Raw genomic sequence first — 55,845 nt, 5'->3', positions numbered from 1 at the left:
TTGATCGTGTATTGGGCCTACCGGGCCTTCTACAACTGGCTTCATGAGCCCAAGGGACTGAAGCGGCTCGTGCTCGGCCGCGGAGAGATATTGGCCCCGGACGACCCGCATGTGCTTTTTCTCGAATCGCACGGATACGAGGTCGTCTCGGGCAAGCATCGCGTTCCGCTCGTCGTCGACCTGGACGGGCAGGAGCTGGCGAGCCGCCTGTATGTGGATTACGTGGCGATCCGCGACGGCGACATGTATGCCGTCAAGCTCATGCGCGAGCGTCAGCCGCTGGACTGGACAGGCAGCGGCTTGCGGGACCGGCTCCTCGTCTTCCACCTCCTGCTTCCGGAGCTGGAGGGCATACTGGTGATCGACACCGAGGAGAATAGGATCAGGACGGTTAAATTCGAGGTAAACGAAGTACCGAAAAAGAAGGAGGCCTGAAGCATGAAAGGACTACGCCATGTCAAGATCCGCGAGATCATCGGACGGCATGTCATCGAGACGCAGGACGAGCTTGTGGAAGCTCTGCGCACCGCCGGGCTGCAGGTGACCCAGGCGACCGTGTCGCGCGACATCAAGGAGCTGCAGCTGATCAAGATTCCGTCCGAGGATGGCCGCTACAAATATTCCTTGCCGCAGGAGCAGCGCTTCATCCCGGTGAACAAGCTCAAGCGCGCGATGCTCGACAACTTCCTGCATGTCGACCAGGCGGAAAACCTCGTCGTCATGAAGTGCCTGCCGGGCACGGCCAACGCGATCGCCTCGCTCGTCGACGGCATGGAATGGCCGGAGATCATGGGCACGATCAGCGGGGACGACACCTTGCTGCTGATTTGCCGCAAGAAGGAGCACGGCAGCAAGATCGTCGAGCAGCTGCTCGCCATGATGAACTGATTTCATATCCATTCGGATCAAAGGAGTGTTTTTATGCTTCGCGAACTGTCCATTCGAAATCTTGCCGTCATCGAAGAAGTGACCGTCGGCTTCCACGACGGCTTCCATGTGCTGACTGGGGAGACCGGCGCCGGAAAATCCATTCTGATCGATGCGCTCATCCTGCTCATCGGCGGGAGGGGATCGTCCGACATGGTCCGTTACGGATGCGACAAAGCGGAGATGGAGGCCTCCTTTGAGCTGGGATCCGCCCATCCGGTCTGGCATGTGCTGCAGCGGCTCGGGCTTAAAGGCAGCTCCGAGGATCTGCTGACGGTCCGGAGGGAGCTGTCCGCTCAGGGCAAGAGCTCATGCCGGATCAACGGCTCCATCGCCAACCTGACGATGCTGCGCGAAATCGGCGAATGCCTCGTGAACGTCCATGGACAGCACGAGCATCAGTCGCTACTGCGGACCGAGCAGCATCTGGAATGGCTGGACCTGTTCGCCGGGGAGCAGGTGGCGGAGCTGAAGCGGGCTTACCAAGCGGCGTTCTTCCGGTACGGGGAGCTTCGCTCCTCGTTGAAGAGCTTGATGGAGGGCAGCCGCCAAAATATGCAGATGCTCGACCTGTACAAGTTCCAGCTGGAGGAGATCCGTTCGGCCGCGCTCCGCAAGGACGAATGGGAGCAGCTCCAGCAAGAGAAGGAGACGCTGGCGCATGCGGACAAGATCATGTCGCATGCGGCCGGCGCTTACGGACTGCTGCATGACAGCGGGGCGCTGGAGTCGATGGCTGCCGCCATCGCCAAGCTGGAGGAGATCGCCCCTTATCAGCCGACGCTGCTTGAGCCGCTCGTGGAGCAGATCAAGGGCGCGTATTTCCAAGCGGAGGATGCGGTCCATCAGCTCCGCGGCTATCAGGAAGGCATCCAATCCGATCCGGAGCGTCTGGCCAGCATCGAGGACCGGATCACGCTGCTGAAAGGGCTTCGCCGCAAATATGGGGACACCTTGCCGGATATTATGGCCTATTACAAAAAAATCAAGCATGAAGCGAGCCTGATCGAAAATCGCGACGATCATATTCGCGAGCTCAAAGCCGCGCTGAAGGAAGCGTATGCGGAAGCGGCAGAGCTGGCCGAGCGGCTGTCGGCAAGACGAAAGCAAGCCGGAGAGCTGCTGTCCGTCTCCGTCGAGTCCCAGCTCAAGGATCTCGGCATGGGACGTACGCAGTTCAGAGCCCATGTGGACGCCCAGCCTGCGGAGGAATCCTACAAGCTGACGCTGCATGGCATCGACGAAGCCGGATTCCTGCTCGCTCCGAACCCGGGCGAGCCGCTCAAGCCGCTCAGCAAGATCGCCTCCGGCGGCGAGATGTCGCGCATCATGCTTGCGCTCAAGAGCATCTTCGCCGAGATCGATCAGGTGCCCGTGCTTATCTTCGACGAGGTCGATACCGGCGTCAGCGGACGCGCCGCTCAAGCGATAGCGGAAAAGTTGTCGCAATTATCCGGCAAATGCCAGGTATTCTCCATTACGCATCTGCCGCAGGTGGCCTGCATGGCCGATTACCATTATGAGATCAGCAAGCATGTCGTCCACGACCGGACCTCCACCTCGGTCAAGGAGCTCACCGACCGGGAGCGGATCGAGGAGCTGGCGCGGATGCTCGGCGGCGTCGAAGTGACGGACAAGACGAGGCATCATGCACAGGAAATGCTTGTGCTGGCAGATCGCCAAAAAGGAGCCTGAGTCAGGCTTTCAGGGAAGGTTTTGATGGACATAAATCGGGGGGGCGGGGGTACCTTATAGGTACGCAAATGGCGAGACCAATCGTCAAGCGATGGAACTACAGGGAGCGTGAGATCATGAACGCCAACCAGCGCAAGCGGTGGTTCGGATTAGTTCTCGTATTCTTCGTTTGCATGATCGGCATCTCCAGTCCGTTCCAAAATTATGCCTCCTTCCCGAATGAACTGCGTTTATTCTCCGGGCAAATGAAACGGCTGGACTATCATATGCCTGTCCATGCGGACATGACGGTGGATTCCTCCATCCTTCATGTCAACGGCAAAGCGGAGCATCGCCAGTTGCTGGATCTAAAAAAGCCGATATCCCTTGAACCGCGACAAACCGGGCAAGCCGTCCTGTCTTTGAAGCTGTTCGGCAAGATTCCATTCAAGACCGTTCATGTCGATGTCGTCCCTGATCTCAAAGTCATCCCCGGCGGACAAACGATCGGAGTCAAGGTCAAGTCTGCAGGCGTTCTTGTCGTCGGCCATCATCTTGTAGGAGAAAAAGGCGATGCCAAAGTCTCGCCCGGCGAGCAAGCCGGCCTCCGTCTCGGCGATCTGATCGTCGAAATCGACGGCCGCAAGGTGCGGGAAGTCAAGGAAATCGCTCGCTACACCGAGATTGCAGGCTCCCGCGACCGTCCCCTGAAGCTGACGGTAAAGCGTTCCGGGAAGCTTTTGAACGTCAAGCTCAAGCCTTCCTATGACAAGGAAGACAGCGCGTGGAGGATCGGATTGTATATCCGCGATTCCGCCGCAGGCGTAGGGACACTGACGTTCTACGCGCCGGATCAAGGCGTATACGGAGCTCTCGGGCATGTCATCACCGACCTGGATACGGGCACGGCGATCGAAGTCGGCGACGGGCAAATCCTGGAGTCGAATGTAACGTCGATCAACAAAAGCCAAAACGGCGAGCCTGGCGAAAAGCGAGCCACCTTCGTCAACGAAAGCCATGTGCTCGGCAATATCGAACGGAATACTCCGTTCGGCATCTTTGGAAAAATGGAGCAGAAGCCCGGTCACGGCTATCAGGCCGAGGCGGTGCCGGTCGCTTTTTCGGAGGAAGTCCATGAAGGGCCGGCCGAGATCCTCACGGTGCTGAACGGTCAAAAGGTCGAACGGTTCAACGTCGAAATCAGCCACGTCAGCAAGCAGAAGCAGCCCGCGACAAAAGGCATGGTCATCAAAGTGACCGATCCGAAGCTTCTGGAGAAAACCGGAGGCATCGTGCAAGGCATGTCGGGCAGTCCGATTTTGCAGGATGGCAAGCTGATCGGAGCTGTGACGCATGTTTTCGTCAACGATCCTTCATCCGGTTATGGCTGTTTCATCGAGTGGATGCTGCATGATGCCGGCATTATTCTTCGTACGGCGAACAAAGATCTCAAGGCTGCTTAAAGCCTTGAGATCTTTGTTGGTTTTTATCGAATTTTATCGGATAAGATCGGGAAATGGAGTAAAATAATTATTATACCGAATTGAGAATCAAAAAGAAAGAAAAATAATATTCGACAGAAGGAAATCCCTTGGGGGTGTCGAAACGATAGTACAAGCAAAAAACAGACCATCCCAACGTGATGAAGGAGGACCAACCTTGCCAAAGATTGAGGTACTGCTGGCCGATGATAACCGTGAATTTACGAACCTGCTGTCCGAATACATAACGGAGCAGGAGGATATGGAAGTAACGGGCATCGCTTATAACGGCGAAGAAGTGCTGCGTCTGCTGAAGGAAACGGACCGCATCCCCGACGTGCTTATACTGGACATCATCATGCCTCATCTCGATGGGCTGGGCGTGCTGGAGAAGCTGCGTGAAAGCGGGCTCAATCCGATGCCGAAAATCATCATGCTGACCGCTTTCGGTCAAGAGAACATCACGCAAAAAGCCGTTCAGCTCGGCGCTTCGTACTATATCCTGAAGCCGTTCGACATGGAGATGCTGGCCAATCGCGTCCGCCAGCTCGTCGGCAACCAGGCGGTTGTGGCGACATCGAGCTCCGGCGCCTTCTCCTCCGCTTCGTCGATGATCAAGTCGAATGTCGTTCCGATCGCCAAAGGCAAAAACCTTGACGCGAACATTACGAGCATCATTCATGAAATCGGCGTTCCCGCCCATATCAAAGGCTACCAGTATTTGCGCGAAGCAATTACGATGGTGTACAACAACATCGAAATTCTTGGCGCCATCACCAAAACGCTTTATCCGGCAATCGCCGAAAAGTTCAAAACGACGCCATCGCGCGTCGAACGCGCGATCCGCCACGCGATCGAGGTCGCCTGGACGCGCGGCAACATCGACTCGATCAGCCATCTGTTCGGCTATACGATCAACATCAGCAAATCCAAGTCGACCAACTCGGAATTCATCGCGATGGTCGCCGACAAGCTGCGCATCGAGCATAAGGTGAGCTGAGCGGGGATGCCGCGGCGAGGGGAATAAAAAAAAGACCGTTGGGCCGATGGCCGCAACGGTCTTCTTTATCAGGCTACTTGCGGGAGCGGGCGCGGGATTTGACGGATTTCTTGGCCGATTTCTTGCGGGAAATCGTAGAACGGTCATAACCTTCGTGATTATGCCCTTCTTCAGATACCGACTCGACTCCGCCTACGTTTTCGTCGCGACAAATATATTTGTACACGTCGCAGCGGACCGGAACGCAGTGATGCCGCGTGACGATCTCGATCGGGTGGACCACCGTGACTTGTTGAGGATGATACACATCGCGGTATACGGTTTGAACGGGATCGACGACCGTTTCGGGAGAGCAATGAGAATGACGGCAGGACATTGGGAAAAGCTCCTTTCCTTCGTGAGATGCTACATTGTACGAGTCCGAAGGAAAGATTGCTTGTGCCAATGCCATGGCGGGCTAAACGTTGGGTCTCGGGCGCTTCTTCTTGAAGCGGGGAGCGACGTAATTGTGCTTGCGGTCGCGGAAGAAAATCCAGCCGCCGATGAAGCCGATGCCGACCGCGAACAGAATGAAGCCGACAATGAACGTCAGCCAGCTGAATTTCGGTATGACGGCGTCGTTGCCGAACGCGGCAAAATAGTCGAACGTAGCCGTTTTCATCTGGAGAAAGCCAAAACAGGCGACGATGCCGGGAATGACCAGAATGAGAATGGCGACAAACCTGGAAATGACTGCTTTCATGTCGTTCTCTCCTTCAACCGACCTGATTGCGGAAAAATGAGGCCAAGTGCAGGAACAGCCTTATTTCATCATACTTCAACAAATGCCGGCTTGTCCATGCGGTGTTCTTCTCCGGCGAAAAGGAGTAGAATAGGTTCTCGGAGGAGAAGGGCATGTCCCCCTTCACCTCGACATGACGAATGCGGAAGCGTTCCGCATGCAACGGAAGGGATCGATCGCATGCCAATTCAAGTGGACGTCGCCGTGCTCGGCGGCGGGCCCGGAGGCTATACAGCCGCTATCCGAGCCGCGCAAGAGGGAAAAAAAGTCGCGATTGTGGAGCAGGCCAAGCTGGGCGGCACTTGCCTGCATCAAGGATGCATACCGAGCAAGGCGCTGCTGCGCAGCGCGGAGGTCTATGCTACCTTGCTCCATGCGGATACATATGGAATCAAAGTGGACCGGGAAGCGGTGAAGCTCGACTTCGCCGGCGTGCAAGAGCGCAAGGAAAAAACGGTCGATCAGCTGCATCGCGGGCTGCAGCAGCTCATGAAAAAGCATGGGATTGAAATCATCCGAGGCCGGGGACGGATCATCGGACCGTCGATCTTCTCGCCGAAAAGCGGCTCGCTGGCCGTGGAGCTGGAGGACGGCGAGATGGAGTCTGTCGTCTCCCGCCATCTGATCGTCGCGACCGGCTCCCGGCCGCGGCTGCTGCCGGGATTGGAAGCGGATGGCGAGCAGGTGCTGACGAGCGATGACGCCTTGCGCATGGAGACGCTGCCTTCCTCGATGCTGATCGCCGGAGGCGGCGTCATCGGCATCGAATGGGCGTCGATGCTGAGCGACTTCGGCGTAAGCGTGACGCTCGTGGAAGCCGCATCGCGCGTGCTGCCGGGAGAGGATTCGGACGTATCCGCGGCCGTCTCCAAAGCGCTGGCGGCACGCGGCGTGCGTATTCTGACCGGCGCTGCGCTGCTGCCGGAATCGTTGCGCAAGGACAGCGACGGAGTGAGCGTGGCTGTCCGCAAGGGAGAGACGGAGGAGCGGCTGCAGGCGCAGAGGCTTCTCGTCTCGATCGGACGCCAGGCCAACGTCGAGGGCATCGGCCTGGAAAATACCGACATCGCCGTGCAGGACGGCTGGATCAAGGTGAAGCCGACGCTGCAGACCGCTGAGCCGCATATCTATGCGATCGGCGATGTCACCGGCGGGGTGCAGCTGGCTCATGCCGCCGCTCATGAAGGCATCGCCGCCGTCGAGCATCTGCTCGGACTCGCTCCGCATCCGGCGGCGCCGCATCGCATTCCGCGCTGCGTCTACAGCCGCCCGGAGACGGCCAGCGTCGGCTATACGGAGGAGCAGGCGCGCGCCGCGGGCCATAATCCGATCACGGCCAGGATTCCGTTCGCGGCGATCGCCAAGGCGATCGTGCAAGGCGATCCGGACGGCTTCGTCAAGGTGATCGCCGACCGCGGCACGCAGGATCTGCTCGGCGTGCATATGGTCGGCGCTCATGTGACGGAGCTGATCGCCGAGGCTTCGCTGGCGCAGTTCCTCGATGCGGCTCCATGGGAGGTCGGAGCGAGCTTCCATCCGCATCCAAGCTTGTCGGAGGGGCTCGGCGATGCGATGCTGGCGACGCTCGGCAAATCGCTGAGCTTCTAAGAAGGGACGACCGGCGAAGCGGCCGGTCATCCCGCTGCGAAGGCGAAGGGAATCGGCCGGAGGACGGCAAAGGTTCCCTTTTTCCTTCTTGAGCGTTATAATACTGCTATCAAGTATTAGTACCAGGTATCAAAACTGGAGATGAAGGAGGTTCCTCCATGAGCCGACAACAGGTGGATTCCCGCCATCGCGAGCTGGGCTTGTCCGACGAGGAAGCCGTCGGAATGTACAAGATGATGAGGAGCGCGAGGATGTTCGACGAGCGGGTGCTGCTGCTGCAGCGCGCCGGCAAGATCAACTTCCACGTCTCCGGCATCGGACAGGAGGCGGCTCAGGTCGCGGCCGCGTGGGCGCTCGATCGGGACGAGGACTATTTCCTCCCGTACTATCGCGACTACGGCTTCGTGCTGTCGGTGGGCATGACGCTGCGCGAGCTGATGCTCTCGGTGTTCGCCAAGGCGGAGGATCCGACGAGCGGCGGCCGGCAGATGCCGGGCCATTTCGGCCACAAGAAGCTGCGCATCGTTACGGGCTCGTCTCCCGTGACGACACAGGTGCCGCATGCGGTCGGCATCGCGCTCGCCGCCAAGATGAAGGGGCAGAAGCTGGTCAGCTTCGTGACGTTCGGCGAGGGCTCGAGCAATCAGGGCGATTTTCATGAAGGCTGCAACTTCGCGGGCGTCCACAAGCTGCCGGTCATCCTCATGTGCGAGAACAACCAGTATGCGATCTCCGTGCCGGTGCACAAGCAGCTCGGCGGCCGTGTCGCGGATCGCGCTCTGGGCTACGGCTTCGAGGGGCTGCGCGTAGACGGCAACGACGCGCTGGCCATATACGCCGCGGTCAAGGAAGCCCGCGAGCGGGCGCTTGCCGGCGGCGGACCGACGCTGATCGAAGCGATGATGTACCGGCTGTCGCCGCATTCCACCTCGGACAACGACCTGGCCTACCGGACCAAGGAAGAGGTCGAGGAAAATCGCGGCCGCGACGGCGTAGCGGCGTTCAGGCGCTACCTGGAGGAAGCCGGCATCTGGAGCGCGGAGCAGGAAGACGAGCTCGCCGCGGCGATCCGCAAGGAAATGGACGAGGCGACGCGCTACGCGGACGAGGCTCCGTTCCCGACGCCGGAGAGCACGCTCTGGCATGTGTATGAAGGCGATGCGCCGCAAGGAGGACGTTAACATGCCGGTCATGGATTATATCGAGGCGATCCGCCTCGCGATGAAGGAAGAGATGGAGCGCGATCCGGACGTATTCGTGCTGGGCGAGGATGTCGGCGTCAAGGGCGGCGTCTTCACGACGACCAAAGGACTGCAGGAGCAGTTCGGCGAGGCGCGGGTGATGGATACCCCGCTGTCCGAGTCGGCGATCGCCGGCGTGGCGATCGGGGCGGCGATGTACGGCATGAAGCCGATCGCCGAGATGCAGTATTCCGACTTCATGTTCCCCGCGACGAACCAGATCATCAGCGAGGCGGCCAAGATCCGCTACCGCTCCAACAACGACTGGAGCTGTCCGGTCGTCATCCGCGCGCCGATCGGCGGCGGCATCTTCGGCGGGCTGTACCACTCGCAGTGTCCGGAGTCGGTATTCTTCGGCACGCCGGGACTGAAGATCGTCGCGCCGTATTCGCCGGCCGACGCCAAGGGGCTGCTGACGGCGGCGATCCGCGATCCCGATCCGGTCCTGTTCTTCGAGAACAAGAAATGCTACCGCCTCGTCACCGGCCCGGTGCCGGAGGGCGAGCATGTCGTGGAGATCGGCAAGTCGAACGTGCTGCGCGAAGGCGACGACATTACGGTCATCAGCTACAGCCTGCCGCTGCACTTCGCGCTGCAGGCGGCGGAGGAGCTGCAGGAGGAGGGCATCAGCGCCCACATCCTCGATCTGCGCACGCTGCAGCCGCTCGACAAGGAGGGCATCCTGGCCGCCGCGCGCCGCACGGGCAAGGTGCTCATCATCCATGAGGACAACAAGACCGGCGGCATCGGAGCCGAAGTATCGGCGATCATCGCCGAGGAGATGCTCTACGAGCTCGACGCGCCGATCCGCCGGCTGTGCGGTCCGGACGTGCCGGCGATGCCGATCAACCCTCCGGGGGAGAAGTTCTTCATGCTGAACAAGGACAAGGTGCTGGCCGCGATGAGAGAGCTCGCGCTGTACTGATCGGCGGATCCCGTCCGCCAGCATACTGATCCGGGGGCCTGCGACCGGCCTTCCCGGCAAGGAGCGAATTCCGATGAAAGCAGCAACGATCCACGAAATCGTCATGCCCCAGCTGGCCGAGTCGGTCGTCAACGCGACGATCGAGCGCTGGCTGAAGCAGCCTGGCGACAAAGTAAGCATGTACGAGCCCTTATGCGAAATCATCACCGAAAAAGTCGGCGCCGAAATTCCGTCGACGATTGAAGGCACGCTGGTCAAGCTGCTCGTCGGCGCCGGCGAGACGGTCGAGGTCGGCACGCCGATCTGCCTGATCGAGTCGGAGGCGGCCGGCGAGCCGTCCGTGCCGGCTGCGCAGCCTCCGGCAGCGAGCGGAGAGCGCGCAGCAGCCGCGCCTGCCCTGGCAGGAACGCCTGCGGGCCGTCCCGCGGCCGCCGAGGGCATGCGCGGCCGCTATTCCCCGGCCGTGCTCCAGCTGTCCGCCGAGCATGGCATCGACCCGTCCGCCGTACCCGGCACGGGCGCGGGAGGCCGCGTGACGCGCAAGGACATCCTGGCCTATGCCGCAGCGGGCGGCCGTCCGGCCGCGTCTCAGACGCCGGCTCCGCAAGCGGCGCAGGCGGCATCCGCCGCTCCTGCCGCGGCGCCGCAGCCGGGCGCCGGCGACCGGATCGTCGAGGCGAGAGGTCCGGTGCGCTCCACCGGGCTGCATTTGACCGAGACGCCGCGCATCCCGTCCGTAGAGATCGAAGGCCAGGCGATTCCAGGGCGCGGGGAGACGTTCATCGACGTCACGCCGGTCCGCAACACGATCGCCTCGCGCATGCGCCAGAGCGTGACGGAAATTCCGCATGGCTGGATGATGATCGAGGTCGACGTAACCAACCTCGTCGTGCTCCGCGGCAAGCTCAAGGACGACTTCCGCAAGCGCGAGGGCACGAACCTGACGTACCTGGCCTTTTTCATCAAGGCGGTCGTCAATGCGATCAAGGACTTCCCGATCATCAACTCGGTCTGGGCGGTCGACAAGATCATCGTCAAGCGCGACATCAACATCTCGCTGTCGGTCGGCACGGAGGACTCGGTCGTCACCCCGGTCATCAAAAACGCCGACCAGAAAAACATCGCCGGCCTGGCGCATGAGATCGAGATGCTCGCCCGCAAGACGCGCGAGGGCAAGCTGAAGCTCGACGACGTGCAGGGCGGCACGTTCACCGTCAACAACACCGGCTCGTTCGGAGCGATCCTGACGCAGCCGATCATCAACTACCCGCAGGCGGCGATCATCACGTTCGAGTCGATCGTGAAGCGGCCGGTCGTCATCAACGACATGCTGGCCGTGCGCTCGATGGCCAACATCTGCCTGTCGCTCGACCACCGCATCCTCGACGGCGTCATTTGCGGGCGCTTCCTGCAGCGCGTCAAGGAGAATCTGGAGAGCTTCAATTCGGAAACGCATCTGTACTGAGCCTAAAAAGCACCTACGACAACGACAACAGGAGCAGGAGGAACCGCGGATGGACGCGAATCATGAAGCGCGGCCGCTGGCCGCGCGATACATCGACTTCATCGATTACGGAGAGGCCTGGGAGCTGCAAAAGGAATTCGTAGGGGAGATCGACCGGGAGGAGCGCGTGGAGACGCTGCTCCTTCTTCAGCATCCTCCGACCTACACGCTCGGCACGGACCGCCACCCGGAGCATCTGCTGCTCGACTCGGAGGAGCTGAGCGCGCGCGGCATCTCGGTCTACGAGATCGACCGCGGCGGCGACATCACCTATCACGGTCCGGGGCAGCTCGTCGGCTATCCGCTGATCCGGCTGGACGCCAAAGGGCTCGACCTGCACGGCTTCCTGCGCGAGCTCGAGCAGGTGCTGATCGACTGGCTGGCCGGCTACGGCATCGAGGGCGGGCGCAAGCCGGAATTCACCGGCGTCTGGGTCGGGGACCGGAAGATCGCCGCGATCGGCATCAAGTTCAACCGCTCGCGGACCCGCCGCGGCTTCGTGACGAGCCACGGCTTCGCGCTGAACCTCAAGGCGGGGATCGGCGAGGAAGGCTTCGCCGGCATCGTTCCATGCGGCATCCAGCAGTTCGGCGTCACCTCGTTCGAGGATCTGACCGGCCAGGCGATGGAGCCGGAGCGGGCGGCCCGGGAAATTCTGCCGCATTTCATGCGGCGCTTCGGCTTCCGTCCGGGCTGACCGTCCAGGGTTGGCCGTCCGGACTGGCCGCTGAAAAAAAAGACGGGACTCGCGGCGCGGCGCGCCGAAAGTCCCGTCCTTTCTTAAAACAGCAGACCGATGCTCGATACGACGGTCGTCACCAGCAAGGTGATCAGCACGACGTAGATGACGATCTTGATGGCTCGTCCTTGCGGATTCAATGAGATCTACTCCTTCCGAAGGTCGCCTGCGGCTGCGGCGAGGCGAGTCAGCTTCACCTCTCTATTGTACCGAAAACCTCCGCGAAAAGCCAAGCCTCCCCAGGCGGCTTCGGCAAGGCGGAAGACCAAGCAGCGGCAAGCCTGCGGGCGTAGCCGGAAAGGCGGAAAAAACGATGATCCAGCGCGAAAGGCTGATCGAGGAGTTCATGGAGCTGGTGCGCGTCGACAGCGAGACGGGCGACGAGGCGGCGATCAGCGAGGTGCTGAAAGCGAAGTTCGGAGCGTTCGGATTGACGATCGAGGAGGACGAGGCGGCGCAGGCGACCGGCCACGGCGCGAACAATCTGTTCGTCACGCTGCCGGCCTCGGAAGGCGTCTCGGGACCGACGATCTTTTTCACCTCGCATATGGATACGGTCCGTCCGGGGAAAGGCATCCAGCCTAGGCTCGACGGCGACGGCTACCTGCGCAGCGACGGCACGACGATTCTCGGCAGCGATGACAAAGCCGGGCTGGCCGCGATGCTGGAGGCGCTGCGCGTGCTGAAGGAGACGGGAGCGCGCCATGGCGAGGTGCAGTTCGTCATCACCGTCGGCGAAGAATCAGGCCTGGCGGGGGCGAGGGCGCTCGACCGCTCGAAGCTGCGCGCCGAGTTCGGCTACGCGCTCGATTCCAACGGGGAGATCGGCGGCATCGCGACGTCCGCACCTGGGCAGGCGAAGATCCGGATCGAGGTGACGGGCCGGAGCGCGCATGCCGGCGTCAATCCCGAGGACGGCATAAGCGCGATCCAGGTCGCATCCAAAGCGATCGCGCGCATGCCGCTCGGCCGCATCGACCACGAGACGACGGCCAACATCGGCCGCTTCGAGGGCGGCGGCGCGACGAACGTCGTCTGCGACTCGGCGCTGCTGCTGGCCGAGGCGCGCAGCGCCGACCGCGCCAAGCTGGAGCGGCAGATCGAGGCGATGCGCCAGGCGGCGGAGTCCGCGGCCGCGGAGTTCGGCGCCGCCGCGAAGCTGGAGGCGACGCATCTGTATCCGTCGTACAAGCACAGCGACGACTCGCCGGTCGTGCAGGCGGCCGCCGAGGCGATCCGCGCGATCGGCCTGCAGCCGCGCACATTCCCTTCCGGCGGCGGCAGCGACGCCAACATCTTCAACGGCTTCGGCGTGCCGACGGTCAATCTGGCGATCGGCTACGAGCATATCCATACGACCAAGGAGCAGCTCAAGGCGGACGATCTCGTCCGTACCGCCGAGCTGGTGAAAGCGATCATCGAGCGCGCGGCCAGCCGCTAGCGAGGGCCGGGTCCGTCCCGAAATGGCAGGCGGACCGAACGCTCTTGCCGCGAGCGACGGCACGGCAAGCGGCCCGCCTGCCGGCGGGCCAAGCAGGCCGCGCCTGCCTGCATGCGCGCCGAGCAGGCCGCGCCTAGCGCCGGGCGCCTTTTTTGCCCGCAGGGCCAGCTGCCTGCCGCAGAGGGGCGCCTGCTCCCGCCTCGCGCGCAAGCCTTCGCAGCGTATGGCGGATTTCCCATGCTTTTCCGACGAGCCTCAGCTCTTTTTCGCCGATATACATTTTCATGACGACATTCCGCCTTCCGGATCGTTATGCCTTCACGATATGCAGGAAGCGGACAAGCTATGCCATCAAGGGAGGAAGAAGCGCATGAACGAGCGTAGCCAGACGGACGGACGGCCGGGAGCGGAAGTGACGCTGTCGAGCGAAATGAAATATTCCGGGAAGATCATCACGCTGCAGGTCGACCAGGTGCGCTTGCCGAGCGGCGCGACCGCCTCGCGCGAGATCGTCCGCCATCCCGGAGCGGCGGCGGTCATCTGCATCGTGGACGGCAAGCTGCTGACCGTCGGCCAGTACCGCAAGCCGATGGACAAGTACCAGGTCGAGATTCCCGCCGGCAAGCTCGATCCCGGCGAGGACCCGGCGGTCTGCGCGGCGCGCGAGCTGAAGGAGGAGACGGGCGTGAGCGCGTCGAGCATGAGGCTCGTCGACGCCTTCTACACGTCGCCCGGCTTCGCCGACGAAAAGCTGTACCTGTACGTCGCCGAAGGGCTCGAGCACGGGGCGAGCTCCCCGGACGAGGACGAGGACCTGCATGTCGAGGCGCTGACGATGGAGCAGGCGCTGTCGTATATCGAGCAAGGCCTCATCGGCGACGCCAAGACGCTGATGGCCGTCTATTTGTGGAGGCTGTCCGAGCTGACCGGCCGGATCGGCCTTCGCGGCTGAGCTTCGGCAGGGCGCCTCGTGCCGCCTCCGTTCATGAACCGGCCTGTCCGCGCATAGGCTAGCATGTGGACAACACGGCGGCCGAGGAGGGACGGACGATGCGGGCAGGCGGAGGCATGGGAAGGACCAAGGAAGAGCGGCTGCTGTTCGCCGCCGCGGCGTTCCTGTGCGCGGCGGGCATCGTCTGCGGCGCGCTGCTCGCCGGCAGCCTCGGCGAGGAGCAGCGGAATCTGCTCGCGGCCGACTTGAGCCGGTTCCTGCTGAAGCTCTCGACGGAGGGCGTTCCGCAGGGAGCGTCTTCGTTCTGGACCGTCTACTGGCTGCACGGGCGATGGCTGCTGCTGATCGTCCTGCTCGGCGTCTCGGTCATCGGCCTGCCGCTGCTCGCCGCGCTCGACTTCCTCAAAGGCGTGCTCGTCGGCTTCGCCGTCGCGACGCTGGCGATCCAGCACGGCGGGCGGGGCGTCGCCTTTTCGCTCGTCGCTGTCGCGCCGTCCAACCTGCTCGCGCTGCCGGCTTATCTCGCCGCCAGCGCGGCGGCCGCCGCGTTCGCCCTGCATCTGGTCCGCTTCCGGCTGATGCGCCGCCAAGGGCCGCTGCTGCCTGCCGCGGCGTCCCTTTCGGGCACGGCCGCCGCTGCGGCGCTGCTGCTGGCGGCCGCTGCTGCGGCGGAGGCTTGGCTGTCTCCGCCGCTGATGGCATGGGCCGCGCAGTGGCTCGTCCCGGGCTGAATCATTGACTTCCCGTTCCTCTAGCAACTATAATAGAGTCATAAGTGCCGGCGGCTAGCCGGCTTTCTTGTGGCAGGGGGGAAGTCATGGAAGCCCGGATCGATTCCATCAAGCAGCAGCTCCAGTCGCAGGGCTACAAGTTGACCCCGCAGCGCGAAGCGACCGTGCGCGTTCTCCTCGAGAACGAGGACGATCACCTGAGCGCCGAGGACGTGTTCATGCTCGTCAAGGACAAGGCTCCCGAGATCGGCTTGGCCACCGTGTACCGCACGCTGGAGCTTCTCAGCGAGCTGCATGTCGTAGAGAAGATGAATTTCGGCGACGGCGTCGCCCGCTATGACCTGAGGACGGACAACAGCAAGCATCATCATCACCATCTGATCTGCGTCCAATGCGGATCGATGGAGGAGATCAAGGATGACTGGCTCGGTCCGCTCGAAGAACGGCTGGAGGCCGAATACGGCTTTGCCGTGCTGGACCACCGCCTTGATTTCCAAGGCATCTGCAGACGCTGCAGAGAAACCAACGATTCCAAGAAACCCTGACAGCTCCGAATTCATCGCTCCTGCAAGCAGCGGGCGATGAATGCCGGAGCTGTTTGATCGTTCAGAGGCCATAGGCGTTGTCAGCGCCTGCGGCGCAGGAACGGGCGGGTCCCGGGATAAAAGACCGAGCCGATCCGCCCCAGCTGCAGCAGGCCGGCGCCTTGAGCGCGGCGCGAAGCGCCGGCAAGCGGCTTCGCCCATCGCTTCAGCACGGGCGCGACCGCCGCGGACGGCAGGCCGGGATTGGCGGCGAGCAGCAGCGCCGCTCCGCCGGCGACATGGGGCGCGCTCATGCTCGTGCCGGAGTCGATCTCGTAGCCTCCGTTCAGCCAGCAGGAGCAGATCTCGTCGCCGGGAGCGGTCAGGTCGATGCCTTTGCCGCGGCTGCTGAACGGCGCGATGCGGTTCCGGCGGTCGGAGGCGGCGACGGCGATCGTCTCCGGATAGGAGGCCGGCACGTCGATGCCGCCGCTGCGCACGCCTGCGTTGCCGGCGGCGGCGACCAGCACGAGGCCGGACTTGCGCGCCCGGCGCACGACCCGCCGCAGCGCGGCGCTGCGAGAGCCGGGAGGCAGTCCGAGGCTCATGTTGACGACGTCCATTCGCTGGCGGATACACCATTCGATCGCGTCGAGGATGCTGCTGAGGCTGCCGAAGCCGTCGGCGTCGAGCGCCTTGACGGCATAGAGCGAGGCTCCCGGCGCGACGCCGAGCGGACCGCCGCCGCTGCCGCGTCCGGCGGCGATGCCGGCGACATGCGTGCCGTGCCCGTTGTCGTCGCGGTAGGACTTGGACTTGCCGCCGCTGACGTTGACGCCGCCGGCCACGCACAGATCCGGATGCGGCCCGACGCCGGTGTCGATGACGGCGAGGCGGACTCCGCTTCCGAGCGTGCGCCTCCAGACCGCAGGCGCCTCGACGCGGCGGATGTTCCACGGCAGCTTGCCGCATGGATGGCCTTTCCCGCGACAGCTTTTGCCGCGGCGGAGCGGCCTGACGAGCCTCCCGCCGCTGCCGCAGCGGGCGCAGCCGCCGGAGCCGAGCGCGCGCACGACGGCATCCTTCTCGAGGCTGCGCAGCTCGGGATGGCGGCGCAGCTCCCGCCAGGAGACCCGCCGGTCGAGGCGCAGGCAGAGGATGCGGCTGGATTTCCAGGCGCGCAGCGGCTTGATGCCGGCGCGAGCAAGCTCCCGGACCGCCTCTTCATAAGCGCGGCGGCTCCGCAGCACGACGATGCGCCTCGCCGCATGCCGCCCCGGCCCGCTGCAGGCGCAGGCGCGCAGGCAGCTTCCAATCGAGTTCTTCTTCACGTTCGATTCCCTCCTTTCCGTTAACGTATGGGATCGGAGCCGGAGAGGATCGGGCGGATCCCCCGGCCGGGCGGAGCGGACATACTCCGCTCGTCCGCCGCATAGGCTGGAAGAGCAACCGAAGGAGGGCCGGCCATGATCGTTTCCGTACGCAGATGGTTGTCGAGGCTCGTCTTCGCGCTGCTGTTCGCCTGCCTGACGGCTGCCGTTTACGAAGGCTTCCGGCTGGCGGACAGCTGGGTCCGCCCGCTCGATCCGTACGCGCCGCCGCGAGGGCAGGCGCTCAAGGTGTTCGAGCCGCATGAGGCTCCGCCCGAAGGCGGCACGATCGCCGACCGGCTGCGCTGGTTCTATTACAACGGAGAGTAGGCGGCGAGCGCTCCCAGACGCCTGCAGCAAGCGGTCCGGACGAAGCGTCCGGGCCGCTTGCGCATGCGTTTGCCGAACGTGCTCGGAGCGACTATACTTTGAGCGAGGGGGACGATTGCATGGAGCTGAGCCAATGCCTGTACGCCTGGCTGGACGAGCTGGAAAACGGGCGCCGCGTCGCGCCGGCGACCTACGACGCCTACAAGCGCGACCTCGAGCATGCGATCGCCTGGATGGAGCGGCAGGGCATCGGCGCCATCGGCGCCGTCACCCGCCATCATCTGGCCAAGTATTTGCAGGCATGCCGGGACGACGGGGCGCGCAGCGCGACGGTCAGCCGCCGGCTCGCCTCGCTGCGCTCGTTTTACCGGTTTTTGACCCGCGTCGGCTATACGGAACGCGATCCCTCGATGCATGTGGAGCTGCCGCGCCGCGAGCTGGCGAAGCCCGTCGCCCTCACGCTCGACCAGGTCGAGCAGCTGATGAACGCTCCGGCGACGGACAGCCCGGCCGGCCTTCGCGACAAGGCGATGCTGGAGCTGCTGTACGGCTCCGGCATCCGCGTCTCCGAGCTGCTCGCGATGAAAGCGTCCGACCCCCAGCCCGGACTCGGGTACGTCCGAGTGTGCTCCCCCCGCAAAAAAGAGCGCATCGTGCCGCTCGGCCAAATCGCCGCGGGCTGGATCGGCCTTTATTTGCGCGAAGGCCGGCCGGCGCTGCTCGAGCAGCGGATCGGAGGCGCGGCGGCCCGCATGGGGGCGGCGGAGCCGGAGGAGCTGTTCCTGAACGTCTCCGGCGAGCCGCTGTCGCGCCAAGGCTTTTGGAAGACGATCAAAAAGCATGCCCGCAGCTCCGGCATCGAGGACGGCGGGGCGATCACGCCGCATACGCTGCGCACGTCGTTCGCCGCCCATATGCTGGAGCGGGGAGCCGACCTGCGCGCCGTGCAGGAAATGATGGGCCACGAGGGCATCGTATCCACGGAGCGCTACGCGCTCGGAGACCGGCCGCGGGTCAAGGACGTCTATGAGCGGTCCCACCCGCGCGCGGGCTTCGGCACCCGCGTCCTCGATCCGGAGCGCGAATGACGAACAAGCAAGCCAACGACGAGAGGAAGAAGTAGCATGAGCATCCAACAGCAAGCCAGCCATATTCAAGAAGCGGTCGCCTATATCGCGTCCCGCAGTCCAATCCAGCCGCAGGTCGGCCTCATCATGGGCTCGGGTCTCGGCATTCTGGCCGATCTGATCGAAGACGCCGTCACGATTTCCTACGAGGACATCCCGCATTTCCCGGTCTCCACGGTCGAAGGGCATGCCGGCGAGCTGCTCGTCGGCAAGCTGGCCGGCGTTCCGGTCGTTCTGATGAAGGGCCGCTTCCATATGTATGAAGGCTACGGCGCGGAGCTGACGGCATTCCCCGTGCGCGTCATGAAAGCGCTCGGAGCGGACAAGCTCGTCGTCACCAACGCCGCCGGCGGCATCAACACCACCTATTCCGCAGGCGACCTGATGCTGCTGTCCGACCATATCAACCTGACCGGCCGCAATCCGCTCATCGGGCCGAACGACAGCGCCGTCGGCGTCCGCTTCCCGGACATGTCGGAGGCCTACAGCCGCCGGCTGCGCGCCGTCGCCAAGGAGATCGCTTCCGAGCAAGGCTTCGAGCTGCGCGAGGGCGTCTATCTGGCCGTGCTCGGCCCGTCGTACGAGACGCCGGCGGAGATCCGCATGATGCGGACGCTCGGAGCGGACGCGGTCGGCATGTCGACCGTGACGGAAGTAATCGCGGCGCGCCACTGCGGCCTCGAGGTCGTGGGCATCTCCTGCATCACGAACATGGCTTCCGGCATTCTGGATCAGCCGCTTTCGCACGAGGAGGTCATCGAAACGACAGAACGCGTCAAATCCCGCTTCCTGGGCCTCGTGCAGACGCTCGTTTCGAGACTGTAGTCCCATTTCCGGCGCTCAAATGAGACTTTCGGCTCGACGCGTTCTGACAGCCTTTTCTTCCTCTCTGTTGTAGAATAGCCGCGATCAAAGACGAAGGTTGGAGAGGAATGGAATGATCGAGAACGCTCAGCTGCACCAGCAGATCGAAAGACTGCGAGGACAAATGGTCGAGACGGCTTCGCTGCAGAATACGCTGCTGCATGGCGAGGTGCTGCAGATCAGCCAGTCCTTGGATCTCCTCATCGTACAGGTCCAGGAAGAAAGGCTGACCCGACTCCGCAAATGACCGCTCCGGGCGAAAGCGCCGGAGCTTCCGCCAAGCAGGCAGCGCCTGCCGCAGGCGAAGACGCGATCCATGCGCCTTCCCGCGGCCGGCGCCGGCCTGCTTTTTTGCTGCGCCCGGGCTCGGGTTTCGGCCGCTTGGGAATATCCTCCATCGGAATGGGCAAGAATGGAAAGCAGAAGAATGCCGTCCTGCACTCAGGCGGCCGACGATCCATTTCGAGGAGGTACTTCTGTTGAAACGACTTACGGCTTTGCTTGCCGCTGCCATCGCGCTTACCCCGCTGACGGCAGCCGCTCCCGCCAGCGCGGGCTCGACCATCCCTCATGACATGCCGGCCTACGCGACGGCGGAGCCGGGCCCAGGCCCCGCGCTTCCGCTCCTGCCGGACGCTCTCCAAGCGGGCAGCGCGGCCGGAGCGCCGGCCGCCTCCAGCGATCTCGCCCCATCGGCGCGATCGGCGATCGTCATGGACGCGGACAGCGGCACGGTCATTTACGAGAAGAACAGCCACGACAAGCTGCCGCCGGCGAGCATCACGAAGATCATGACGATGCTGCTGATCGTCGAGGCGATCCAGGACGGAAAGCTCAAGCTGACGGACAAGGTGTCGACGAGCGAGTACGCCGCCTCGATGGGCGGCTCGCAGATCTTCCTCGAGCCGGGCGAGCAGATGACGGTCGACGACATGCTCAAGGGCATCGCGATGGCGTCCGGCAACGACGCGTCGGTCGCGATGGCGGAGAAGATCGGCGGCACGGAGGCCGAGTTCGTCTCGATGATGAACGAGAAGGCGGCGCAGCTCGGCTTGAAGGATACCCATTTCGCCAATCCGAACGGGCTGCCCGCCGCGGACCACTACACGTCGGCCCACGACATCGCCGTCATGTCGCGCGAGCTGCTGAAGCACAGCCTCATCACGAAGTACACCGGCCAATACCAGGACTACCTGCGCAAGGACAGCGAGAAGCCGTTCTGGCTCGTGAATACGAACAAGCTCGTGCGCTTTTACTCCGGCGCCGACGGACTGAAGACCGGATACACGAGCGAGGCGAAATACTGCCTGTCCGCGACGGCGAAGCGCGACGGCATGAGGGTCGTGGCGGTCGTCATGGGCGAGCCCAATACGAAGACGCGCAACGCCGAGGTGTCGAGCCTGCTCGACTATTCGTTCGCGCAATACGCCAATTACCCGATCCTCAAAAAAGGCGACAGCATGGGCACGCTGGCGATCGAGAAGGGCGTGCAGGGCAAGCTGCCGGTCACGGCTCAGCACAACTACAGCATCCTGCTGAAAAAAGGCGCGGCGGCCAAGGACATCCGCTACGAGATCAAGTGGAACGCCGGCATCAAGGCGCCCGTCAAGATCGGCGATCCCGTCGGCAAGCTGATCGTCTACCAAGGCGATCAGGTGATCCAGGACTTCCCGCTGGAGATGCCGGTATCGGTCGAGAAGGCGGGCTGGTGGAAGCTGTTCAAGCGCTCGACGGGCAGCCTCTTCTCCTGATGGACCGCGGCCCGATTGCTGTCGCGGCCTGACGGCCAGCTTCTAGTTTTGTCGGCAGGCAGGAATGAGGACGGCCGGAGGAGAAATCCTCCTCCATTCAACGGGAGGAGTGAGCCGCGCAATGAGTCTTCATGTGGATCTGGAGCATCAGCGCCATATCTTGATCGTCCGATTGAAGGGCGAGCTTGACCACCACACAGCCGATTCGGTCCGCATCCGGATAGAGGAAGCGATCTTGAGAGGCGGCAGCACCGACGTTATCCTCAGCCTCAAGGAGCTCGCCTTTATGGACAGCTCCGGGCTCGGCGTCATCCTCGGGCGCTACAAGCTGCTCAAGAGCCGCGGAGGCAGGATGGTCGTCTGCGACGCGAGTCCGGGCGTCTACCGCCTGTTCGAGCTGTCGGGCCTGTTCAAGATCATGCCGATACACGACACCGAGAGCGATGCGCTCTCGAGCCTGGAGGTGGCTTTATGAGCGAGCGTCAGCCGGCAGCGGCCAATACGATGAAGCTGAGCTTCAGCGCGCGATCGGAGAACGAGGCGTTCGCGCGCGTCAGCGTGGCGGCGTTCATCTCCCAGCTGGATCCGACGATGGAAGAGCTGAACGACCTGAAGACCGTCATCTCCGAGGCGGTGACGAACTCGATCATCCACGGCTACGACAGCGACGAGACGCAGCTTGTCTCGATCGAGGCGACGATCAGCGGCGACTCGGTCACGATCGTCATATCCGACGACGGCGGAGGCATCGAGGATCTCGAGCTGGCCCGCCAGCCTCTCTACACGTCCAAGCCGGAGCTCGAGCGCTCGGGCATGGGCTTCACGATCATGGAGAATTTCATGGACAGCTTCGAGGTTGCCAGCGAGCCCGGCCGCGGCACTCGAATCGCCATGACCAAGCGCATTGAATCCAAAAAGGCGCTGTACAATTAGGCGCATAGGGGCTGAAACATGGATGCCGATCTGAAGAAGAACGCGGGTCCGTTCCTCGACGACGCGGAGGTGAAGCGCCTCATCGCGCTGAGCCAGTCCGGAGATTCGCTCGCCAGGGACACGCTGGCCCGCTGCAACATCCGCTTGGTGTGGTCGGTCGTGCAGCGCTTCATGAATCGCGGCTACGAGCCCGAGGATCTGTTCCAGATCGGCTGCATCGGCCTGCTCAAGTCGGTGGACAAGTTCGACCTCAGCTACGAGGTCAAGTTCTCCACGTATGCCGTGCCGATGATCATCGGGGAGATCCAGCGCTTCCTGCGCGACGACGGGACGCTCAAGGTGAGCCGTTCGCTCAAGGAGACGGCCAACAAGGTGCGCAAGGCGAAGGACGAGCTGGCCAAGACGCTCGGCCGGCTGCCGACGATCGGCGAGGTGGCGGAGTTCCTCGGCATCACGGCCGAGGATGTCGTCTTCGCCCAGGAGGCGAACAAGCCGCCCGCCTCGATCCACGAGACGGTGTTCGAGAACGACGGCGACCCGATCACGCTGATGGACCAGATCGAAGGCGAGTCGGGCGAGCGCTGGTTCGACAAGCTGGCGCTGAACGAAGCGATCGGCGGCCTCAGCGAGCGCGAGCGGCTGATCGTATACTTGCGCTATTACCGCGACCAGACGCAGTCCGAGGTGGCGGGCCGGCTCGGCATCTCCCAGGTGCAGGTTTCCCGGCTGGAAAAGAAGATCCTGCAGTCGATCAAGGAGCAGATCGCCCAGTAGGAAGGACGTCCATCGCGATTCCGCTCCTCTATATCGCATCGTCAAGCCAGCCGCGAGGCTGGCTTTTTTTGGCTTGCGCGGGGGGCGGCTGCCCAGGAGTAGCCGCGCCGCAGCCGTTCCATACTAACCAAGAGTCGGAAATGGTGGCGGAAGGAGGCGGCGCCATGTCGCGCAAACGAACGAATGCCGGACCGATTCCCGTTTATTTGCGGATGAAGAAGCGGATCTCCATCCCTCCGGAAGGGACGGTGCGGCTCGGCTCCGTCGTCCGGCTGCTGGCCGACGAGCCGCTCGCCGGGGAGCTGAAGCGGATTCCGCTCTACACCCATCGGCCGGAGGACGGCAACCGCGTCGTCATCGACGTGCTGCAGATCGTGAAGGCGCTGCGCGAGACGGCCCCCGACGCGGTCATCGAGACCTTCGGCGATCCGCAGGTGCTCATCCTCGTCGAGACTCCGTCCACCCGCTCGCCGCGGTTCGCCGTGCTGGCGGGAGCGTGGCTGCTGCTCTTTTTCGGGGCGGGGCTCGCCATCATGAACTTTCACACGGATGTGAGCATGAAGGAGGTGCATCAGCGCATCGCCTTCCTGCTGACCGGCAAGGAAACGCTGCATCCGCTCTGGTTCCAGATCCCGTATTCGGTCGGAGTCGGGCTCGGCATGGTGCTGTTCTTCAACCATCTGTTCCGCAAGCGGCTGAACGAGGAGCCGAATCCGCTGGAGCTGGAGATGTACAACTATCAGGAGAACATCAACGCTTATGTCATCGCCGACGAGATGGGCAAAAAAGCGAACCGCGTGGAGGGACGGGACGATGGCTGACCTGCTGGCGGGGCTGTTCATGGCGATGCTTGGACTGGCCGGAGGCATCGCCGTCGGCAGCGGCATGGTCGCGCTGCTGATCGTGTTCGACCTGATTCCGCGGCTCGCGCAGCTGGCCAGGGCGTTCCGCTTGTCGGCGGCGTTCGAATCGGCGGTCGTCGGCGGCTCGCTGTTCTGGACCTGGGCGGACTTCTTCGGCTGGCGCGCGCCGCTGCCCGCGGCGCTGGCGCTGCCGCTGCCCGGCCTGCTGTGCGGCATGTTCATCGGCATGCTGGCCGCGGCTTTGACCGAAGTGATGAACGTGCTGCCGATTTTGGCGAAGCGGCTGCGCCTGACCGGCTATCTGGGCGCGCTCGTCATGGCGATGGTGCTCGGCAAGACGGCCGGCTCGCTGTTCGATTGGCTGGTGTATCAATGGTAGGACAGAAGGAGGGAACCCCATGACGAAATGGCAGAAGGTGAAGCGGCTGGAGCATCCGGAAGAGCCGGTGGTCGAGGCGCGCGAGACGAGCGGAGAAGGCCGCTCCGGCGACGGATGGGAAGGGCTGCTGGAGGAGATCGATCGGCTGGAGCAGGCCGAGCGGCGGCATGAGCCGGAGCCGGTCCGCAGGGCAGAGAGGCCGGAAGGCCGCGAGGACTGGATGGAGGCGCTGCTGCTGGAGGCGTCGGCAGAGCCGGGCCGATTGCCGGAATCGGAGTCCCGTTCCGAGGAGGGCGGCCTTGCGGAGGCGCTGCTCGACGAGGACGGAAGCGGCGAGGCGGAGGCGGAGCGGCCCCGGGTTCGGGAGAGGAGCGCCCGCGGCGAGCACGAGCATGAGGATGAGGAGGAGCATGGGGATGAATGGGCGGCGGCTCTTCGAGACGACCGGGCCGACGGCGGCCGAGAAGGCGAAAAGCGGGAGATGAGCCGGCCGGCCGGCCGCCATGAGGACGACCGCGATGGAGACGAACGGCATGCGGACAGCCGTCATGCGGACGACCGCGATGGGGACGACCGTCATTCGAAGGGCCGTGATGGGGACGAACGACATGCGGACAGCCGTCATGCGGATGACCGCGATGAGGACGACCGTCATTCGAAGGGCCGCGATGAGGATGACCGTCATGCGGACACCCGCGATGGGAATGACCGTCGTGGGGAAGCCCGGGGGGAAGGCGTCCGCACCGGAGTCCGCGAGGAAAAAGAGCGCGGCGGGAAAGCCGGAGAGGCTCGCCGCGGCGACGAAGCCGGCCGCGAGCTGCGCGCAGAAGCCGGCGCGCCTTCTCGCCGCGGCGATGCGGAGCGGGAGGATCGCGCGGCCGGGCATGGGCGCGAGGAGCGCAAGGAAAGCCGCGAGGCCGGCGGCCGGGGCGCCGGGAAAGGGCGCGGGGGCGGCGGAGTCTCCGAGGGCGGGAATTCCGCGCCGGGCACGGACGGAGATGCGCTGGAGCCGATTCCGGAGCGGATCGAGACGTTCGTCGATCGGCTGAAGGAAGAGGTCGGCTACAAGACGAGCTTCGACGTCGTCGTCCGCGAGATGACGCTCGGCGGCAAAAAGACGGCCTTTTTCATGATGAACGGCCTCTCGAGCGGCCTGATCATGACGGAGATCCTGCAGCGGCTGACGTTCCTGCAGACGGACAACCTGTCGGCGGACGCGCTGCATTCGTTCATGAAGCTGTACGTGCCCGCGGTGCAGGTGGAGCAGGAGGACGACTGGAACATGATGCTGACCGCCGTGCTGGGCGGATCGACCGGCATGTACATCGACGGCGAGAGCACGATGCTGATCCTCGATGCCCGCAGCTTCCCGGTGCGCAATCCGGAGGAGCCATCGCTCGAGCGGGTCGTGCGCGGCTCGCGGGACGGCTTCGTGGAGACGCTGCTCATGAACGTCTCGCTCGTCCGCAGGCGGCTGCGCGATCCGATGCTGCGCTACGAGATTCTGCGGGTCGGCGAGCGCACGCGCAGCGACGTGTGCATCGCCTATATCGACGACATCGTGGACAAGGAGCTGCTGGAGTCGATCCGCGACAAAATATCCGCCGTCAAGATCGACGGGCTGCCGCTCGCCGACAAGCAGCTCGAGGAGGCGACGGTGAAGCGCGGCTGGAACCCGTATCCGCTCGTGCGCTATTCGGAGCGGCCCGACGTCGTCGCGGCGCATCTGCTGGAGGGCAACGTCGCGGTGTTCGTCGACACGTCGCCGAGCGTCATGATCCTGCCGACGACGTTTTTCGATCTCGTGCAGCATGCCGAGGAGAACCGGCAGACGCCGTTCATCGGCACCTACCTCCGCTGGCTGCGCTTCCTCGGCATCCTGGCTTCGCTGTTCCTCGTGCCGATCTGGCTGCTGTTCGCGCTCAACCCGACGATGCTGCCGGCGGCGCTGTCGTTCATCGGTCCGGCGAAGACCAGCAAAATTCCGCTGGCGCTGCAGTTCCTGCTCGCCGAGGGCGGCATCGACCTGATGCGCATGGCCGCGATCCATACGCCGACGCCGCTCGCGCTGGCGATCTCGCTCGTGTCGGCGATCCTCGTCGGAGACATCGCCGTGCAGACCGGACTGTTCGTCAACGAGGTCATTTTGTACATGGCGGTAGCCGCTGTCGGCATGTTCGCCACGCCGAGCTACGAGCTGAGCCTCGCCAACCGGATCGTGAGGCTGATGCTCATCTGCCTCGTCGCCCTGTTCCACGTGCCGGGACTCGTGATCGGCTGGACGGCCGTCTTCGCCATCCTCGTCATGCAGCGCTCGTTCAACCGACCGTACATGTGGCCGTTCATCCCGTTCGACGCCCGCGGCATGATGAACGTGCTGCTGCGGATGCCGGTGATGATGAACCGGAAGCGGCCGAACCTGCTCCGTCCGCAGCAGCGCGACAAGATGCCGGAGCACGGCGGAGCCTGATCCAGGACGTTTGCCCGATGCAACAAATGCAAATGAAACGACAGAAAATCCATTACTCCTTCTCCCGAGGTTCGTTATACTGAGGTCACATTAGGACAAACGAACCCCGCCTGCCTGAGCCGGGGAGAAAGAGGTAGCGAATCCATGCATTTTCACGGAACATCCCGAATAAATGAACACGGCCGTCTGGAGATCGGAGGCTGCGATACGCAGGACCTCGCCGAGCAGTTCGGCACCCCGCTGTACGTCGTCGACGAGGCGCTCGTCCGCCAGCGGGCCCGCGAATACGTAGAGGCGTTCAAGGCGTCGGGCTTCCGCTTCCAGGTCGCCTATGCGAGCAAGGCGTTCAGCACCGTGGCGATGTGCGCCATCGCCGAGCAGGAAGGGCTGTCGCTCGACGTCGTCAGCGACGGCGAGCTGCACACGGCGCTGCAGGCGGGCTTCCCGGCGGAGCGCATCCATTTCCACGGCAACAACAAGACGCCGTTCGAGATCGAGATGGCGCTCGACGCCGGCATCGGCTGCTTCGTCGCCGACAACTTCTCGGAGCTGCAGCTGCTGAACGCCATCGCCGGCGCCAAAGGCCGCAAGGCGAACATCCTGCTGCGCATCACGCCGGGCGTCGAGGCGCATACGCATGACTATATCTCGACCGGCCAGCAGGACTCCAAGTTCGGCTTCGACCTGGCCGGCGGCGCCGCCTTCGAGGCGGTGCGGCAATCGCTGAGCCTCGATCATCTCGTCCTGCTCGGCGTCCACTCCCATATCGGCTCCCAGATCTTCGAGGTCGAGGGCTTCCGGATGGCGGCCGCCAAGGTGGCGGAGTTCGCCGTCAACGTCAAGGCCGAGCTCGGCCAGACGTTCCGCGTCATCAACCTGGGCGGAGGCTTCGGCATCCGCTACACGTCCGAGGACAGCCCGCTTCCGGTACGCGACTACATCGGCGCGATTACGGACGCGATCCGCTCGAACTTCACGGCGGCCGGCTATCCGCTGCCGGAGATCTGGGTCGAGCCGGGCCGCAGCATCGTCGGCGACGCCGGCACGACGCTGTATACGGTCGGCACGAGCAAGGACATCCCCGGCGTCCGCAAGTACATCGCCGTCGACGGCGGCATGACGGACAACCCGCGTCCGGCGCTGTACGAGTCCAAGTACGAGGCGGTGCTGGCGAACCGCGCCGCCGAGCCGGCCGCCGAGACGGTATCGGTCGCAGGCAAATGCTGCGAGAGCGGCGACATGCTGATCTGGGATCTGGAGCTGCCGAAGGCCGAGACGGGCGATCTGCTCGCCGTTTTCTGCACCGGCGCGTACAACTATGCGATGGCGTCCAACTACAACCGCATCCGCCGTCCGGCGGTCGTGCTGGTCAAGGACGGCAAGGCCGACGTCGCCGTGAAGCGCGAGTCGCTGGAGGACATCTCCCGCAACGACGTGCTGCCGGAGCGTCTGCGCAAGGCTGAAGTTCAGCCGTAAGCCGCTGCCGGCGAGCCTCCTTCGGGAGGCTCGCTTTGCGTTCGGGACCGGCGCTGGTGTATGATAAGAGGCGTACATAGCTTTTATTTTGGAAGGCAGGAGTGATGACAAGTGGCAAAACAAGCGAAAATCACGCTCGAAAACGGCGGCGAGGTCGTTCTGGACCTGTTCGACAAGGACGCTCCGAATACGGTCGCGAACTTTGAAAAGCTGGCGAACGAAGGCTTCTATAACGGACTTACGTTCCATCGCGTCATCCCGGGCTTCGTCGCTCAGGGCGGCTGCCCGAACGGCACCGGCACCGGCGGTCCCGGCTATACGATCGACTGCGAGATCAACCCGAACAAGCATGAGCGCGGCTCGCTCGCGATGGCTCATGCCGGACGCAATACCGGCGGCAGCCAGTTCTACATCTGCTACCAGCCGCAGCCTCATCTGGACGGACAGCACACCGTCTTCGGCAAGATCTCCAAAGGCATGGAATACATCGACGCGTTCAAAGGCCGCGACAAGATGGCCAAAGTCGAAGTCGTCGAAGTCTGACTTCCTCGCGCGGAAGGCTCTCGTCCGAGAGCCTTTTTGTCGTTTAATCCCGACTCGTCCGCTTGCTTTTTAGCGTGCAGGCAAGTAAGATGAGTCATGCAAGCAATTGAATTCAAGCGAACCTTCGGGGCTGGGTGAAATTCCCGGGCCGGCGGTGATCCGTACCTGGCGCGTCTTCGGCATATGCCGCGGCTCGCCGGGGACGGTCAGTCCGTGACCCGCATGACCGCTTCTGCGCTTCCCTCGACCGAGGGCGCGTCGAGCGCATGCGGCTGACCTGGTGAAACTCCGGGACCGACAGTATAGTCTGGATGGGAGAAGGCTCGCTGCAAGACAGGCATGCATGAAGGCAGCTCCTCCATCGTTGGAGGAGTCTGTTCAAGTCCGCCGCCCAGACATCGAGATCGGTTCCGCGCTGCCGCCCGGAGTCTGTCTTCCGATTCGATCCGGGACGGCGGTCTGTTCCCGCATTTCCAGGACGGCTTTTTTGGCTATCCGGTCGATCGGGCTCCTGCTCCTGCTGCGCGGCGACGTTTCCGACATTCCATCACCCCCGAAGGGCGCTCCAGGCGTCAATCGGGGGTGTTTTTGCATTGCGGGAAACGATCGATGATCGATATTACATGGAGCTCGCGCTCGGCATGGCGGCCAAAACGGCCGGCCAGACCGGCATCAATCCGGCCGTCGGCTGCGTCATCGTCAAGGATGGCCGCATCGTCGGCCTCGGCGCCCATCTCAAGCGGGGCGAAGGGCATGCCGAGCCGCACGCGCTGGCGATGGCGGGAGACGAAGCCCGGGGAGCGACGGCCTACGTCACGCTGGAGCCGTGCAGCCATTATGGCCGTACGCCGCCCTGCAGCGACCGGCTGATCGCGGCCGGAATCGCCCGCGTCGTCGTCGCCGAGCTCGACCCCAATCCGCTCGTCGCGGGCAGCGGCATGGCCAAGCTGCAGACGGCGGGAATCGAGACGAAAACGGGCGTCATGGAAGCGGAGGCCAGGCGGCGGAGCGAGCCGTTCCGCAAGTTCATCACGACCCGGCTGCCCTATGTCACGCTCAAGACAGCCTCCACGCTGGACGGCCGCATCGCCGCGGCGAGCGGGGACAGCCGCTGGGTGACGGGGCCGGAGGCGCGCGAGGCCGTGCATGCGATGCGGCATCGCCATATGGGCATCCTCGTCGGCATCGGCACGGTGCTGGCGGACGACCCGAGCTTGACGACGCGGCTGTCCGTGCCGGGCCTGCATCCGGCGAGAATTGTCGCCGACTCGAGCTTGCGGCTGCCGCTGGACGCGAAGCTCGTGCAGGACGGAGCCGCGCCGACGATCGTCCTGACGTCGGAAGCCGCAGACGAAGGCCGAGCGGCCGTGCTGAGGGCGGCCGGCGTCGAGGTCATCCGCTGCGGCAGCGGCAGCTCGGTCGATCTGCGCGAGGCGATGAGACGGCTCGGCGAGCTGGAGCTCGGCTCGATCCTGCTCGAGGGCGGCGGACGGCTGAACGGCTCGATGCTGGAGGCGGGGCTGGTCGATCGGATCTGCCTGTTCCTCGCGCCCAAGATCATCGGCGGCGAGGACGCGCCGTCGTCGTTCCGGTTCGCCGGCTTCGAGCGGATGGCCGACGCGATCGAGCTGGACGACGTCGAGGTGGAGCGGTATGGACGCGACATATGCATCAGCGGCAAGCCAGCCGCCAAGGGAGGGATCGGCTGACATGTTCACCGGATTGATCGAGGAGATCGGAGAGCTGCGCGGCGCGGCGCGAAAAGGAGAGGCGATGGTGCTCCGCATCGGCGCCGCCAAAGTGCTGGAGGGCGTCCGGCTCGGGGACAGCATCGCCGTCAACGGCGTCTGTCTGACCGTGACCGGATGCGGGCCCGACAGCTTCGAGGCCGACGTCATGCCGGAGACGTACCGGCATACGAATCTGGGCGGGCTGCCGGCGGGCAGCCCGCTCAACCTGGAGCGGGCGATGCGAGCGGACGGCCGCTTCGGCGGGCATATCGTCCAGGGCCATGTGGACGGCATCGGGCGGATCGTCGAGCGCAGGGCGTACGCCAACGCGGTGCTGTTCACGATCCGGCCCGCGGACGAAGGGCTGCGCCGCTACATCATTCCGCGCGGTTCAATTGCCGTGGACGGCATTAGCCTGACTGTGACGGAGGCGGGCGAGGACGCCTTTTCGGTGTCGATCATCCCGCATACGTTCGCCGAAACCGTGCTGCAGAGCAAGCAGGCGGGAGCGACCGTCAATCTGGAATGCGACGTGCTCGGCAAATATGTCGACCATCTGCTGCGGTTCGGCGGCAGAGGGGACGCCGCAGGCGCCGGCAGGCCGGGAGGCGCCGCCGGCAGCTCGCTGACGGCCGCTTTCCTGGCGGAGAACGGATTCGCATAAGTGTGAGCCAAGGCAACGAAGGAGGAGCAAGCATGGAACGATTACACCACCAAGACGGGGCGTCGCCATTCGATGCGATCGAGGATGCGGTGCAGGATCTGTTGGCCGGCAAGCCGGTCATCGTCGTCGACGACGAGGATCGCGAGAACGAGGGCGATCTGATCGCGCTCGCCGATACGATCTCGCCGGCCGTCATCAACTTCATGATTACCGAGGCGCGCGGGCTCGTCTGCGTGCCGATCGAGGCGGAGCGGGCGCGAGAGCTCGACCTGCCGCCGATGGTCGTCCGCAATACGGACTACCACGGCACCGCGTTCACCGTCTCCGTCGACCATGTGAGCACGACGACCGGCATCTCCGCGCATGAGCGCGCCGAGACGGTGCGGGCGCTCGTCGACGGCGCGGCCCGCGCGGACGATTTCCGCCGCCCGGGCCATATATTCCCGCTGATCGCCAAGGACGGCGGCGTGCTGCGGCGCGCCGGCCATACGGAAGCGGCGATCGATCTGGCCAAGCTGTGCGGCGCCAAGCCCGGCGCGGTTATCTGCGAGATCATCCGCGAGGACGGCACGATGGCGCGGCTGCCGGACCTGGCGGACTTCAAGCGCAAGCATGATCTCAAGCTGATTACGATCCAGTCGCTGATCGAGCATCGGCGCCGCCGCGAGCAGCTGGTGCAGCGGGTCGTCGAGGTGAACATGCCGACCGACTTCGGCGTCTTCCGCGCGGTCGCCTACACGAACGAGGTGGACGACAAGGAGCATGTCGCGTTCGTCAAAGGACAGATCGATCCGGAGCAGCCGACGCTCGTGCGGGTGCATTCCGAATGCCTTACCGGCGACGTGTTCCACTCCCGCCGCTGCGACTGCGGTCCGCAGCTGGCGGCGGCGCTGCGCCAGATCGAGGAGGCGGGAAGCGGCGTGCTGCTCTACATGCGTCAGGAAGGGCGCGGCATCGGCCTCATCAACAAGCTCAAAGCCTATCAGCTTCAGGAGCAGGGGCTCGACACGGTCGAGGCGAACCTGAAGCTCGGCTTCGGGCCCGACCTGCGGGAGTACGGCATCGGCGCGCAGATCCTGCGCGATCTCGGCGTCCGCCGGATGCGGCTCATGACGAACAATCCGCGCAAGATCCGCGGCCTCGAGGGCTACGGACTGAGCGTGGCCGAGCGGGTGCCGATCCAGATGGAGCGCAACGAAAGCAACACGAATTACTTGAACACGAAAAAAACGAAGCTTGGCCATCTGTTGGAGTTTGAAATTTAAGCCGAATAAATTAGAATAGAAGGATGGGTTTGAAAACATGACGAAATATTACGAAGGACATCTGGTATCGCAAGGGCTGAAATACGGCGTCGTCGTCGGCCGCTTCAACGAATTCATCACCGGCAAGCTGTTGAGCGGCGCGCTCGACGCGTTCAAGCGCCATGGCGCGGGCGAGGACGAGGTGGAGGTCGCGTGGGTGCCGGGAGCGTTCGAGATTCCGCTGATCGCGCAAAAGATGGCGGAGAGCGGCAAGTACGATGCCGTCATCACTCTCGGCGCCGTCATCCGGGGCTCTACGCCGCATTTCGACTATGTATGCAGCGAGGTCGCCAAGGGCGTCGCCGCGATCAATCTGAAAACCGGCGTGCCGACGATCTTCGGCGTGCTGACGACGGATTCGATCGAGCAGGCGGTGGAGCGCGCGGGGACGAAGGCCGGCAACAAAGGCTGGGAAGCCGCTGCCGCCGCGATCGAGATGGCGAATCTGACGCGGGCGATTCAAGGCTGAGCCTGGCCTGAGGCGAGACAGCGGCCTTTAGCTTCGCGATACCGGCGGACAGGAAGAGGTGGAGCGGCATGAGCCTATTGTACAAACTGGAAGCATTCGAAGGGCCGCTGGATCTGCTGCTTCACTTGCTGGACAGGGAAGAGATCGACATCTACGACATTCCGATCAGCCGGATCGCGGATCAGTACATGGACTACCTGCATGCGATGCAGGAGTTCGAGCTGGACGTGACGAGCGAGTTCCTCGTGATGGCCGCGACGCTGCTGGCGATCAAGAGCGGGCAGCTGCTGCCCCGCCCTCCCGTCATGGACGAGTACGAGGACGCCTGGGACGACGAAGGCATGCTCGATCCCCGCGACGAGCTCGTGCAGAAGCTGGTGGAATACCGCCGCTACAAGCAGATCGCCGAGCATCTGCGCGACCGCGAGATGGCGCGCAGCCTCGTCTACAGCAAGGAGCCCGAGGACCTGACGACGTACATGAAGGAGGACGACACCCATCCGCTGGAAGGGCTCGACCTCGGCGACATCATGGCGGCGTTCCGGCGGGCGCTCCGCAAGGCGGCCAGGCGGACGCATGTCGCCCGCATCCATCGGGACGAGATATCCGTCAAGGACCGCATCCGCGACATCTCGGAGCTGCTGCGCGAGCATGAGACCGCGCTGTTCTCCCGGCTCGTGGGCGAAGCGGTGGAGCGCCACGAGATCGTCGTGACGTTCCTCGCGATCCTCGAGCTGATGAAGATGAAGCAGGTCCGCGTCTTCCAGAACAGTCTGTTCGATGATATCGTCATCCATTGGAGAGGGGAAGCGTCGGATCGTGATGGTTCAGCAGCTGAAATCGATTATTGAAGGATTATTGTTCATGGCTGGCGACGAGGGCTTGACGATCCGGCAGATCGCCGAGATCGTGGAGATCGACCAGCGCCTGTCGGAGGATCTCGTGCGCGAGCTCAAGGCCGATCTGGAGCAGGCCGGGCGCGGCATCCGCATCGCCGAGGTCGCCGGAGCGTTCCGTTTCACGACCCATCCGGAGCATGCGCCATATTTCGAGCGGATGGCCTACTCGCCGTCCCGTTCGACGCTGTCGCAGGCGGCGCTGGAGACGCTGGCGATCATCGCCTACCGCCAGCCGATCACGAGGGTCGAGATCGAGGAGATCCGCGGGGTCAAAAGCGAGAAAGCGATCCAGACGCTCGTCGCGAAGGATCTGATCGAGGAAAAAGGGCGCGCCGAGCAGATCGGACGGCCGATCCTGTACGGCACGACCCGCTCCTTCCTCGACCATTTCGAGCTCGGCTCGCTCGAAGCGCTGCCGGAGCCGGCGGCGATGACGCCCGAGGCGGAGCTCGAGGAGCAGACGCAGCTGCTGTTCGGCCGCCTGGACGGCCGCCAAGGCTCATCCTCCGAGCCATAAGCGACATCTACGAAAAAGATCGGCCGCGGGCCGGTCTTTTTTGTCATTTCTGGGCATGCTATCCGGGAAAAGGCAGCGGTCCGGCCATCGGCGCGCGCTCCTGCTGCCGAATGACGGAAAGGGGGCTGAATCCGAATGGGAGCATGGCTCGGCTGGCTGGCGGTCGTCCTCGTGCCGCTGCTGCTCGCCGCCGCGATCGCGGCCGTTCCGGTCCGCGCCCGAGCGGAGCTGTCGCGGCATGAAGGCGACGACAATCTGTCCCTTCAGGTGAAGACGCTGTTCGGGTTGCTGAAGTTCAAATGGGAAATTCCGATGATGAAGCTCGGCAAAAATGGGCTGCAGGTGGAGGAGCTCGCGCAGGCCGACAGTCCATCGCTGCTGCATGCCGAATCGGCGGACAAGAAGGATATCGGCGCCTCGCGCATCGCCGAGCTGCTGCAGGATGCCTGGAAGCTGCTGCGGCGGACGGAAAACCTGACCGGCTTGGTGCGGCGCACGCTGAACAAGGTGGAGATCAGCCGCTGGACGTGGCGGACGACGATCGGCACCGGAGACGCGGTCTGGACGGCGATGTCGACCGGCGCGGTCTGGTCGCTGCAGACGGCCGCGCTCGGCCTGCTGTCGCAGCTGTGCCGGCTGACCGCCAAGCCGCAGATGGACGTTCAGCCCGACTACCGCTCGGCACGGCTGGAGACGAGCTTCGACTGCATAGCGGAAATCCGCTTGGGCAATGCTATCCTTGCCGGACTGCAGCTGCTGGTCCGGATGATGAGAACGGAAGGAGGCGTCAGACTGTGGCAGAACATCCTATTCAAGGCCTGATGCAAACCGCCATGGAGAATATCAAGGAAATGGTGGATGTCAACACGATCGTCGGCGACCCCGTGCAGACGCCGGACGGAAGTGTCATTATGCCGATCAGCAAAGTCGGCTTTGGATTCGTGGCCGGCGGCAGCGACATCCGCATGGACGGCGGGGCGCGCAGCAGCTCGACCCATGCCGACGGGCATAACGCGCAGGTCGCGCTGCCGTTCGGCGGCGGCAGCGGCGGCGGCGTATCGATTACGCCGATCGCGTTCCTCGTCGTCGGCACGCAAGGCGTGCGCGTCGTTCCGCTCGACAACCAGACGCATTTGGTCGAGCGCGTCATCGACGCGGTGCCGGGAGCCTTCGAGAAGATCCAGGGCATGTTCCGTCATCACGACGGAGTCGAGCGCGTCGAGAGCACTCTTATCACGAGCGATCCGATTCTTTAGCGCCGCGGACCTGTCCCGGCTGCTGCAAGCGGCTGTCCTCCCCGGAGGACAGCTTTTTTTGCGGTTTCCGGCCGGACAGGACCGGCTTGTTCATATCGGCCGGACAAGATACATACAATGGCAGCAGGAGACGGGAGCCGCCAGCGGCTTTCGCATGCCAGGAGGAGGAAGGATACCGTGGCTATTGCAGGTGCGTGGAAACGAACGGCCGCCGCCGCCGCAGGTCTCGCGCTGCTCGGCGCGAGCCTGCTCTCGGCGCCGGCGGCAAAGGCGGCGGACGCTCCCCGTCCGCCGACGACGAGCGCGCGCGCGGCCGCGCTGATCGACGTCGAGTCGGGCCGGCTGCTGTACAGCAGCGAAGCGGCCGACGAGCCGATGCGGATCGCCAGCCTGACCAAGATCATGACGGCCATTACGGCGATCGAGGAAGGCGACCTGGAGAGCACGGTCACGGTCGGTCTGCGAGCCGTCGGCAAGGAAGGCTCGTCGATCTATTTGAAGCTGGGCGAGAAGATGAAGCTGAAGGACATGCTGTACGGCCTCATGCTGCGCTCCGGCAACGATGCCGCGACGGCGATCGCGGAGCATGTCGGCGGCTCGGAGGAAGGCTTCGTGAAGATGATGAACGAGAAGGCGGCCTGGATCGGGCTCGAGCGGTCCACGTTCATGAACCCGCACGGGCTGGATCAGGAGGGCCATCTGTCGACGGCGAACGATCTGGCGAAGCTGACCGCCTATGCGCTGAAAAATCCCGTGTTCGCGGAAATCGTCGGCACGAAGGTGCACAAGGCGCCGAATCCGTTCGACAGCTGGGACTACAGCTGGGCGAACAAAAACAAGATGCTCGCCTTGTACGACGGCGCCGACGGCGTCAAGACGGGCTACACGAAGACGGCGCTGCGCTGCCTCGTCAGCTCGGCGACGAGGGACGGCCAGCAGCTGGCCGCCGTGACGCTGAACGACCGGGACGACTGGCATGACCATGCGTCGATGCTGGACTGGGGCTTCGAGCATTACGAGCTGAAGACGCTGGCGTCGAAAGGCGAGCCGCTCAAGGGATACTCGCTGGCGTCGGGCCGCCAGCTGCGCTATCCGCTGGCGGAGGGCGAGGAGGCCGGCCTGTCCAACCGCCTCGTGCTGCTCAGCCGCGAGAAGGACGCGCTCGCCTATGCGCTCGGCGAGCGGGGAAGGCTCGAGTGGACGCTGGACGGACGCGCGATCGGAGCGGTGCCCGTCTACGACGCAGGCAGCCCGCGGATCGGCCAGCCGGACCGCGCGACGGCATCGTTCCGGCCTGGAGGCATGTTCTCCAGCCGTCCCGCCAGCCTCGGCGCGGCGCTGTCGAGGAGCCTGAAGGCGCTGTTCGCGACGGGAGGGGAGTGAGCCGATGGTCAACTGGATCTGGCTCGGCTTCATCGTCGTCAGCGTCGTCGTGGCGGCCGCCACCGGACGCATGGATGCGGTCACTCAGGCGGCGTTCGACGGAGCGAAAAACGGCGTGACGATCTGCTTCGGCCTGGTCAGCATTCTCGTGTTCTGGATGGGGCTGATGCGGATTGCCGAGGATGCCGGCCTGCTGGCGCGGCTCGCCCGGCTGCTCAGCCCGTTCGTCCGCCTTCTCTTTCCCGACGTGCCCAAGGGCCATCCCGCGCTCGGCTACATCATGAGCAACATGAGCGCCAACATCCTCGGCCTCGGCAACGCCGCCACCCCGATGGGCATCAAGGCGATGCAGGAGCTGCAGAAGCTGAATCCCGATCCCGCGACGGCGACGCCGGCGATGTGCACGCTGCTCGCGCTCAACACGTCCAGCATCACGCTCGTGCCGACGACGCTGATCGCGATCCGCATGAATTACGGCTCGGCCAATCCGGCGGAGATCGTCGGCACGACGCTGGCGGCGACGGCCGTCGCCACGGCCGCGGCGATTCTGCTCGACCGCTGGTACCGCAGCCGGAGCAAGCAGCCGCCGATGGCGCCGCCGGCCGGAGGGGCTGCGAGCCGCCCCCGCCGCGCGGCGCGCTCTCCGGGCCGGCTCGGCGGGCGGCGCGAGCTGCCTCCAGAAGCGTAAGGGGGGAGGAGCATGCATTCGTTCATCAATCTGCTGTCGGCTTGGATGATTCCCGCGATCATCGCCTTCATTCCTTTATACGGCGCGTTCCGCAAGGTGCCGGTGTACGAGACGTTCACGGAAGGGGCCAAGGAGGGCTTCGGCACCGCCATCGGCATCATCCCGCATCTGGTCGGCATGATGGTCGCGATCAGCATGTTCCGCGCCTCCGGCGCGCTGGACTACGTCACCGGCGCGATGGAGCCGATGCTGCGCCAGCTCGGCGTTCCCGGCGAGGTGCTGCCGCTCTCGCTGCTGCGGCCGCTGACCGGGGCGGGCTCGCTCGCCTATACTTCCGACCTGATCGCGACCTACGGACCCGACAGCATGATCGGAAGGATCGCCTCGACGATCCAAGGGAGCACGGACACGACGCTGTACGTGCTCACGGTCTACTTCGGCGCGATCGGCATCCGGCGCACGCGCTACGCGCTCAAGGTCGGGCTGTTCTCCGACCTGGTCGGCTTCCTGGCCGCCGTCTTCATCTGCCTTTACGTATTCGGCTGAACCGTGCGTCCTGCCGCGGCCGGCGCCTTCTCTGCGGAGAGGGCGCCGGCTTTTTGCCGTGGAGGGACGGCAGGGGGCTCCCTTGTGCTTTTTCGGGACAATCGGTATGATGGTGGGTGAGGTGAACTTAATTGGAACGATTACAAAAAATCCTCGCCGCCGCCGGAGTCGCCTCCCGCCGCAAGTGCGAGGAGCTGATCGCGAGCGGCGCGGTCGAGGTGAACGGCAAAGTGGTCCGCGAGCTGGGAACGAAGGCGGATCCGGCGACGGATGAGATCACGGTGAAAGGCAAGCCGATCGCCTCCGAGAAAAAGATCTATTTGATGATGAACAAGCCGAAGGGCGTCATCACGAGCGCATCCGATCCGAAGGGGCGCAAGATCGTGAGCGACTTCCTGCCCGGCATCAAGGAGCGGGTCTATCCGGTCGGACGGCTCGACTACGATACGGAAGGGCTGCTGCTGCTGACGAACGACGGCGAATTCGCCAATCTGCTCACGCATCCGAGCCATCACGTTCCGAAGACGTATCTGGCGACGGTCAAGGGCGTCCCGCACGGCAGCGCGCTCGAGAGGCTGCAAAAGGGCATCAAGCTCGAGGACGGCATGACCGCCCCGGCCGAAGCCGACTATCACGACGTCGACGTCGATGCCGGAGTCGCGACGATCGCGATTACGATCTACGAGGGACGCAACCGCCAGGTGCGGCGCATGTTCGACGCGATCGGCCATCCGGTGGCGCGGCTCAAGCGGATCAAGTTCGGCCATCTCGTTCTGGAGAACATGCAGCGCGGCAAGTTCCGCCATCTGACGCTGTCCGAGATCAAGGAGCTGCGCGACGCGGCGCTTTCACATAATGGTCACAAAAAGTAACGGGGCCGTGCGCTGCTCCGTCTCTTCTTGCCGTTATAATGAAGAGGAAGAAACGCTTACATAAGGTGGTGGCATGAAGATGAAGGGCGCTGCCCGCAAGCCGGTGCAAATCCTCATTTTCCTCGGCGTCTTGCTGCTGGGCGGTTATGCCATCGGCAAGACGCTGTTTGCGTCGAAGGACGGCCTTCCGATGCCGGGCGACAAGCCCCCGGAGTTCACCCTTTCGACGCTGGACGGGCGCACGGTGTCGCTCTCCGATTACGAGGGCAAGCCCGTCGTCCTCAATTTCTGGGGCAGCTTCTGCCCGCCCTGCGTCAAGGAGATGCCGGAGTTCCAGCGTCAATACGACAAATGGAAAAGCGAGGGGCTGGAGGTGCTCGCCGTCAATCTGAGCGAGGACAACCTGACCGTCCGCAATTTCGTGGCGGGCAAGAACCTGACCTATCCGATTCTGCGCGACGTCGACAAGGAGACCGAGCGCAGGTATCGTCTCCGCTCGTATCCGACAACCTTCTTCATTCGGCCGGACGGCAAGCTGGAGGAGGTCTACCAGGGAGGCATGACGGAGCAGGACATCGAGGAGCGCGTGCTCAAGCTGATCGAAGAAAGCTGACGCAGCCCCAGCCTGCTCCGCCGCATCCAAGCTACATGACAGGAGGCTACACCGGTGTTCCAAAACACCAAATGCGAATGCGGCCATCAGAACCCGGCCGGCACCGTGCTCTGCGAGGCGTGCGGACGCTCGCTCGACGAGGGCGGCGCGGCCGAGGAGCTGCTCGAGATGCGCTACGACGGCGCGGCGAGGCGCTCCCAGAAAAGCCATCCTTCCGTGCTGGACCGGATCTGGAACTTCTTCTCCTCGGTCAAGATCGCCGTCTACATGATCGTCATCACGCTGATCGGAGCCTCGCTCGGCACGATCTATCCGCAGGAGAACACGTTCCTGACGACGCAGGATCTCGGAGACTACTACCGGGATACGTACGGCTTGTCCGGCGAGATCTATTACGCGCTCGGCTTGTCCCACACGTTCGAATCGTGGTGGTTCGTTTCGCTGCTCGTCCTGATCGGCACCTCGCTCGTCGTCTGCAGCCTCGACCGCGTGCTGCCTCTGTACCGCGCGCTGAACAAGCAGCAGATCCGCAAGCACGAGTCGTTCCTGCTGCGGCAGCGGGCCGCATACCGCGGCGACATCGAGGGCGACCCCGAGGCGTGGACCGACCGCTTCGAGCAGGCCGCGCGCAAGCGCCGATACAAGGTCATCCGCAAGGACGGCGCGCTGCTCGCCGAGAAGCATCGGTTCAGCCGCTGGGGGCCCTATATCAACCATATCGGCCTGATCGTCTTTCTGCTCGCCGTGCTCGCGAGAGCGGTGCCGGCCTGGCAGATGGACCAGTACGTGACGATACCCGAGGGCGACACCGTCCGCATCGAAGATACGAACTACTTCGTCAAGAACGAGAAGTTCACGGTCGAGTTCTACGGGGACGAGGAGCTTCCCGCGGAGCTCAAAGGCACGCTGAGAGCGAAGCTGTACCGGACGGACGCCGTCCTGTACGAATGCCGGAGCGGCTGCACGGCGGCTTCCGGACAGCCCGAGCTCGTGGAAGTCGCCCGCCATCCGATCGAAGTGAACAGCCCGCTCGAATACGACGGGCTCAAGCTGTACCAGTTCGACTTCGACAACAAGGCGGTGCTGCGCGAGGTCAAGCCGGTCGTCATCGACAAGGCGACGGGCGAGACTTACGGTCCGTTCACGCTGAAGATGCGCGATCCCGAGACGACGTTCGAGGTCGGGCCGTACCGGCTGGAGCTGAAGCAGAACTTCATGGAGTTCGCGATCGGCGAGGACGGCAATCCGATCACCAAGTCGCGGGATCCCAAAGCCCCTGCGTTCATCTTCATGGTCTATGGCCCCGGCCTCGACGAAAAGGGAGAGCCGTACATCTACTTCCCGATGCAGAAGGATAAGGCGGCCTTCAGCCAGGACAAGCTGAACGCGGCGATCGCGGACCGGCTGGAGATCAAGGTGAACGGCATGGAGAACGTGAGCTTCGTCGAATACACGACGTTCCTCAACGTCCGCAAGGACCTCGCGATGCCGTATATCTGGGTCGGCCTCGGCATCTCGATGCTCGGCCTCGTCATGGGAGCCTACTGGCATCACCGCCGCATCTGGCTGCGCGTCGACGGCAGCCGCGCGACGATCGGCGCGCACACGAACAAAAACTGGTACGGCATGCGGGCGGATCTCGCGGCGGCGCTGAAGGCGGCCGGCAACGAGACCGATCCGAAGAGCTTGGATAACGGAGGGAATCGGACGTGAATTGGCTTGATCTCAGCAGCTCCGCTTTCATAGCGGCATTTTTCCTGTATTGCTTCGGCTTTCTCTTTTATGTGATGGCTATCGCCGGCCGCAAATGGAGCCATGGCGATCCGGCGGGGCATGAGCGCAAATGGGGACGGATCGCGTTCATCGTCTCCGCCCTCGGCCTTGCCGCGCAGCTGACGTTCTTCTTCACCCGCTGGATCGGACAAGGACATATTCCGGTCAGCAACATGTACGAGTTCATGACGTTCCTCGGCATGGCGGTCATGCTCGCCTTCGTCATCATTTTCCTGATCTACCGCAAGCCGATCCTCGGCATGTTCGCCTTGCCGCTCGTCATCATCATCATCGCCTACGCTTCCGTCTTCCCGCAGGAATCGCAGCCGCTCATCCCGGCGCTCAATTCCTACTGGCTTAAAATCCACGTGACGACGGCCGCGCTTGGCGAGGCGTTCCTGGCCGTGGGCTTCGCGGCCGGCCTGCTCCACCTGCTGCGTACGGTCGACTACGCCAGCAAGGAGAAAAGCGCTCGCCGCGAGCGCTTCTGGGTCGAGGTCACGATGTTCATGCTGATCGTCGCCGTCGGCTTCATCATCAGCGTGTTCAGCTTCCGCATGGCGGGCTACGAGGCCGAATTCCGGCAGGAGACGGCGGACGTGACGCAGGCGGGCGAGGCGGTCTCGAACGTCGAGACGGTCCGCTATACGATGCCGCCGATCGTCCAGCCGTTCAACAGCGAGCTGCTGCACGCGGATGCTTTCCTCGGCGTAGACGAGCCGCTGCTTGAGGCGCCGTCCTGGATGAACGGCATCAACGCCGGCCGCAAGCTCAATACGGTCGTCTGGTCGCTGCTGACCGGCGCGATCCTTTACGGCCTGCTGCGGCTCGCTTTCCGCAAGCAGCTCGGCGCCGTCATCCATCCGATGACGACCGACATCGATCCCGACGATCTGGACGAGATCAGCTACCGGGCGATCGCGATCGGCTTCCCGATCTTTACGCTGGGCGCGCTCATTTTCGCCATGATCTGGGCACAGATCGCCTGGTCGCGCTTCTGGGGCTGGGATCCGAAGGAAGTATGGGCGCTCATCACCTGGCTGTTCTACAGCGCCTACCTCCATCTGCGTCTCTCTCGCGGCTGGCACGGCAAGCGCTCGTCCTGGCTTACGGTCATCGGATTCGTTATTATTATGTTTACGCTGATAGGCGTCAATCTGGTCATCGCCGGCCTGCATTCGTACGCCGGAGTATAAAGGACTACCAAAGGAGCCGTGCCGCATGAGTGAATACGTGCACCGCATCCTCGTCGTGGACGACGAGGAGCGGATCCGCCGCTTGCTGAAAATGTACCTGGAGAAGGAAGGCTATCAGATCGAGGAGGCCGATGACGGCGAGCAGGCGCTGCGTCTCGCTTCCGGCCAGGACTTCGACCTGATCCTGCTCGACGTCATGCTTCCCGGCATGGACGGCATCGAGGTATGCAGCCGCCTCCGGCAGATCAAGGCGACTCCGGTCATCATGCTGACCGCCAAGGGCGAGGAGATGAACCGCGTGCAGGGCTTCGAGGTCGGCGCCGACGACTACGTCGTCAAGCCGTTCAGCCCGCGCGAGATCATCTACCGCGTCAAGGCGATCCTGCGCCGCTCCTCCGCCACCGCGTTCCTGACCCGGGAGACTGCGGCGAGCAGCAACATCGTCTTCCCTCATCTGGTCATCGAGCATGACGCCCACCGCGTCACCGCGGGCGGACACGAGGTCAGCCTGACGCCCAAGGAATACGAGCTGCTCCATTACTTGGCGGTCAGCCCGGACAAGGTCTTCTCGCGCGAGGAGCTGCTCAAGGACGTCTGGAACTACGAGTTCTTCGGCGATCTGCGGACGGTCGACACCCATGTGAAGCGGCTGCGCGAAAAGCTGAACAAGGTCTCGACGGAAGCGGCTTCCATGATTACGACCGTATGGGGCGTCGGCTACAAGCTCGAGGTGCCGAAGTAACCGATGCGCTGGCTGTGGAGAAGCGTCGTCGGCAAGCTGTGGATCACGATCATGCTGCTCGTGGCGGTCGTGCTGATCATTTTGGGCATGTTCCTCCTGCAGTATATCGATATCGCTTTTGACGAGCCGTTCCGGGTCAAGCTGCTGTTCGTCTACATCGGGATCATCGGATTCCTGCTGTCCACCTTCTTCGCGTTTTTCCTCTCCAGCAAGATCACGCAGCCGCTCCTGCAGCTGAAGGACGCGGCGAACCTGATCTCGGAGGGCGACTACCGCACCCGCGTGCCGATCCGCTCCTCGGACGAGATCGGCGAGCTGGCGGGCGCGTTCAACCGGATGGGGGCCGATCTGCAGGAGTTCTTCACCGATCTGAACCACGAAAAGGAGCATCTGTCGAGCGTGCTGCGCAGCATGGCCGATGCGGTGCTGACGATGGATGCCACCGGGCGCATCGTCCTGACGAATCCGCCCGGAGAACGGCTGCTCGAACGGCTGCGCATGGCCGCTTGGGACGAGGAAGAGGATCGGGCGGCCGGCTCCGATGCCGCGCCGGGGCCGCTGCGGGAGCTGTTCCGCACCGTCATCGCGGAAGGCAGCGACCTCAGCGAAAAGCTGCAGGTGCAGGGCGGGGTCTGGTCCGTCGTCATGGCGCCGCTCAAGTCCGACGATACGGTGCGCGGAGTCGTCGCGGTGCTTCGCGACGTGACCGAGGAGCATCGCCTGGAGAAGCTGCGGCGGGACTTCGTCGCCAACGTGTCCCATGAGATCCGCACGCCGCTGTCCATGCTCCAGGGCTACAGCGAAGCGCTGCTGGACGACATCGCGGCATCCCCCGAGGAGCGCCGCGAGCTCGTCCAGGTCATCCACGACGAGTCGCTGCGGATGGGCCGCCTCGTCAAGGACCTGCTCGATCTGGCCCGCATGGAGGCGGGCCATGTGGAGCTCAGCCTCGGTGTCGTCGATCTCGATGCGCTGCTGCGCCGCGTCGCGCGCAAATTCAGCGTGTATACGGGAGATCGAGGCATCCGCCTGGAGGTAGAGGCGCCGGAAGCGCCGATCGTGCTTTTGCAGGCGGACGAGGATCGGCTCGAGCAGGTGCTGACCAATCTGCTCGACAACGCCGTGCGCCACAGCCCCGACGGCTCGCGCATCCGCCTCGCGCTCGGGATGAGCGGAGGGCAGGGGGGGCGGCAAGCGAGGCTGGAGGTCGAGGATGAAGGGCAAGGCATCCCGGAGGAGGATGTTCCGTTCATCTTCGAGCGCTTCTACAAGGCGGACAAGGCCCGCAAGCGCGGCTCCTCCGGCGGCACCGGACTCGGCCTGGCGATCGTCCGCAACATCGTCGAAGCCCATCAGGGCAGCATTCAGGTCCAGTCCAAAATCGGACGAGGCACGACATTCACGCTGCTGCTGCCTGTCGAACCGAATCCGATCCTGTCTTGACACCCTTTTCGAAGGGTGTTTTTTTGTTGAAGCAGAGGGGCAAATCTTGTTGCATGTGGAACAAACGCGCGCATGGCCGCGGATGAAAGCGAAAAAAGTCCGTCCCCGCAGGGACGGACTTCGCAGCCATTGATCGAGCGGCTTAGTAAAGGATGACTTCCTTGGCGGTCTTGAGCTCGTCGAGCTGGATCATCTCCGCCAGCACCGCCTTCGGCACGCCTTTGTCGACGGTCAGCACCATGATCGCGGCGCCGCCCTCGACCTGGCGTCCGACCTGCATCGTCGCGATGTTGACATCGTTGGAGCCGAGCAGCGTGCCGATGCGGCCGATGATGCCGGGACGGTCATGATGCGAGATGAGGACGAGATGGCCGGACGGAGCGACGTCGACCGTATACCCGTTGACCTGGACGATGCGCGGGCCGTAGCCGGTCAGCAGCGTGCCGGCGACATGCGTCGTCTCGCCGCGGCTTTTCAGCGTGACGCTGACGAGGTTCGTGAAGTCTTTGGCCGTATGGGACTTGTTGACGACGACGTTGACTCCGCGCTCCTTGGCCAAATAAAGCGAGTTGATGATGTTGACCTGGTCGCTGCCCAGATGATGGGCGAGAATGCCCTTGACGATGTAGCGGGTCAGCGGCTGGGTATCGAGCTCGGCCAGATCGCCGGAAAAGCCCACGGTAATCTCGCCGAACGGACCGTCCGTGATTTGAGCGGCGAGCGATCCGAGCTTCTCGCCAAGCTCGAAGTACGGCTGGAGCTGGGTCATGACTGCGGCCGCTACCGGAGGCATGTTGACTGCGTTCAGGAACGGCTCGTCGCGCAGGATATGGAGCACTTGCTCGGAGACGTCGATCGCGACGTTTTCCTGGGCTTCGATCGTCGAAGCGCCCAGATGCGGCGTCACGATGATTTTCGGATGCGTGAGGAAAGGATGGTCCGCTGCCGGAGGCTCCACCTCGAAGACGTCGAACGCCGCGCCGGCGACGATGCCTTCGTTGACCGCGTCGACAAGCGCGTACTCGTCGACGATGCCGCCGCGCGCGCAGTTGACGATGCGCATGCCGCGCTTCATCACCTTGAACTGCTCCGCGCCGATCATGTGGCGCGTCTCCGGCGTCAGCGGCGTGTGCACGGTCATGAAGTCGGCGCCGCGCACGATGTCGTCCACGCTCGCGAGCTTGACGCCGAGCTTCTCCGCCTTTTCTTCCGTGAGGAAGGGATCATAGCCGAGGATGTCCATGCCGAACGCCTTGGCGCGCCGCGCGACCTCGCTGCCGATCCGCCCCATGCCCACGACGCCGAGCGTCTTGCCGCGCAGCTCGACGCCGACGAACGACTTGCGGTCCCACTGGCCGCCGACCGTCTTGGCGTACGCTTGCGGGATATGGCGGGCTACGGCCATCATCATGGCGAAGGTATGCTCGCATGTCGTGATGGTGTTGCCGTCCGGAGCGTTGATGACGATGACGCCCTTGCTCGTCGCGGCCGGCAGGTCGATGTTGTCGACGCCGACGCCCGCGCGTCCGACGACTTTGAGGGACGTGCCGGCTTCGAGCACTCTCGCGGTGACGCGGGTCTGGCTGCGCACGAGCAGCGCGTCGTACTCGCCGATGATGGCGACGAGCTCGTCCTCGCTCAGCCCGGGCTTCTTGTCGACCGTCACGTCCTCGGCGTCCATGAGCTGCTGGATGCCGAGATCGCTGATCGGATCGGATACTAACACTTTGAACATGGGGAATGCCTCCTAGCGAATGGTGGTTGCATACGGCAGGCGGGACGTCCCGGTAGGGGCGTCCGCGCCGGGTCATGCTATGGAAAGTGTATGCTGGCGAGCCAAGAAGAAAAAACGCCCGGCGTCATCGTGACCAGCCGGGACGGGTTCCTCTTCCGCGGCGCAGGGACGAGCTGTCCCATCCGCGTCCATCGCATACGGAAGCCGCCTTGATGACGGGGCTTCTGTATGGCTTCAATGCTTGTCCGTGCTAGAGCGCGATCGGCTGCAAACGCAGAATGCAGCGAGATCTGTCGAGAAACCGCGCATTCTGCAACCGAAGGCTGACCTTTACTATTCTAAAGCGGTGTTGTCCCAAATGCAATGAGAAAACTTGCTGGCCCTATAAATTTTAGCTATCATTCTTGCAGACCCGGATCAGCTTTCGGGCGGGAGGAAAAACGGAAGCTGCGGCAGCACCTCGGAGCCGTACAGCCGCGACTTGATCTGCCAGAAGTCGCCGCTGCGGACCGCGCCGGTGCCGCTCAGCAGCTCGACCGCGTCCTGGAAGCTCGTCAGGCCGAGCTTGTCGGCCTCGCCGGACTCGATCAGCTGGTCGACCGCTCCGGCCAGATCCTGCGGGAGGAAATCCCTCATCCGGCCTCGCTTGCTGAGCAGGTCGGCGACGAGCTTGTTCTTGACCGCGAGCGGACTCGAGCTCCACTTGTCCAGGCTGACGACGCCGGCCAGCTCGGCCTGCTGCGGGATGGCCGAGCGCGTGGAGGACGCCCAGGCGAGCATGGCGGAATAATAGCGGTTCTGGCCGGAGAGCGAATCCGCCGTCGCCTGCTTGTAGTCCTTGTCCGCGCGCAGGGCGGTCAGGAAGCGCTCGGGCGTGCTTCCGGCGGCGGCGGATTTCTGATGCGAGGCCGCGTCGACGAAGCGGTCGAGGCTGCGCAGGTAGTCGGCGCGCGCCTCGGTCAACAGGCTTCCTTTCGCCTCCAGGGCGACCGCCTCGATCTCCTTGCGCTTTTTGGAGGCAAGCTCGCCGAGCTGCTCCAGCTGGCCGACCGACGGGGCGCTCGAGCGGGCTTCAAGACGGCTTTCCATCTTGAGCCATTCGCTCTGAAATTCACGGTAGGGCGAAAATACGGTATGATAAAAGGACACGAGATCCTGCTGCGTATAGGCGACTGCCGTCTTCGCCGCCGCAGCCTGGAGCGATTTGGCCTCATAGCGGGTTTCCGTACGGGCGGAGCCGACCTCGACACCGGCGAAAAACGCGCCGACCGCCAGGGCGAGCATGAAGATGAGGCCGAGCGAGAAAAGCATTTGATAGCGGTTCAGATGTTTGTCCATAGGAATTCTCCTTGCGATCGGTTGATTGTCGGCTGTGATTACTTCAAGACAGGCGGGACTTCATGAAAAAATTCGATATCCGCAACATCCGTGTCCGCAGCGTGTCGGTCGACGAGCTGTCGGACCGCATGCTGCTGCTCAACCTGTATGTCACACAAGCGGTTACCCTTGTTATCGGCTTGGCCTGGTGTTTTTTTCAGGGCCGCAATCCGCTGACGCTGCTCGGGCTTCCATCCGACGCGCGCTTCCTCTACTGGGGCTTCGGATTCGCGCTTGCCGTGCTGGCGGTCGACCTGATCCTTTCGCGCTGGGTGCCGGAGGAGGCGGCGGACGACGGCGGCGTCAACGAGCGCATTTTCCGCTGCCGGCCGGTCTGGCATATCGCGCTGCTCTCGCTCGTCGTGGCGGTGTGCGAGGAGATGCTGTTCCGCGGCGCGATCCAGCATAGCTTCGGTCCGTACTGGACCAGCATCCTGTTCGCGGCGATCCATGTCCGCTACCTCAAGCATTGGATTCCGACGGGCCTCGTCTTCGGCATCAGCTACGGCCTCGGATGGATCTACCTGCAGACCGATACGCTCTGGGCGCCGATCGCCGCCCATTTCGCGATCGATTTCATCATGGGCCTTATCATCCGATTCAGGAGGGAAGCATGAGCCGGATCGACAAATTCGGGCGCAGGAGGCGGCTCGACAGGGGGGCGCCAGCCCGAGAGGAAAGCCGCGCGGAGAGCGGGGCGCCAGGAGCAGGATTGCCGCCCCGCCAAAGCAGGCATCCGTCGCTGCGGCCGAAGCTGTCCCGGCTGCTTCTGCGCGCCTTGCTTTTTTTGTTCATCGTCCTCTCCGGCTGCCTGTTCATTTGGGGCAGGAGCCTGTTCGTCGATCACTCGGAGCCGGCAGGAGCAGTGATCGGGAAAGGAATCGGTGCTGCGCCATGAAGATGGTAATAGGGGCCGCGCTTGCGGCCGCGCTCGCTGCCGCGGCGGCGCTGGGAGGTCGAGCTCTCGTCCGGACCATGCTGAAGGAGGCTGAAGGGACGGACATCGTGCCGGAGGACGTGCCGCTCGAACGGCTGCCGGCCGAACTGGAAGGGCTGCGGCTGCTGTTCATCAGCGACATCCACCGCCGCCGGCTCGAGCCGGATCTGCCGGAGCGGATCGAGGCGCTCGGAGGGGCGGAGCTCGTGCTGATCGGCGGCGACGTCCGGGAGACGGGCGTCAGCCTCGAGCAGGTGCGGTCGAACATGGCGCTGCTGCGGAGCATCGCCCCGGCCTATGCCGTCTACGGCAACCACGATTACGACGGCGAGATCGAGGAGCTGCGGGCCGCGCTCGAGCAGGAGGGAGTGCGCGTGCTCCGCAACCGGCATGAGTACGTCGCCGTGCCCGGCCGATCGGCCTTCCGCCTCGCGGGGACGGACGATCCCCGGACGAAGCGCGACCGTCTGCGCGAAGCGCTTGACCTGTCCGATGAGGCGGCGACGGCCTTCTCGCCTCGCCCCGAGCCCGGCGGATCGATGCCGTTCACCGTGCTGCTCGCGCATGATCCGATTCTCGCGCATCGCAGCCGGCACGAGGGCATCGAGGCCGACCTGATGCTGTCCGGACATACGCACGGAGGCCAGATCATCCTGCCGCTGCTCGGCCCGGCGATGCGCAGCTCCAGCGTGCGCAAGTTCCGGGCGGGCTGGTTCGACTTGCCGGCGCCGGCCGCCGCGCGAAAAGCCGGACCTCGAAAGGTCCGGCTGCTCGTAAGCTCCGGATACGGCACCTCCAAGGCGCCGCTGCGGCTGAACTGCCCGCCGGAGATCCATCTGCTCCGGCTCGCGCGCTCCGCGGCCCGGAGCTAGCGGCCGGCCGGTGCGCCGGGGCGCTCGATCGTCGCGGGATCGATGAAGCCGTAGCCTTTTTCCTCGAGCTTGGTCAGCAAGGAGTCCAGGCCGTCGGCCGTCCACTGGAGCTCGTGCATGAGGATGTTGGCGCCAGGGTGGAGCTGCGACAGCACCTGCTCGATGACGAGCTGAGGATCCTTCTTCGTCGCCTTCAGATCCCAGTCGAGCGATCCGTTCGACCAGGTCATGTACAGCATTCCTTCTTCCTTCGCGACCTGCTTGCCGACATCTCCGCCCGCTCCATGCGGCGGCCGGAAAAACTCCGGACGCTGTCCGATCGTCTTCTCCACGATATCCTGCACGTCGCCGAGCTGCTTCTGCACCTCGGCTTTGCTTTTTTTGCTCAGCACGACATGATCCCAGGAATGGTTGCCTACCGTCTGGCCGCGGTCGTGGATCAGCTTCAGCAGCTCGGGATGCTCCTCGACCCGATAGCCGTTGACGAAAAAGATCGCCTTGGCGCCGTGCTTGTCCAGCGCGTCCAGCATTTGCGTCAGCATGGCCTCTTCCTTCGGACCGTCGTCGAAGCTCAGCAGCACGACCTTGTCCGGAGCGTCGCCGATCGGAGCGAAGCGGAACGTCTTGTCGCTCATCCGGTACAGCGTCTCGGCCGTTTCGGGCGCGGGGGAAGGCAAGGCGGACGGCGACGGAGAAGCGCTCGGCGATGCGGAAGGCGACGGCGCTATGGTCGCCGCGGAGGCGGCGGGACTGGCGACAGAAGCCGCAGGGGACGCGGCCGGGCTGGAGGCCGGAGCTCCGCTTCCCTCGGAGCATCCGGCCAGCAGCAGCAAGGCTGCCGCGCCGCAGGCGGCAAGGCGCCGCGGCGCCGCGTAGTGACGATAGTTGGTCAAGAAGATTCCCTCCAGATGCCTGATTGTGGAGCGGCGGCCGGCAGCTCGGCCGGTCACGCCCAAGATGCTCATTCTACCATAATAACCGACGCGCCGCCGCATGAAACCCGGTCGGAGAGGCAGCGGCATGAACCGGCTGCGGAATGGACAAGCTACCGGCATCAAGTCGAAGCGAAGACGCTCTTGCGTCTTACCCGAAGGAGGAGATGGCCTTGAGGCTGGGAAGTTTCATTGCTGGTGGAATCGCAGGCGCCGCAGCGGCGCTGTATGTCGCGCGCAAGCGTCCCGGATTGGCGGCGGCGGCCGGTGTCGCGGCCGGCCAGCTGTGGTCGGGCGTCGTGAGGAAGTCGATGGCGGGGGCGCTCCGTCAAGGGATGGGGACGATCGGCCGCTCGGCCAAGCCCGTCGCGCCGGAGCCGGCCGTGTCCGAGCGCCGGGCGGAGCCGGCCGCCGCCCATGCCGGCGACGCCCAGGCGTGGGCGCAGATCGCGGCGCTCGTAAGCAGCGATCCCGCGGTCAAGAAAGAGACCGACAAGCTGCTGGCGGAGGCCGGCGCCTCCATGCCGCATTGACTCTCCCGACAGCCGCCACGCCCTATGGGCGGGACGGCTGTTTTTTTGCCGTTCGGATGCATTCCTCCGCGGGAAATGGTAATATAGTCATATGGCACGTATGCCGCACCTTATGGCTTGTGCATCATACGCTGTTATATCCGATGCTGCAGAGGAGGATCCTGTCATGAAGATCGAACGGCTGGGGCAAGACAAAATTCGCATTTTTCTGACGTTCGACGACCTGCTGGAGCGCGGGATCCAGAAGGACGACATGTGGCGCGAGATACCGAAAGTGCACGAGCTGTTCAGCGAAATGATGGACCAGGCTTATTCGGAACTCGGCTTCGACGCCAACGGACCGCTGGCCGTCGAGGTGATCGCCATGCCCGCTCAAGGCATGGTCGTCATCGTGACCCGCGGCAAGGTCAATGTCAGCAGCAACGGCCGAATGGACGAGGACGAAGCGGACGAGGAAATGTACGAGATGGAAGTGACGCTGGAATCCAGCGACACGATCATGTATTCGTTCCGCGACTTCGAGGACGTCATCTCTGCCGCCAAGCAGCTGAAGGCTTCCGGATTGACCGAGGAGGGCAAGCTTCATTCCTACCACGGACGCTGGATTCTCGCCTTCGACACCGCCCAGGCGGATGCCGGCGTGCAGAACGCGATGATCGCGGTGCTGGCCGAATTCGGCGAGGCGACCTCCGTCACCTCCGCGGTTTTGGACGAATACGGCAAAGTGATCATGCCCGCCGACGCGGTCCGCGAGCTATGCCATCATTTTTCTTAACCATCCCAGCGACAATGAGCATTCGCGTTCGCCGGCCTGCCGGAGCGAGTGCTCCTTTTTTGTGCTGATCCTATAGCGATTCCCCCGAAGGAGGCGTGACAACGCTTGCTGCTGTTCTCCATCCTGACTGCCGCGATCGCGCCGGGAGTCGCGCTGCTGACCTATCTTTACCTCAAAGACCGATACGACAGCGAGCCGATCCATCTCGTGCTCAAGCTGTTCCTAACCGGCATGCTGATCGTCGTGCCTGTCATGGTGATCCAGCGAGGCTTCGAGCTGTGGCTCGGCAGCCATCCGGTGTTCTTCTCCTTCGGCCTGTCCGGCGGCGTAGAAGAACTGGCGAAATGGTTCGTCCTGTACCATATCATCTTCAACCATACGGAATTCGACGAGCCTTACGACGGCATCGTCTATGCGGCCAGCATCTCGCTCGGCTTCGCGACGCTCGAGAACATCCTCTATGCCGTGTACTATCCGTCCACCTTCACGACCCTCATGCTGCGCGCGCTGCTGCCGGTGTCCGGCCATGCGCTTTTCGGCATCATGATGGGCTATTATTTCGGCAAGGCCAAGTTCGCTCCTCGACGCAGCGTTCGCGGCCTGCTGGCGCTGTCGCTCGCGCTCCCGGTCGTCTGGCACGGCCTGTACGACTGGATCCTCACCTCGGATGTCAGCGAGATCGCGTGGGGCATCATCCCGTTCATGGCGTTCCTCTGGATCTGGGGGCTCGTCAAGATCGGGCGCGCCAACGCGCGCTCCCCGTTCCGCATCGTCGGACGCGAGGAGGAGGTTAAGCTCTGACGGATCGGTCCATACTGCGAATAGAGAGGACCGATCGCGAAAGAGAGGAGGCATGTCATGGAGGAGGCGAGAGTCAAGGTGAGCATCCGCTGCCGCATCTGCGGCGAGAAGTTCGTCCTGCGCGGCAGGAGGGACGGAGCGAGGGTGGACACCGGCTTCAAGCAATGCCTGTGCAACAACACCGACGATTTCGAAATCGAAGAAATGCCGATATAAGCGGTGCATAAAGCTCCTTCCCTCTACCCAAACTAACCCCAGGTTTGGCAGAAGAAAGGAGCTTGTGCTTTATGTACCAACGACTCAGCAGCGTGCTCTTTCCCGTCATGACGCTCCTGCTCATCGGCGCGGCCTACTGGGGATATCAAGAGCATCAGGAAAAGAATTCGATCCTCATCAAGGCGGAGAACCAATACCAGAAAGCTTTCCACGATCTGAGCTATCACATGGATCGGCTCCATCACCAGCTCGGCACGACGCTGGCCGTCAATGCCGGCTCGCAGAACTTCCAGCGCAAGAGCCTCGTGAACGTCTGGCGGCTGACGAGCCAGGCGCAAAGCGAGATCAACCAGCTGCCGGTCCGGATGCTGCCGTTCCAGAAAACCGGCGACTTCCTGTCCCATATTTCCAACTTCGCCTACAAGGCGTCGATGCGCGACCTGACCAAGCAGCCGCTGACGGACGGGGAGATGAAGACGATGCAGACGCTGTTCGACAAGTCGTCGGAAATCAACCGCGACCTCGAGCAGGTGCAGAACAAGGTGCTGCAGGACAAGCTCCGCTGGATGGACGTCGAGACGGCTCTGGCCGCCGACCGCCAGCAGTCCGGCAACGCGATCGTCGAAGGCTTCAAGACGGTCGACTCGAAGGTCGGCCAGTTCGATTCGATTGACTGGGGGCCGACGGTAACGAGCCTGTACGAGAAGCGGACCGTCAGCATGCTCTCCGGCAAGCCGGCGACGCCGGAGGAGATCAAGCGCAAAGCGGCCGAATTCCTCGGCCTCGGCCCGGACGCTCCGATCAAGGTGACCGAGAACGGCAAGGGCACGCCTTACGCCTCTTACTCCGCGATTGTCGAAAAGGGCAGCGGCAAGGACATCGCGATGGATTTCACCTACCGCGGAGGCGACCTGCTCTGGTTCGTCAAGCCTCGCGACATCGCGGACAAGAAGCTGAAGCTGGCCGAGGCCAAAAGCGGCGCCGCGAAGTTTCTGGACAAGCACGGATACAAGGATATGGAAGCCGTCACCTACGACGAGTTCGGCAACGAAGGCGTATTCACCTATGTCGCCAAGCAGGACGGCGTGCTGCTTTATCCGGACAAGCTGACCGTCAAGGTCGCGCTGGACGACGGCGAAGTCGTCGGCCTGCAGGCAGGCGATTACGTCTACGCCCACAAGAAGCGCGACCTGGCGAAGCCGGCGCTCGCCGAGACCGAGGCGCGCAAGGGCTTGACCGAGGCGATGGGCGGCAAGGCCGGCCGTCTGGCGCTGATCAAGAACGAGGACAACGAGGAAGTGCTGTGCTACGAGTACAAAGGCAAGAGCAACGGCTTCACCTATCGGGTCTACATCAATGCCGAGACCGGCGCCGAAGAAGCGGTCGAGGAGATTCCCGAAGCCTGAGCGGCGCGCGTTCCGCCGCTTGCGAGCGGCCGGGTCCGCAGCCGACCCGGCCGCTCCATTCCATCTGGCTCCCTTTCACCCGACATGCTATAATCATGGCATCAAGGGGAGGGGGGCCTTTTTTTGCTGCCTAGAATCAACGATTTCCTGTTCATCCAGGTCGCTTCCTCCGACGAAGAGGAAGCCCAGTCCGTCTACAAGTCCAGGGTGGCGGATGAGGACGCGGATTCCTTGTACATGGAGATTCCGATTCATGAGCCGAGCGGCAAGCTCCGCAAGCTGTATCTGGGAGACGAGCTGTCCATCTTCATCATCAGCCCGGACGGAGTCAAGCATTATTTCAATTCCTACGTGACCGGCTATCGCGACGACGTGCTGCGCCTCGTCCGCATCCGCAAGGCGGAGGAGAGCAGCATGACCCGCATCCAGCGCCGCAGCTACCTGCGCGTGCCGGCCGAGCTGGAGCTGGCCGTGAGCGCGCGCGGACAGAATCGCTTCATCGGCATCACCGACGACGTCGGCGGCGGAGGCATCTCGTTCTATTGCGAGGCCAGCCGGCTGCTGGAGACCGGCATGGAGCTCGAGTGCTGGCTGCTCGTCCCGTTCAAGAACGGCGTCGTGGAGCATGCCTTCTTCAAAGGCGAGGTGATCCGGGCCAAGATGCTCGAGAACGGACGCAAGCAGGCGATGGTCAAGTTCACGACGATCTCCGAGCCGGACCGTCAGAAAATCATCCGCTGCTGCTTCGAGCGGCAGCTCGAGCTGCGCAAATAGGCCGGAAAGCTCCGGCGCCTTTCCCCGCATAGTTTTCCTTTTCAGGCACAAGCTAACAGCGGCGGCCCGGCACGCGGCGGGACGGCGGGAGGGGGAGAGGATGAAGCGGCTCGATGCGCCTACGGCTTGGCTGGCGGCGGCGGCAGCGGCGCTGCTCGCGGCGGCGGTGCTCGCTCAGGCTGGACTGCATGCGCTGGGCAGGCACCCTGGCTTCTCCGTCTGGAGGGCGGACGAGGGCGAGCGTCTCGGACAGTTGATTTGCGATAGGGCGCTAACCGTTTTGCATCCATCCGTTGACTGTGATATAATCGACGGGCAGGCAAAGCCTGCTTTTTTACTGATTTTGGATGACTAACGTAACCTAGATGCTGCTTGGAGGAACCGATCTTGACTATCCATCACGACGGGATGGACGAACGCATCAACATCGCGATCGACGGACCCGCCGGTGCCGGCAAGAGCACCGTTGCACGGAGCGTTGCCGAGGCATTAGGCTATATTTATATCGACACGGGAGCCATGTATCGTGCCGTGACCTGGAGCGCCAGGGAAGCCGGGCTGGATATCGAGAACGACGAAGCCGTGACCGCCCATGCCCGCAAGCTCGACATCCGGCTCGCGCCCGGCCCCGACGGGCAGGTCGTCCTGCTGGGCGGCGAGGATGTGACGAGCCGGATCCGCTCCAGAGACATCAATCTCCACGTTTCCCGGGTCGCCGCGATCGACGGCGTCCGCATCCGGCTCGTCGAGATGCAGCGGGCGCTCGCCTCCGCCAAGGGCGTCGTCATGGACGGCCGCGACATCGGCTCTCACGTCCTGCCGGACGCGGAGCTCAAGGTGTATCTGACGGCGAGCGTGCAGGAGCGCGCCCGCCGGCGCCATCTGGAAGCCGGAGACGCGCTCGGCATCTCGCTCGAGCAGATGGAGCGGGAGATCGAGGAGCGGGACCGCAAGGACATGGGACGGGCCGTATCGCCGCTGCTG

Annotated in this window: 61 protein-coding genes and 1 riboswitch (2 of these 62 cut by a window edge); of the genes, 54 read left to right on the top strand and 7 right to left on the bottom strand. The window is 63.7% G+C overall.

The genetic code is table 11. The annotated features are described in order from the left end of the window. The 5 genes from H582_RS0119240 to spo0A form a co-directional block, all read left to right on the top strand. Window positions 1-435, top strand: the 3' portion of a protein-coding gene (locus H582_RS0119240; RefSeq protein ID WP_028599847.1) for a hypothetical protein. It extends 33 nt beyond the left edge of the window; the window shows 435 of its 468 coding nt (coding positions 34-468); its start codon lies off the left edge, out of view; its stop codon occupies window positions 433-435. Between the two features lie 3 nt (window positions 436-438). Next, window positions 439-888: a transcriptional regulator AhrC/ArgR gene (ahrC, locus tag H582_RS0119235; protein WP_028599846.1), complete on the top strand. Its 450-nt coding sequence runs from the start codon at window positions 439-441 to the stop codon at window positions 886-888. Window positions 889-921: 33 nt separating this feature from the next. Then, complete coding sequence (recN, locus tag H582_RS0119230) at window positions 922-2,622, top strand: DNA repair protein RecN (RefSeq protein WP_028599845.1); 1,701 nt, start codon at window positions 922-924, stop codon at window positions 2,620-2,622. A 116-nt stretch (window positions 2,623-2,738) separates the two neighbouring features. Next, the gene (gene spoIVB / locus H582_RS0119225; RefSeq protein ID WP_028599844.1) at window positions 2,739-4,064 is read left to right on the top strand and encodes a SpoIVB peptidase; all 1,326 of its coding nucleotides are present in this window, start codon (window positions 2,739-2,741) and stop codon (window positions 4,062-4,064) included. A 196-nt stretch (window positions 4,065-4,260) separates the two neighbouring features. Then, the gene (gene spo0A, locus H582_RS0119220; protein ID WP_028599843.1) at window positions 4,261-5,082 is read left to right on the top strand and encodes a sporulation transcription factor Spo0A; all 822 of its coding nucleotides are present in this window, start codon (window positions 4,261-4,263) and stop codon (window positions 5,080-5,082) included. Between the two features lie 73 nt (window positions 5,083-5,155). On the opposite strand, the gene H582_RS31190 is transcribed toward spo0A, so the two are convergent. Both H582_RS31190 and H582_RS0119215 read right to left on the bottom strand, forming a co-directional pair. Then, window positions 5,156-5,458, bottom strand: coding sequence for a hypothetical protein (locus tag H582_RS31190; protein WP_084137433.1), 303 nt, complete (start codon window positions 5,456-5,458; stop codon window positions 5,156-5,158). Window positions 5,459-5,539: 81 nt separating this feature from the next. Beyond that, the gene (locus tag H582_RS0119215) at window positions 5,540-5,824 is read right to left on the bottom strand and encodes a DUF2627 domain-containing protein (protein WP_028599842.1); all 285 of its coding nucleotides are present in this window, start codon (window positions 5,822-5,824) and stop codon (window positions 5,540-5,542) included. 219 nt (window positions 5,825-6,043) lie between these two features. Between H582_RS0119215 and lpdA the strand changes: the two genes are divergently transcribed. The 6 genes from lpdA (at window position 6,044) to H582_RS0119175 (ending at window position 13,321) form a co-directional block, all read left to right on the top strand. After that, window positions 6,044-7,471, top strand: a complete 1,428-nt coding sequence (lpdA, locus tag H582_RS0119205) for a dihydrolipoyl dehydrogenase (RefSeq protein WP_028599841.1) — start codon at window positions 6,044-6,046, stop codon at window positions 7,469-7,471. 158 nt (window positions 7,472-7,629) lie between these two features. Then, the gene (locus H582_RS0119200; RefSeq protein WP_028599840.1) at window positions 7,630-8,652 is read left to right on the top strand and encodes a thiamine pyrophosphate-dependent dehydrogenase E1 component subunit alpha; all 1,023 of its coding nucleotides are present in this window, start codon (window positions 7,630-7,632) and stop codon (window positions 8,650-8,652) included. Between the two features lies 1 nt (window position 8,653). Continuing rightward, complete coding sequence (locus H582_RS0119195) at window positions 8,654-9,637, top strand: alpha-ketoacid dehydrogenase subunit beta (RefSeq protein WP_028599839.1); 984 nt, start codon at window positions 8,654-8,656, stop codon at window positions 9,635-9,637. A 73-nt stretch (window positions 9,638-9,710) separates the two neighbouring features. Then, complete coding sequence (locus H582_RS0119190) at window positions 9,711-11,102, top strand: dihydrolipoamide acetyltransferase family protein (RefSeq protein WP_028599838.1); 1,392 nt, start codon at window positions 9,711-9,713, stop codon at window positions 11,100-11,102. Between the two features lie 49 nt (window positions 11,103-11,151). Beyond that, a complete protein-coding gene (gene lipB / locus H582_RS0119185; RefSeq protein ID WP_043111595.1) occupies window positions 11,152-11,838 on the top strand; it encodes a lipoyl(octanoyl) transferase LipB in 687 nt (228 codons plus the stop codon). 355 nt (window positions 11,839-12,193) lie between these two features. Beyond that, window positions 12,194-13,321: a M20/M25/M40 family metallo-hydrolase gene (locus tag H582_RS0119175; protein ID WP_028599836.1), complete on the top strand. Its 1,128-nt coding sequence runs from the start codon at window positions 12,194-12,196 to the stop codon at window positions 13,319-13,321. 133 nt (window positions 13,322-13,454) lie between these two features. Here the strand turns inward: H582_RS0119175 and mciZ are convergent, their stop codons facing one another. Then, window positions 13,455-13,607, bottom strand: a complete 153-nt coding sequence (mciZ, locus tag H582_RS31185) for a Z-ring formation inhibitor MciZ (RefSeq protein WP_084137432.1) — start codon at window positions 13,605-13,607, stop codon at window positions 13,455-13,457. A gap of 84 nt (window positions 13,608-13,691) precedes the next feature. Between mciZ and H582_RS0119165 the strand changes: the two genes are divergently transcribed. From H582_RS0119165 to fur, 3 genes are all read left to right on the top strand, one after another. Then, on the top strand, window positions 13,692-14,273 hold the full coding sequence (locus H582_RS0119165; RefSeq protein WP_028599835.1) for an NUDIX hydrolase: 582 nt from the start codon (window positions 13,692-13,694) through the stop codon (window positions 14,271-14,273). Between the two features lie 98 nt (window positions 14,274-14,371). Further along, entirely contained in the window at window positions 14,372-15,004 is a 633-nt protein-coding gene (spoIIM, locus tag H582_RS0119160) for a stage II sporulation protein M (RefSeq protein WP_028599834.1), read from the top strand. A gap of 86 nt (window positions 15,005-15,090) precedes the next feature. Continuing rightward, window positions 15,091-15,549, top strand: coding sequence for a ferric iron uptake transcriptional regulator (gene fur, locus H582_RS0119155; RefSeq protein WP_028599833.1), 459 nt, complete (start codon window positions 15,091-15,093; stop codon window positions 15,547-15,549). An 80-nt stretch (window positions 15,550-15,629) separates the two neighbouring features. Here the strand turns inward: fur and H582_RS28465 are convergent, their stop codons facing one another. Next, the gene (locus H582_RS28465) at window positions 15,630-16,859 is read right to left on the bottom strand and encodes a S8 family peptidase (protein WP_052333433.1); all 1,230 of its coding nucleotides are present in this window, start codon (window positions 16,857-16,859) and stop codon (window positions 15,630-15,632) included. A gap of 135 nt (window positions 16,860-16,994) precedes the next feature. Here H582_RS28465 and H582_RS0119145 point away from each other — a divergent pair, with 135 nt between their 5' ends. The 30 genes from H582_RS0119145 to H582_RS0119000 all read left to right on the top strand — a co-directional run bounded on the left by H582_RS0119145 (window position 16,995) and on the right by H582_RS0119000 (window position 44,503). Beyond that, entirely contained in the window at window positions 16,995-17,228 is a 234-nt protein-coding gene (locus tag H582_RS0119145; protein ID WP_028599832.1) for a DUF4227 family protein, read from the top strand. 119 nt (window positions 17,229-17,347) lie between these two features. Continuing rightward, window positions 17,348-18,316, top strand: coding sequence for a tyrosine recombinase (locus H582_RS28460; protein WP_052333432.1), 969 nt, complete (start codon window positions 17,348-17,350; stop codon window positions 18,314-18,316). Window positions 18,317-18,352: 36 nt separating this feature from the next. Beyond that, window positions 18,353-19,180, top strand: a complete 828-nt coding sequence (locus H582_RS0119135; RefSeq protein ID WP_028599831.1) for a purine-nucleoside phosphorylase — start codon at window positions 18,353-18,355, stop codon at window positions 19,178-19,180. Between the two features lie 112 nt (window positions 19,181-19,292). Then, window positions 19,293-19,466 carry an aspartyl-phosphate phosphatase Spo0E family protein gene (locus tag H582_RS31180; RefSeq protein ID WP_084137430.1) on the top strand — a complete coding sequence of 58 codons (174 nt, stop codon included), beginning with the start codon at window positions 19,293-19,295 and terminating at the stop codon, window positions 19,464-19,466. A 229-nt stretch (window positions 19,467-19,695) separates the two neighbouring features. Then, entirely contained in the window at window positions 19,696-20,970 is a 1,275-nt protein-coding gene (locus H582_RS0119125) for a D-alanyl-D-alanine carboxypeptidase family protein (RefSeq protein ID WP_028599830.1), read from the top strand. 121 nt (window positions 20,971-21,091) lie between these two features. Then, window positions 21,092-21,445, top strand: a complete 354-nt coding sequence (gene spoIIAA, locus H582_RS0119120) for an anti-sigma F factor antagonist (protein ID WP_028599829.1) — start codon at window positions 21,092-21,094, stop codon at window positions 21,443-21,445. After that, window positions 21,442-21,903 (top strand): anti-sigma F factor, encoded by a 462-nt coding sequence (spoIIAB, locus tag H582_RS0119115; RefSeq protein WP_028599828.1) that lies wholly within the window; start codon window positions 21,442-21,444, stop codon window positions 21,901-21,903. The genes spoIIAA and spoIIAB overlap by 4 nt, the downstream gene beginning before the upstream one ends. Window positions 21,904-21,921: 18 nt before the next feature. Then, complete coding sequence (gene sigF, locus H582_RS0119110; protein ID WP_028599827.1) at window positions 21,922-22,677, top strand: RNA polymerase sporulation sigma factor SigF; 756 nt, start codon at window positions 21,922-21,924, stop codon at window positions 22,675-22,677. 164 nt (window positions 22,678-22,841) lie between these two features. Beyond that, on the top strand, window positions 22,842-23,498 hold the full coding sequence (locus H582_RS0119105; RefSeq protein ID WP_052333431.1) for a stage V sporulation protein AA: 657 nt from the start codon (window positions 22,842-22,844) through the stop codon (window positions 23,496-23,498). After that, window positions 23,491-23,919: a stage V sporulation protein AB gene (locus H582_RS0119100; protein ID WP_028599825.1), complete on the top strand. Its 429-nt coding sequence runs from the start codon at window positions 23,491-23,493 to the stop codon at window positions 23,917-23,919. Before H582_RS0119105 ends, H582_RS0119100 begins: the two co-directional genes overlap by 8 nt. Window positions 23,920-23,938: 19 nt before the next feature. After that, window positions 23,939-26,389 (top strand): spore germination protein, encoded by a 2,451-nt coding sequence (locus H582_RS28455; protein ID WP_307719974.1) that lies wholly within the window; start codon window positions 23,939-23,941, stop codon window positions 26,387-26,389. A 144-nt stretch (window positions 26,390-26,533) separates the two neighbouring features. After that, window positions 26,534-27,865 carry a diaminopimelate decarboxylase gene (gene lysA / locus H582_RS0119090; RefSeq protein WP_028599824.1) on the top strand — a complete coding sequence of 444 codons (1,332 nt, stop codon included), beginning with the start codon at window positions 26,534-26,536 and terminating at the stop codon, window positions 27,863-27,865. A gap of 111 nt (window positions 27,866-27,976) precedes the next feature. Further along, window positions 27,977-28,408 (top strand): peptidylprolyl isomerase, encoded by a 432-nt coding sequence (locus H582_RS0119085; protein ID WP_028599823.1) that lies wholly within the window; start codon window positions 27,977-27,979, stop codon window positions 28,406-28,408. Window positions 28,409-28,524: 116 nt separating this feature from the next. Then, window positions 28,525-28,735, top strand: a riboswitch (FMN riboswitch). Window positions 28,736-29,001: 266 nt separating this feature from the next. Continuing rightward, complete coding sequence (gene ribD, locus H582_RS0119080) at window positions 29,002-30,117, top strand: bifunctional diaminohydroxyphosphoribosylaminopyrimidine deaminase/5-amino-6-(5-phosphoribosylamino)uracil reductase RibD (RefSeq protein ID WP_028599822.1); 1,116 nt, start codon at window positions 29,002-29,004, stop codon at window positions 30,115-30,117. Window position 30,118: 1 nt separating this feature from the next. Next, the gene (gene ribE, locus H582_RS0119075) at window positions 30,119-30,802 is read left to right on the top strand and encodes a riboflavin synthase (protein ID WP_028599821.1); all 684 of its coding nucleotides are present in this window, start codon (window positions 30,119-30,121) and stop codon (window positions 30,800-30,802) included. 32 nt (window positions 30,803-30,834) lie between these two features. Next, window positions 30,835-32,067: a bifunctional 3,4-dihydroxy-2-butanone-4-phosphate synthase/GTP cyclohydrolase II gene (locus H582_RS0119070; protein ID WP_052333430.1), complete on the top strand. Its 1,233-nt coding sequence runs from the start codon at window positions 30,835-30,837 to the stop codon at window positions 32,065-32,067. 37 nt (window positions 32,068-32,104) lie between these two features. Beyond that, window positions 32,105-32,575: a 6,7-dimethyl-8-ribityllumazine synthase gene (gene ribH / locus H582_RS0119065; RefSeq protein WP_028599819.1), complete on the top strand. Its 471-nt coding sequence runs from the start codon at window positions 32,105-32,107 to the stop codon at window positions 32,573-32,575. Between the two features lie 68 nt (window positions 32,576-32,643). Then, window positions 32,644-33,426: a segregation and condensation protein A gene (locus tag H582_RS0119060; RefSeq protein ID WP_028599818.1), complete on the top strand. Its 783-nt coding sequence runs from the start codon at window positions 32,644-32,646 to the stop codon at window positions 33,424-33,426. A 13-nt stretch (window positions 33,427-33,439) separates the two neighbouring features. Continuing rightward, window positions 33,440-33,991 carry an SMC-Scp complex subunit ScpB gene (gene scpB, locus H582_RS0119055; RefSeq protein ID WP_373864114.1) on the top strand — a complete coding sequence of 184 codons (552 nt, stop codon included), beginning with the start codon at window positions 33,440-33,442 and terminating at the stop codon, window positions 33,989-33,991. Between the two features lie 135 nt (window positions 33,992-34,126). Then, window positions 34,127-34,813: a DUF2953 domain-containing protein gene (locus H582_RS0119050; RefSeq protein ID WP_028599816.1), complete on the top strand. Its 687-nt coding sequence runs from the start codon at window positions 34,127-34,129 to the stop codon at window positions 34,811-34,813. Next, window positions 34,786-35,247 carry a GerW family sporulation protein gene (ytfJ, locus tag H582_RS0119045; protein WP_028599815.1) on the top strand — a complete coding sequence of 154 codons (462 nt, stop codon included), beginning with the start codon at window positions 34,786-34,788 and terminating at the stop codon, window positions 35,245-35,247. The genes H582_RS0119050 and ytfJ overlap by 28 nt, the downstream gene beginning before the upstream one ends. Window positions 35,248-35,424: 177 nt before the next feature. Then, window positions 35,425-36,630, top strand: coding sequence for a D-alanyl-D-alanine carboxypeptidase family protein (locus H582_RS28450; protein WP_373864113.1), 1,206 nt, complete (start codon window positions 35,425-35,427; stop codon window positions 36,628-36,630). Window positions 36,631-36,634: 4 nt separating this feature from the next. Further along, entirely contained in the window at window positions 36,635-37,318 is a 684-nt protein-coding gene (locus tag H582_RS28445) for a nucleoside recognition domain-containing protein (RefSeq protein ID WP_084137428.1), read from the top strand. A gap of 12 nt (window positions 37,319-37,330) precedes the next feature. After that, complete coding sequence (locus tag H582_RS0119030) at window positions 37,331-37,864, top strand: spore maturation protein (protein ID WP_028599814.1); 534 nt, start codon at window positions 37,331-37,333, stop codon at window positions 37,862-37,864. 131 nt (window positions 37,865-37,995) lie between these two features. Next, window positions 37,996-38,736, top strand: coding sequence for a pseudouridine synthase (locus tag H582_RS0119025; protein ID WP_028599813.1), 741 nt, complete (start codon window positions 37,996-37,998; stop codon window positions 38,734-38,736). Window positions 38,737-38,809: 73 nt separating this feature from the next. Further along, window positions 38,810-39,349, top strand: coding sequence for a redoxin domain-containing protein (locus tag H582_RS0119020; RefSeq protein ID WP_228551434.1), 540 nt, complete (start codon window positions 38,810-38,812; stop codon window positions 39,347-39,349). Window positions 39,350-39,403: 54 nt separating this feature from the next. Further along, entirely contained in the window at window positions 39,404-41,062 is a 1,659-nt protein-coding gene (gene resB, locus H582_RS0119015; protein WP_028599811.1) for a cytochrome c biogenesis protein ResB, read from the top strand. Further along, window positions 41,059-42,318 (top strand): cytochrome c biogenesis protein CcsA, encoded by a 1,260-nt coding sequence (ccsA, locus tag H582_RS0119010; RefSeq protein WP_028599810.1) that lies wholly within the window; start codon window positions 41,059-41,061, stop codon window positions 42,316-42,318. The genes resB and ccsA overlap by 4 nt, the downstream gene beginning before the upstream one ends. A gap of 25 nt (window positions 42,319-42,343) precedes the next feature. After that, entirely contained in the window at window positions 42,344-43,060 is a 717-nt protein-coding gene (locus H582_RS0119005) for a response regulator transcription factor (RefSeq protein WP_028599809.1), read from the top strand. A gap of 3 nt (window positions 43,061-43,063) precedes the next feature. Beyond that, window positions 43,064-44,503 carry a sensor histidine kinase gene (locus H582_RS0119000; RefSeq protein WP_028599808.1) on the top strand — a complete coding sequence of 480 codons (1,440 nt, stop codon included), beginning with the start codon at window positions 43,064-43,066 and terminating at the stop codon, window positions 44,501-44,503. A 142-nt stretch (window positions 44,504-44,645) separates the two neighbouring features. Here H582_RS0119000 and serA read toward each other — a convergent pair whose 3' ends face one another. Continuing rightward, window positions 44,646-46,238: a phosphoglycerate dehydrogenase gene (serA, locus tag H582_RS0118995; protein WP_028599807.1), complete on the bottom strand. Its 1,593-nt coding sequence runs from the start codon at window positions 46,236-46,238 to the stop codon at window positions 44,646-44,648. A 417-nt stretch (window positions 46,239-46,655) separates the two neighbouring features. Next, window positions 46,656-47,576, bottom strand: a complete 921-nt coding sequence (locus H582_RS0118990; RefSeq protein WP_028599806.1) for a hypothetical protein — start codon at window positions 47,574-47,576, stop codon at window positions 46,656-46,658. 62 nt (window positions 47,577-47,638) lie between these two features. Here H582_RS0118990 and H582_RS0118985 point away from each other — a divergent pair, with 62 nt between their 5' ends. Further along, window positions 47,639-48,232, top strand: coding sequence for a CPBP family intramembrane glutamic endopeptidase (locus tag H582_RS0118985; protein ID WP_028599805.1), 594 nt, complete (start codon window positions 47,639-47,641; stop codon window positions 48,230-48,232). Window positions 48,233-48,509: 277 nt separating this feature from the next. Continuing rightward, on the top strand, window positions 48,510-49,424 hold the full coding sequence (locus H582_RS0118975; RefSeq protein WP_052333429.1) for a metallophosphoesterase: 915 nt from the start codon (window positions 48,510-48,512) through the stop codon (window positions 49,422-49,424). Here the strand turns inward: H582_RS0118975 and H582_RS28440 are convergent. Then, window positions 49,421-50,317, bottom strand: coding sequence for a polysaccharide deacetylase family protein (locus H582_RS28440; RefSeq protein WP_052333439.1), 897 nt, complete (start codon window positions 50,315-50,317; stop codon window positions 49,421-49,423). The genes H582_RS0118975 and H582_RS28440 overlap by 4 nt on opposite strands. 212 nt (window positions 50,318-50,529) lie before the next feature. Between H582_RS28440 and H582_RS0118965 the strand changes: the two genes are divergently transcribed. The 8 genes from H582_RS0118965 to cmk form a co-directional block, all read left to right on the top strand. Then, window positions 50,530-50,889, top strand: a complete 360-nt coding sequence (locus H582_RS0118965) for a hypothetical protein (RefSeq protein ID WP_028599802.1) — start codon at window positions 50,530-50,532, stop codon at window positions 50,887-50,889. Between the two features lie 166 nt (window positions 50,890-51,055). Continuing rightward, window positions 51,056-51,664 (top strand): genetic competence negative regulator, encoded by a 609-nt coding sequence (locus H582_RS0118960; protein WP_028599801.1) that lies wholly within the window; start codon window positions 51,056-51,058, stop codon window positions 51,662-51,664. A 105-nt stretch (window positions 51,665-51,769) separates the two neighbouring features. Continuing rightward, window positions 51,770-52,465: a glutamic-type intramembrane protease PrsW gene (gene prsW / locus H582_RS0118955; RefSeq protein WP_028599800.1), complete on the top strand. Its 696-nt coding sequence runs from the start codon at window positions 51,770-51,772 to the stop codon at window positions 52,463-52,465. A 57-nt stretch (window positions 52,466-52,522) separates the two neighbouring features. Next, entirely contained in the window at window positions 52,523-52,681 is a 159-nt protein-coding gene (locus tag H582_RS32475; protein ID WP_164820118.1) for a hypothetical protein, read from the top strand. A 71-nt stretch (window positions 52,682-52,752) separates the two neighbouring features. Beyond that, on the top strand, window positions 52,753-54,087 hold the full coding sequence (ypeB, locus tag H582_RS0118945) for a germination protein YpeB (protein ID WP_028599799.1): 1,335 nt from the start codon (window positions 52,753-52,755) through the stop codon (window positions 54,085-54,087). Window positions 54,088-54,210: 123 nt separating this feature from the next. Further along, window positions 54,211-54,861 (top strand): flagellar brake protein, encoded by a 651-nt coding sequence (locus H582_RS0118940; protein WP_028599798.1) that lies wholly within the window; start codon window positions 54,211-54,213, stop codon window positions 54,859-54,861. A 100-nt stretch (window positions 54,862-54,961) separates the two neighbouring features. Then, the gene (locus H582_RS0118935) at window positions 54,962-55,216 is read left to right on the top strand and encodes a hypothetical protein (protein WP_028599797.1); all 255 of its coding nucleotides are present in this window, start codon (window positions 54,962-54,964) and stop codon (window positions 55,214-55,216) included. Between the two features lie 32 nt (window positions 55,217-55,248). Further along, a protein-coding gene (gene cmk, locus H582_RS0118930; RefSeq protein ID WP_028599796.1) for a (d)CMP kinase crosses the window boundary here: on the top strand, window positions 55,249-55,845 show its 5' portion. The gene runs 117 nt beyond the window's last position; only the first 597 of its 714 coding nucleotides appear in the window; the start codon lies at window positions 55,249-55,251; its stop codon lies off the right edge, out of view.

This window comes from Paenibacillus pasadenensis DSM 19293 (assembly GCF_000422485.1).
In the GTDB taxonomy this organism is placed as follows: Bacteria; Bacillota; Bacilli; order Paenibacillales; family Paenibacillaceae; genus Paenibacillus_O; species Paenibacillus_O pasadenensis.
This window is presented reverse-complemented; position numbering and strand designations above follow the sequence as displayed.

Bases quoted from the DNA above. Each gene is read 5' to 3' on its own strand.
- mciZ (WP_084137432.1), bottom strand. From the start codon at position 13,607: ATGAAAATGTATATCGGCGAAAAAGAGCTGAGGCTCGTCGGAAAAGCA.
- H582_RS0119020 (WP_228551434.1), top strand. From the start codon at position 38,810: ATGAAGATGAAGGGCGCTGCCCGCAAGCCGGTGCAAATCCTCATTTTC.
- spoIIAB (WP_028599828.1), top strand. From the start codon at position 21,442: ATGAGCGAGCGTCAGCCGGCAGCGGCCAATACGATGAAGCTGAGCTTC.
- ribH (WP_028599819.1), top strand. From the start codon at position 32,105: ATGACGAAATATTACGAAGGACATCTGGTATCGCAAGGGCTGAAATAC.
- lysA (WP_028599824.1), top strand. From the start codon at position 26,534: ATGCATTTTCACGGAACATCCCGAATAAATGAACACGGCCGTCTGGAG.
- H582_RS0119190 (WP_028599838.1), top strand. From the start codon at position 9,711: ATGAAAGCAGCAACGATCCACGAAATCGTCATGCCCCAGCTGGCCGAG.
- H582_RS31190 (WP_084137433.1), bottom strand. From the start codon at position 5,458: ATGTCCTGCCGTCATTCTCATTGCTCTCCCGAAACGGTCGTCGATCCC.
- H582_RS0118985 (WP_028599805.1), top strand. From the start codon at position 47,639: ATGAAAAAATTCGATATCCGCAACATCCGTGTCCGCAGCGTGTCGGTC.
- scpB (WP_373864114.1), top strand. From the start codon at position 33,440: ATGGCTGGCGACGAGGGCTTGACGATCCGGCAGATCGCCGAGATCGTG.
- lipB (WP_043111595.1), top strand. From the start codon at position 11,152: ATGGACGCGAATCATGAAGCGCGGCCGCTGGCCGCGCGATACATCGAC.
- H582_RS0119050 (WP_028599816.1), top strand. From the start codon at position 34,127: ATGGGAGCATGGCTCGGCTGGCTGGCGGTCGTCCTCGTGCCGCTGCTG.
- ribE (WP_028599821.1), top strand. From the start codon at position 30,119: ATGTTCACCGGATTGATCGAGGAGATCGGAGAGCTGCGCGGCGCGGCG.
- H582_RS0119070 (WP_052333430.1), top strand. From the start codon at position 30,835: ATGGAACGATTACACCACCAAGACGGGGCGTCGCCATTCGATGCGATC.
- H582_RS0119195 (WP_028599839.1), top strand. From the start codon at position 8,654: ATGCCGGTCATGGATTATATCGAGGCGATCCGCCTCGCGATGAAGGAA.
- H582_RS0119060 (WP_028599818.1), top strand. From the start codon at position 32,644: ATGAGCCTATTGTACAAACTGGAAGCATTCGAAGGGCCGCTGGATCTG.
- H582_RS0119200 (WP_028599840.1), top strand. From the start codon at position 7,630: ATGAGCCGACAACAGGTGGATTCCCGCCATCGCGAGCTGGGCTTGTCC.
- H582_RS28445 (WP_084137428.1), top strand. From the start codon at position 36,635: ATGGTCAACTGGATCTGGCTCGGCTTCATCGTCGTCAGCGTCGTCGTG.
- H582_RS31180 (WP_084137430.1), top strand. From the start codon at position 19,293: ATGATCGAGAACGCTCAGCTGCACCAGCAGATCGAAAGACTGCGAGGA.
- spoIIM (WP_028599834.1), top strand. From the start codon at position 14,372: ATGCGGGCAGGCGGAGGCATGGGAAGGACCAAGGAAGAGCGGCTGCTG.
- H582_RS0119135 (WP_028599831.1), top strand. From the start codon at position 18,353: ATGAGCATCCAACAGCAAGCCAGCCATATTCAAGAAGCGGTCGCCTAT.
- ypeB (WP_028599799.1), top strand. From the start codon at position 52,753: ATGTACCAACGACTCAGCAGCGTGCTCTTTCCCGTCATGACGCTCCTG.
- ahrC (WP_028599846.1), top strand. From the start codon at position 439: ATGAAAGGACTACGCCATGTCAAGATCCGCGAGATCATCGGACGGCAT.
- lpdA (WP_028599841.1), top strand. From the start codon at position 6,044: ATGCCAATTCAAGTGGACGTCGCCGTGCTCGGCGGCGGGCCCGGAGGC.
- sigF (WP_028599827.1), top strand. From the start codon at position 21,922: ATGGATGCCGATCTGAAGAAGAACGCGGGTCCGTTCCTCGACGACGCG.
- H582_RS0118935 (WP_028599797.1), top strand. From the start codon at position 54,962: ATGAAGCGGCTCGATGCGCCTACGGCTTGGCTGGCGGCGGCGGCAGCG.
- serA (WP_028599807.1), bottom strand. From the start codon at position 46,238: ATGTTCAAAGTGTTAGTATCCGATCCGATCAGCGATCTCGGCATCCAG.
- spoIVB (WP_028599844.1), top strand. From the start codon at position 2,739: ATGAACGCCAACCAGCGCAAGCGGTGGTTCGGATTAGTTCTCGTATTC.
- H582_RS0119000 (WP_028599808.1), top strand. From the start codon at position 43,064: ATGCGCTGGCTGTGGAGAAGCGTCGTCGGCAAGCTGTGGATCACGATC.
- H582_RS0119105 (WP_052333431.1), top strand. From the start codon at position 22,842: ATGTCGCGCAAACGAACGAATGCCGGACCGATTCCCGTTTATTTGCGG.
- H582_RS0118990 (WP_028599806.1), bottom strand. From the start codon at position 47,576: ATGGACAAACATCTGAACCGCTATCAAATGCTTTTCTCGCTCGGCCTC.
- H582_RS32475 (WP_164820118.1), top strand. From the start codon at position 52,523: ATGGAGGAGGCGAGAGTCAAGGTGAGCATCCGCTGCCGCATCTGCGGC.
- H582_RS0118960 (WP_028599801.1), top strand. From the start codon at position 51,056: ATGAAGATCGAACGGCTGGGGCAAGACAAAATTCGCATTTTTCTGACG.
- H582_RS0119100 (WP_028599825.1), top strand. From the start codon at position 23,491: ATGGCTGACCTGCTGGCGGGGCTGTTCATGGCGATGCTTGGACTGGCC.
- H582_RS0119145 (WP_028599832.1), top strand. From the start codon at position 16,995: ATGATCGTTTCCGTACGCAGATGGTTGTCGAGGCTCGTCTTCGCGCTG.
- H582_RS0119030 (WP_028599814.1), top strand. From the start codon at position 37,331: ATGCATTCGTTCATCAATCTGCTGTCGGCTTGGATGATTCCCGCGATC.
- H582_RS0119175 (WP_028599836.1), top strand. From the start codon at position 12,194: ATGATCCAGCGCGAAAGGCTGATCGAGGAGTTCATGGAGCTGGTGCGC.
- spoIIAA (WP_028599829.1), top strand. From the start codon at position 21,092: ATGAGTCTTCATGTGGATCTGGAGCATCAGCGCCATATCTTGATCGTC.
- H582_RS28460 (WP_052333432.1), top strand. From the start codon at position 17,348: ATGGAGCTGAGCCAATGCCTGTACGCCTGGCTGGACGAGCTGGAAAAC.
- H582_RS0119005 (WP_028599809.1), top strand. From the start codon at position 42,344: ATGAGTGAATACGTGCACCGCATCCTCGTCGTGGACGACGAGGAGCGG.
- fur (WP_028599833.1), top strand. From the start codon at position 15,091: ATGGAAGCCCGGATCGATTCCATCAAGCAGCAGCTCCAGTCGCAGGGC.
- H582_RS0118975 (WP_052333429.1), top strand. From the start codon at position 48,510: ATGAAGATGGTAATAGGGGCCGCGCTTGCGGCCGCGCTCGCTGCCGCG.
- H582_RS0119215 (WP_028599842.1), bottom strand. From the start codon at position 5,824: ATGAAAGCAGTCATTTCCAGGTTTGTCGCCATTCTCATTCTGGTCATT.
- recN (WP_028599845.1), top strand. From the start codon at position 922: ATGCTTCGCGAACTGTCCATTCGAAATCTTGCCGTCATCGAAGAAGTG.
- H582_RS0119165 (WP_028599835.1), top strand. From the start codon at position 13,692: ATGAACGAGCGTAGCCAGACGGACGGACGGCCGGGAGCGGAAGTGACG.
- H582_RS28455 (WP_307719974.1), top strand. From the start codon at position 23,939: ATGACGAAATGGCAGAAGGTGAAGCGGCTGGAGCATCCGGAAGAGCCG.